This is a genomic window from Leucobacter salsicius M1-8, assembly GCF_000350525.1.
Classification (GTDB): Bacteria; Actinomycetota; Actinomycetes; order Actinomycetales; family Microbacteriaceae; genus Leucobacter; species Leucobacter salsicius.
In genome coordinates, this window is sequence record NZ_AOCN01000028.1 from 1 (window position 1) to 57,671 (window position 57,671).

51 protein-coding genes and 1 pseudogene are annotated in these 57,671 nt (G+C 66.1%); 11 read left to right on the plus strand and 41 right to left on the minus strand.

All coding sequences use genetic code 11. The annotated features are described in order from the left end of the window. The 8 genes and pseudogenes from C795_RS16180 to rpsB form a co-directional block, all read right to left on the minus strand. Positions 1-1,320: pseudogene (locus C795_RS16180) on the minus strand (DUF222 domain-containing protein); the annotation flags it as partial. Positions 1,321-1,725: 405 nt separating this feature from the next. Then, entirely contained in the window at positions 1,726-2,238 is a 513-nt protein-coding gene (locus C795_RS0114110; RefSeq protein WP_017794394.1) for an aggregation-promoting factor C-terminal-like domain-containing protein, read from the minus strand. A gap of 184 nt (positions 2,239-2,422) precedes the next feature. Beyond that, a complete protein-coding gene (locus C795_RS0114115; RefSeq protein WP_017794395.1) occupies positions 2,423-3,025 on the minus strand; it encodes a DivIVA domain-containing protein in 603 nt (200 codons plus the stop codon). Further along, the gene (locus C795_RS0114120) at positions 3,025-3,942 is read right to left on the minus strand and encodes a phosphatidate cytidylyltransferase (protein WP_017794396.1); all 918 of its coding nucleotides are present in this window, start codon (positions 3,940-3,942) and stop codon (positions 3,025-3,027) included. The genes C795_RS0114115 and C795_RS0114120 overlap by 1 nt, the downstream gene beginning before the upstream one ends. Before the next feature lie 5 nt (positions 3,943-3,947). Beyond that, entirely contained in the window at positions 3,948-4,502 is a 555-nt protein-coding gene (gene frr / locus C795_RS0114125; protein ID WP_017794397.1) for a ribosome recycling factor, read from the minus strand. A 73-nt stretch (positions 4,503-4,575) separates the two neighbouring features. Continuing rightward, positions 4,576-5,295, minus strand: a complete 720-nt coding sequence (pyrH, locus tag C795_RS0114130; RefSeq protein WP_026139708.1) for a UMP kinase — start codon at positions 5,293-5,295, stop codon at positions 4,576-4,578. Positions 5,296-5,527: 232 nt separating this feature from the next. After that, positions 5,528-6,358, minus strand: a complete 831-nt coding sequence (gene tsf / locus C795_RS0114135; protein ID WP_017794399.1) for a translation elongation factor Ts — start codon at positions 6,356-6,358, stop codon at positions 5,528-5,530. A 46-nt stretch (positions 6,359-6,404) separates the two neighbouring features. After that, a complete protein-coding gene (gene rpsB, locus C795_RS16185) occupies positions 6,405-7,256 on the minus strand; it encodes a 30S ribosomal protein S2 (RefSeq protein WP_017794400.1) in 852 nt (283 codons plus the stop codon). Positions 7,257-7,534: 278 nt separating this feature from the next. Between rpsB and C795_RS16190 the strand changes: the two genes are divergently transcribed. Beyond that, a complete protein-coding gene (locus C795_RS16190) occupies positions 7,535-8,080 on the plus strand; it encodes a M23 family metallopeptidase (protein ID WP_083879337.1) in 546 nt (181 codons plus the stop codon). 41 nt (positions 8,081-8,121) lie between these two features. On the opposite strand, the gene C795_RS0114150 is transcribed toward C795_RS16190, so the two are convergent. Further along, positions 8,122-9,084 (minus strand): tyrosine-type recombinase/integrase, encoded by a 963-nt coding sequence (locus C795_RS0114150; RefSeq protein ID WP_017794402.1) that lies wholly within the window; start codon positions 9,082-9,084, stop codon positions 8,122-8,124. A 168-nt stretch (positions 9,085-9,252) separates the two neighbouring features. Between C795_RS0114150 and C795_RS0114155 the strand changes: the two genes are divergently transcribed. After that, positions 9,253-12,411, plus strand: a complete 3,159-nt coding sequence (locus C795_RS0114155; protein WP_017794403.1) for a LamG domain-containing protein — start codon at positions 9,253-9,255, stop codon at positions 12,409-12,411. 77 nt (positions 12,412-12,488) lie between these two features. Here the strand turns inward: C795_RS0114155 and dprA are convergent, their stop codons facing one another. From dprA to C795_RS0114195, 8 genes are all read right to left on the minus strand, one after another. Further along, the gene (dprA, locus tag C795_RS0114160) at positions 12,489-13,733 is read right to left on the minus strand and encodes a DNA-processing protein DprA (protein ID WP_017794404.1); all 1,245 of its coding nucleotides are present in this window, start codon (positions 13,731-13,733) and stop codon (positions 12,489-12,491) included. Next, positions 13,730-15,295 carry a YifB family Mg chelatase-like AAA ATPase gene (locus C795_RS0114165; protein ID WP_017794405.1) on the minus strand — a complete coding sequence of 522 codons (1,566 nt, stop codon included), beginning with the start codon at positions 15,293-15,295 and terminating at the stop codon, positions 13,730-13,732. Before C795_RS0114165 ends, dprA begins: the two co-directional genes overlap by 4 nt. After that, positions 15,292-15,711 carry a YraN family protein gene (locus tag C795_RS0114170; protein ID WP_017794406.1) on the minus strand — a complete coding sequence of 140 codons (420 nt, stop codon included), beginning with the start codon at positions 15,709-15,711 and terminating at the stop codon, positions 15,292-15,294. The genes C795_RS0114165 and C795_RS0114170 overlap by 4 nt, the downstream gene beginning before the upstream one ends. Positions 15,712-15,865: 154 nt before the next feature. Beyond that, complete coding sequence (locus C795_RS0114175; protein ID WP_026139709.1) at positions 15,866-16,627, minus strand: iron ABC transporter ATP-binding protein; 762 nt, start codon at positions 16,625-16,627, stop codon at positions 15,866-15,868. Beyond that, on the minus strand, positions 16,624-17,667 hold the full coding sequence (locus C795_RS0114180; RefSeq protein ID WP_017794408.1) for an iron chelate uptake ABC transporter family permease subunit: 1,044 nt from the start codon (positions 17,665-17,667) through the stop codon (positions 16,624-16,626). Before C795_RS0114180 ends, C795_RS0114175 begins: the two co-directional genes overlap by 4 nt. Then, positions 17,664-18,701, minus strand: a complete 1,038-nt coding sequence (locus C795_RS0114185) for an ABC transporter permease (protein ID WP_017794409.1) — start codon at positions 18,699-18,701, stop codon at positions 17,664-17,666. The genes C795_RS0114180 and C795_RS0114185 overlap by 4 nt, the downstream gene beginning before the upstream one ends. Then, entirely contained in the window at positions 18,698-19,681 is a 984-nt protein-coding gene (locus C795_RS0114190; RefSeq protein WP_017794410.1) for a siderophore ABC transporter substrate-binding protein, read from the minus strand. The genes C795_RS0114185 and C795_RS0114190 overlap by 4 nt, the downstream gene beginning before the upstream one ends. A 238-nt stretch (positions 19,682-19,919) precedes the next feature. After that, entirely contained in the window at positions 19,920-20,243 is a 324-nt protein-coding gene (locus C795_RS0114195; RefSeq protein WP_017794411.1) for a DUF2469 domain-containing protein, read from the minus strand. A 109-nt stretch (positions 20,244-20,352) separates the two neighbouring features. Here C795_RS0114195 and C795_RS0114200 point away from each other — a divergent pair, with 109 nt between their 5' ends. The 4 genes from C795_RS0114200 to C795_RS0114215 all read left to right on the plus strand — a co-directional run bounded on the left by C795_RS0114200 (position 20,353) and on the right by C795_RS0114215 (position 27,658). Beyond that, entirely contained in the window at positions 20,353-20,976 is a 624-nt protein-coding gene (locus tag C795_RS0114200; protein ID WP_017794412.1) for a hypothetical protein, read from the plus strand. After that, a complete protein-coding gene (locus C795_RS0114205) occupies positions 20,973-22,643 on the plus strand; it encodes a DNA polymerase Y family protein (protein WP_017794413.1) in 1,671 nt (556 codons plus the stop codon). The genes C795_RS0114200 and C795_RS0114205 overlap by 4 nt, the downstream gene beginning before the upstream one ends. 115 nt (positions 22,644-22,758) lie before the next feature. Beyond that, entirely contained in the window at positions 22,759-26,280 is a 3,522-nt protein-coding gene (locus C795_RS0114210) for an error-prone DNA polymerase (protein ID WP_017794414.1), read from the plus strand. A 43-nt stretch (positions 26,281-26,323) separates the two neighbouring features. Continuing rightward, on the plus strand, positions 26,324-27,658 hold the full coding sequence (locus tag C795_RS0114215) for a nicotinate phosphoribosyltransferase (RefSeq protein ID WP_026139711.1): 1,335 nt from the start codon (positions 26,324-26,326) through the stop codon (positions 27,656-27,658). A gap of 80 nt (positions 27,659-27,738) precedes the next feature. Here the strand turns inward: C795_RS0114215 and C795_RS0114220 are convergent, their stop codons facing one another. The 3 genes from C795_RS0114220 to C795_RS0114230 form a co-directional block, all read right to left on the minus strand. Continuing rightward, positions 27,739-28,011, minus strand: a complete 273-nt coding sequence (locus C795_RS0114220) for a DUF3039 domain-containing protein (protein ID WP_017794416.1) — start codon at positions 28,009-28,011, stop codon at positions 27,739-27,741. 52 nt (positions 28,012-28,063) lie between these two features. Then, a complete protein-coding gene (locus C795_RS0114225) occupies positions 28,064-29,539 on the minus strand; it encodes a hypothetical protein (RefSeq protein WP_232225505.1) in 1,476 nt (491 codons plus the stop codon). 65 nt (positions 29,540-29,604) lie between these two features. Next, positions 29,605-30,543, minus strand: coding sequence for an ABC transporter ATP-binding protein (locus C795_RS0114230; RefSeq protein ID WP_017794418.1), 939 nt, complete (start codon positions 30,541-30,543; stop codon positions 29,605-29,607). Between the two features lie 131 nt (positions 30,544-30,674). Between C795_RS0114230 and C795_RS0114235 the strand changes: the two genes are divergently transcribed. After that, a complete protein-coding gene (locus C795_RS0114235; RefSeq protein WP_017794419.1) occupies positions 30,675-31,463 on the plus strand; it encodes an ABC transporter permease in 789 nt (262 codons plus the stop codon). A 1-nt stretch (position 31,464) separates the two neighbouring features. Continuing rightward, positions 31,465-32,238 carry an ABC transporter ATP-binding protein gene (locus C795_RS0114240; RefSeq protein WP_017794420.1) on the plus strand — a complete coding sequence of 258 codons (774 nt, stop codon included), beginning with the start codon at positions 31,465-31,467 and terminating at the stop codon, positions 32,236-32,238. Positions 32,239-32,387: 149 nt separating this feature from the next. Here C795_RS0114240 and pyk read toward each other — a convergent pair whose 3' ends face one another. The 13 genes from pyk to rpe all read right to left on the minus strand — a co-directional run bounded on the left by pyk (position 32,388) and on the right by rpe (position 43,467). Next, positions 32,388-33,863 carry a pyruvate kinase gene (pyk, locus tag C795_RS0114245; RefSeq protein WP_017794421.1) on the minus strand — a complete coding sequence of 492 codons (1,476 nt, stop codon included), beginning with the start codon at positions 33,861-33,863 and terminating at the stop codon, positions 32,388-32,390. A gap of 11 nt (positions 33,864-33,874) precedes the next feature. Further along, positions 33,875-34,840 carry a prolipoprotein diacylglyceryl transferase gene (gene lgt / locus C795_RS0114250; RefSeq protein WP_017794422.1) on the minus strand — a complete coding sequence of 322 codons (966 nt, stop codon included), beginning with the start codon at positions 34,838-34,840 and terminating at the stop codon, positions 33,875-33,877. A 97-nt stretch (positions 34,841-34,937) separates the two neighbouring features. Next, positions 34,938-35,762: a tryptophan synthase subunit alpha gene (trpA, locus tag C795_RS0114255; protein WP_017794423.1), complete on the minus strand. Its 825-nt coding sequence runs from the start codon at positions 35,760-35,762 to the stop codon at positions 34,938-34,940. Next, a complete protein-coding gene (trpB, locus tag C795_RS0114260; RefSeq protein ID WP_017794424.1) occupies positions 35,759-36,997 on the minus strand; it encodes a tryptophan synthase subunit beta in 1,239 nt (412 codons plus the stop codon). The genes trpA and trpB (C795_RS0114260) overlap by 4 nt, the downstream gene beginning before the upstream one ends. 15 nt (positions 36,998-37,012) lie before the next feature. Continuing rightward, on the minus strand, positions 37,013-37,786 hold the full coding sequence (gene trpC, locus C795_RS0114265; RefSeq protein ID WP_017794425.1) for an indole-3-glycerol phosphate synthase TrpC: 774 nt from the start codon (positions 37,784-37,786) through the stop codon (positions 37,013-37,015). Position 37,787: 1 nt separating this feature from the next. Then, positions 37,788-38,021: a DUF6704 family protein gene (locus C795_RS0114270; protein ID WP_017794426.1), complete on the minus strand. Its 234-nt coding sequence runs from the start codon at positions 38,019-38,021 to the stop codon at positions 37,788-37,790. 82 nt (positions 38,022-38,103) lie between these two features. Continuing rightward, positions 38,104-38,742, minus strand: coding sequence for a Trp biosynthesis-associated membrane protein (locus C795_RS0114275; RefSeq protein ID WP_232225506.1), 639 nt, complete (start codon positions 38,740-38,742; stop codon positions 38,104-38,106). Then, positions 38,714-40,315 (minus strand): anthranilate synthase component I, encoded by a 1,602-nt coding sequence (locus C795_RS0114280; protein ID WP_017794428.1) that lies wholly within the window; start codon positions 40,313-40,315, stop codon positions 38,714-38,716. Before C795_RS0114280 ends, C795_RS0114275 begins: the two co-directional genes overlap by 29 nt. Before the next feature lie 23 nt (positions 40,316-40,338). Further along, positions 40,339-40,722 (minus strand): phosphoribosyl-AMP cyclohydrolase, encoded by a 384-nt coding sequence (gene hisI / locus C795_RS0114285; protein WP_017794429.1) that lies wholly within the window; start codon positions 40,720-40,722, stop codon positions 40,339-40,341. After that, positions 40,719-41,552, minus strand: a complete 834-nt coding sequence (hisF, locus tag C795_RS0114290) for an imidazole glycerol phosphate synthase subunit HisF (RefSeq protein ID WP_017794430.1) — start codon at positions 41,550-41,552, stop codon at positions 40,719-40,721. The genes hisI and hisF overlap by 4 nt, the downstream gene beginning before the upstream one ends. Positions 41,553-41,564: 12 nt before the next feature. Then, on the minus strand, positions 41,565-42,407 hold the full coding sequence (hisG, locus tag C795_RS0114295) for an ATP phosphoribosyltransferase (protein ID WP_017794431.1): 843 nt from the start codon (positions 42,405-42,407) through the stop codon (positions 41,565-41,567). 104 nt (positions 42,408-42,511) lie between these two features. Then, complete coding sequence (locus tag C795_RS0114300; RefSeq protein WP_017794432.1) at positions 42,512-42,775, minus strand: phosphoribosyl-ATP diphosphatase; 264 nt, start codon at positions 42,773-42,775, stop codon at positions 42,512-42,514. A 23-nt stretch (positions 42,776-42,798) separates the two neighbouring features. After that, complete coding sequence (gene rpe / locus C795_RS0114305; protein ID WP_017794433.1) at positions 42,799-43,467, minus strand: ribulose-phosphate 3-epimerase; 669 nt, start codon at positions 43,465-43,467, stop codon at positions 42,799-42,801. Positions 43,468-43,544: 77 nt separating this feature from the next. Between rpe and C795_RS0114310 the strand changes: the two genes are divergently transcribed. Beyond that, positions 43,545-45,131, plus strand: coding sequence for a hypothetical protein (locus tag C795_RS0114310; RefSeq protein ID WP_157487163.1), 1,587 nt, complete (start codon positions 43,545-43,547; stop codon positions 45,129-45,131). 107 nt (positions 45,132-45,238) lie between these two features. On the opposite strand, the gene C795_RS0114315 is transcribed toward C795_RS0114310, so the two are convergent. After that, positions 45,239-46,777 carry an RsmB/NOP family class I SAM-dependent RNA methyltransferase gene (locus tag C795_RS0114315; RefSeq protein ID WP_017794435.1) on the minus strand — a complete coding sequence of 513 codons (1,539 nt, stop codon included), beginning with the start codon at positions 46,775-46,777 and terminating at the stop codon, positions 45,239-45,241. Next, positions 46,774-47,721: a methionyl-tRNA formyltransferase gene (locus C795_RS0114320; RefSeq protein WP_017794436.1), complete on the minus strand. Its 948-nt coding sequence runs from the start codon at positions 47,719-47,721 to the stop codon at positions 46,774-46,776. The genes C795_RS0114315 and C795_RS0114320 overlap by 4 nt, the downstream gene beginning before the upstream one ends. A 194-nt stretch (positions 47,722-47,915) precedes the next feature. Here C795_RS0114320 and trpB (C795_RS16195) point away from each other — a divergent pair, with 194 nt between their 5' ends. After that, a complete protein-coding gene (gene trpB, locus C795_RS16195) occupies positions 47,916-49,136 on the plus strand; it encodes a tryptophan synthase subunit beta (RefSeq protein ID WP_017794437.1) in 1,221 nt (406 codons plus the stop codon). 561 nt (positions 49,137-49,697) lie between these two features. Here trpB (C795_RS16195) and C795_RS0114330 read toward each other — a convergent pair. From C795_RS0114330 to C795_RS0114345, 4 genes are all read right to left on the minus strand, one after another. Continuing rightward, complete coding sequence (locus C795_RS0114330; RefSeq protein ID WP_017794438.1) at positions 49,698-51,812, minus strand: primosomal protein N' family DNA-binding protein; 2,115 nt, start codon at positions 51,810-51,812, stop codon at positions 49,698-49,700. A 45-nt stretch (positions 51,813-51,857) separates the two neighbouring features. Beyond that, entirely contained in the window at positions 51,858-53,051 is a 1,194-nt protein-coding gene (metK, locus tag C795_RS0114335; protein ID WP_017794439.1) for a methionine adenosyltransferase, read from the minus strand. A gap of 157 nt (positions 53,052-53,208) precedes the next feature. Continuing rightward, on the minus strand, positions 53,209-53,505 hold the full coding sequence (gene rpoZ, locus C795_RS0114340; protein ID WP_017794440.1) for a DNA-directed RNA polymerase subunit omega: 297 nt from the start codon (positions 53,503-53,505) through the stop codon (positions 53,209-53,211). 140 nt (positions 53,506-53,645) lie between these two features. After that, positions 53,646-54,290, minus strand: coding sequence for a hypothetical protein (locus tag C795_RS0114345; protein ID WP_017794441.1), 645 nt, complete (start codon positions 54,288-54,290; stop codon positions 53,646-53,648). A 124-nt stretch (positions 54,291-54,414) separates the two neighbouring features. Between C795_RS0114345 and C795_RS0114350 the strand changes: the two genes are divergently transcribed. Then, positions 54,415-55,281, plus strand: coding sequence for an acyl-CoA thioesterase (locus C795_RS0114350; RefSeq protein WP_017794442.1), 867 nt, complete (start codon positions 54,415-54,417; stop codon positions 55,279-55,281). 58 nt (positions 55,282-55,339) lie between these two features. On the opposite strand, the gene C795_RS0114355 is transcribed toward C795_RS0114350, so the two are convergent. Further along, on the minus strand, positions 55,340-55,819 hold the full coding sequence (locus tag C795_RS0114355; RefSeq protein ID WP_017794443.1) for an acyl-CoA thioesterase: 480 nt from the start codon (positions 55,817-55,819) through the stop codon (positions 55,340-55,342). Positions 55,820-55,898: 79 nt separating this feature from the next. Then, a complete protein-coding gene (gene ettA, locus C795_RS0114360) occupies positions 55,899-57,581 on the minus strand; it encodes an energy-dependent translational throttle protein EttA (RefSeq protein ID WP_017794444.1) in 1,683 nt (560 codons plus the stop codon). Positions 57,582-57,671 lie beyond the last annotated feature (90 nt).

Sequence of the window (57,671 nt, forward strand, 5' to 3'; positions counted from 1 at the left end):
AGGGTCGGTGCTTGTGCTTGTGCTTGTGCAAGCTCCAGGCTCAGCGCCAGCGCCAGCTAATGATTTGGGTTCGGCGACGTCGCGGGCCAGGCCCGCCGCGAGGTCGGCCTGGGTCGTCTGGATCAACACCGTTACCGGTGCGCCACCGAGCATCGGCATATCAGCGGCGCGTCCGGCGATCTGCGCGATCACCATCAGCGCATCATGCATCTTCTGCCCCGACGACCTGGCGTCCCCTGCCACCTGCTCGAGTACCGGTTCGGGGTCATCCCCCTCCACAAACCGCACGCCTGAAGCGGACGGGCCAGCATGAGCACCCGCGCTGTCAGCGCCATCTCCACTGTCAGGTCCGCTAGAGCTATCAGGTCCGCCAGAGCTATCAGGTCCGTCAGCCTGTACTGCATTGTCGCCTGCGCCAGGACCAGTCGGGTTCGTTGACGTCTTCGGGGAGTTCACGCCCGTCACGAGGTTGCCCAGTAGCGCCGCGACCTCGGGCAGTAGCGCCCCACGTACGGGCACTAACCCGTTGCGTACGCGCCCGAACCTCAAGAATCTGCGCGCCAGCTGCCCCTCGTCATCAGGCTCCGGCCCGTCTTGGTCGAGTGACGTGCACCAGAATGCGCACACCTGCCGCAGCGTATCCGTGTCAAGCGGCACGCTCGCCTCGCCTGCCACCGGAGCAGCATCACCAACGCCACTGCCATCGTCGACACCGCCAGCGCTGCTCACGCCCGGATCCAGTACCACCGCACCATCAGTGTCGAGGCCGTACCCCTCGGGATACCCCGCTGCCTGATTCACCAGGCACCGCTCCGCGACCGCGACCCGCCCCGGATCCACCCAGCCCGGCACCGACCCCAACGACTTCGTCAGCAGCAGCGCCGACTCCCACGGCAGATCCCCCGCATAAAACGCTTGCGCGACCGCCGGATACCGCGGCTGAATCTCTCCCGCCGAAAAGCCCGGCATCGGCCGCGTCAGATCAGCAAACGACACCCGCTGCCGCACCACCGACCCCGGCAGCAACGACACCCGCTGCAGCAACTCGGCCCCGTCACGGCAGCCCCGACGGACCGAAAGCGACTCCGACGGCACCCCGAGACACCGATCCGACACCGCGCCCGCCGCTAACACCAGCAGGGCCTGCACGCGCCGAGACGCCCGCTCCAGCTGCTGCGTCACCGCCAGCAACGCATCATCAGACAGACCCGAAAAATCGTGCATGCCCAGCCTCACCGCGAGCCCACCCAGGTCTGCGGCGAGGTGCGCTGCGGCACCCGTCACATCGAGATCATCAACCCCGGCATCTTTGCTGGACATGATCCCATTTTACCACCAATTCGAAACTATATTCGAATTGCTTTTGAGAAACTCTGACGCCGCGATCCCACTAATACAAGGACCCAAGGACCCGCGACCCTACCCGATCCGCCAGCAGTGGGCGTGGTAATGACGCCGGTCTCGCACGGCAGCGCCTTCACCCATAAAGTACTCCGCGTTCCAGGCCACGACGTGCGCCTGCCCCGGAGGGATTTCGGTGCCGCATGCCGGACACAGATAGTGCTTCTCGGCACGGTGCGCGGGAATATCGCGTACAAACCATTCCGCCCCGCGGTGGGTTTGCTTGCGAGCCCCGCCATAGGACAGGCGAGTTACATCGGCGGGAGGGTTCTGCGCGGCCCGCTCATACTTGTTGACCCGGCGATTGCGCGCCACTGAGTCAGATCACCACCAGTGATTGGAGGTCCAGAAGTCGTAGGCCTTCGCCCACCCGCCATAGCGATCAGAAGCGTATCCACTTGCCCACCGCAGGTTGTCAATCGGGTCGTAGCCATTGCCAGGGACCTTGCTGCAGGGGTACGCCTGAATCAGCCCGCACGCGCCGGTGCTGGCGTTCGTGGCATTCGGGTTCAGGCTGCTTTCCTTTTCAGCGATGTAGTAGACGTAGCTCCAGTCCGACTCCGCAATACCGGCGGCGGCCATCCACTCAGCCATGGACCCCCCACCCGTGTACTTGGGCGGACCAGCGACCCGCGCTGCTTCGGCGGCCTCGGCAGCCGCCTTAGCTGCGGCTTCCGCAGCCTTAGCGGCCTCTTCGCGCTCACGCTCGGCGTCCGAAAGGTCGACGGGAACCTCGGTGAAGACCAGGTCAAGCTCGGCACTCGCGTTGGGCGTGAACTCTTGATGGATGCGCGCCTGAAAGACGAGCGCTTCTGCCGAGGCGTCGGCACTGGGCATCGTAAGCGGCGCAACGACGGCGGTACCCAGGAAGCCAGCAGCTACTACTGCGGCGACGGGGGCGCGAAGGCGCGACCAACGGGAGACTGGTTTAACAACTGGCACAATGTAACGATTCTATCTCAGCACGTCAGTGCAATCAATGGCGGAACCGCGGACGGGCCCCGAAGTCAATGAAAACGACTTATCGTGTCGCGAGCATCAGATCAACGACGGCATCGAGCAGCGCGTCAACCTGGTCCTCGTCGTACCCGCGTCGCTCCGAGTGGAACACAACATCGCGCACGTCGGCCGGCTTCAGATCGAGCTCCCGGCGCTCGAACATGTCACCGACGCGTTCAAGAAAGGCGTCTACCTGCGACCGGCGGTATCCGGTGGCAAACAGGCTGCGCCTGCGAAACTTGCGGCCGCGAGGGCGACCGATACGGCCGCGCACCTCAGACAGCAGCGCACGCGTTTCCTCCCACCAAGCGTCCTCTTCCCCGCTCCGCAGCGCCGCGCGCCGCTCACGTTCAAAGAAGACCTCTTCAAGCCGGTCGAGCGCGGCATCGACGTATCGAGCCGCGTATCCCCCACGCTTGACCGCGAAGGAGGCACCCCGCACGTCACGCGAGGTGAGAATGCTGTCGGGATCCGGAGCGCCCTCGTACGCGCTGCGAGCGCGATCAAGAAACTCATCGACCTGATCGGGGCGGTAGCCGGGCTCGGATCCGGTGGCGAAGGGAAAGGCGGTATGCACCTTTTCATTCTCGCGCGCGCGAGTCTGCGCTTTCTGAGAGTCGGCCATTATGCCGCTCCCAGCGCGAGCGCGATGCCGTAGACGCCCACGGCAGACGGTAGCACCGAGTCGAGGCGGTCAAGGAAACCACCGTGGCCGGGGATCCAGCTGCTCATGTCCTTCACTCCCAGGTTTCGCTTAATGAGGGACTCAGTCAGGTCGCCACCCGTCGCGGTCAGCAACACCACGGCACCAAGCACGGCCCCAACCCACCAGGGCTGGTCGAGCGCCGTAATCGACACGATGATTCCCGCGGCCATGGCAACCACGGCGGCCCCCGCGAAACCCTCCCAGGTCTTGTTGGGGCTAATGCGCGGCGTCATCTTGTGCTTGCCGAGCGTCACGCCCGCGGCGTAGGCCCCTACATCGACCGAGACCACCACGAGAACCAGCGCGAACACCCACCACTGGCCGTCCTCAGCTTCGACCAGCAGAACTGCGAATGACGCAAGAAAGGCGACGTAGACGAGCGTGAACAGCCCTGAGAACACGTCACGCACGAGGGTGCGAGGCGGCGTCTCGTACCGCGGCATGAGGCCTTCGATCAGCCGCCAAATGGTGAGCAACGCCGATCCGGCAAAAAGCCCGACGAGCATGCCGGCAGAGCCCCAGAAGTAGGCCCCGCCCACGATCGTGAGCCCGCCGAGCACGACTCCGACACGGGGAACCCGCCGGCCCGCCACGCGGAACGCTCCGGCGAGTTCGACCAGCGCGACCGAGACGAGCACGGCAACAAGCGCGACAAACACCTGCTTCAAGACAAACAGGCTCACCAAGAAAACAGCACCAAAGAGCAACCCCGAACCGACCGCAAAGAAGAGATTGCGGCCGGCCCGCGCCTCAATCTTTGCGTTCGTCGCTTCAAGCTGCGCGCGCCTCGACTCGAGGTGGGCACGCAGGTCGTCACGCTTCTCGGGGTGCGTCATCTGGGTTAAACCTCCAGCAGTTCTGCTTCTTTACGCTTGAACGCCTCATCAACCTGGTCGATGAACTGCTTGGTGATGACCTCGAGCTCCTTCTCGGCGCGCGCGACGTCGTCTTCGCCCACCTCGCTCTTCAGGCTGTCGAGATCGTCCTTGCCGGCACGACGCACGTTGCGAATTGCAACGCGCGCGTCCTCTGCGCGGTTCTTGACGAGCTTGACGAACTCCTTGCGCCGCTCCTCGGTGAGGTCGGGCAGTGACATGCGAATGACGGTGCCGTCGTTCGACGGGTTTGCGCCGAGGTTGGGCATGTCGCGAATCGCCTGCTCAATGTCCTTCATCGCACCCTTGTCGTAGGGGGTGATGATGAGGCTGCGGGCATCCTGGTTCTGAACCGAGGCGAGCTGCGGCAGCGGCGTGGGCGTGCCGTAGTAGTCGACCTGCAGGTTCTGCAGCAGAGCGGGGGTGGCACGGCCGGTACGAACCGTTGCGAAACCGTCCTTGGCAGACTCGACCGCGCGAGTCATACGGTCCTTTACATCGACGAAGACCTCTTCGATCACGGTGTTCTCCTTCTGGCTTATGCGAACATTTCAAGCTTACCGGTGCATGACGCGCGCGCCGGTGCATGCGGGTTTAGCTGTGAACGAGCGTTCCGAGCTTTTCGCCCCGGATCGCGGCAGTAACGTTGCCCGCGGGCTCCATGCCGAATACGCGCATCGGCATGCCGTTGTCCATGCAGAGGCTAAACGAGGTCGAGTCCACGACCTTGAGGCCGCGCACGAGGGCATCGTTGTAGCTGATCTCCTCGATCAGTGTGGCGGTGGGATCCTTGTGCGGATCGGCGGTGTAGACGCCGTCAACACCGTTCTTTGCGACCAGCACCTCTTCGGCGTGAATCTCGAGCGCGCGCTGGGCAGCAACCGTGTCGGTTGAGAAGTACGGGAGACCTGCGCCCGCACCGAAGATCACGACGCGACCCTTCTCCATGTGCCGGATCGCGCGGCCGGGAATGTAGGTCTCTGCGACCTGCGTCATCGTGATTGCGGACTGCACGCGGCTGTCGACACCCGCCTGCTGCAGAAAGTCCTGCAGCGCGAGGGCGTTCATTACGGTGCCAAGCATGCCCATGTAGTCGGCGCGCGCGCGGTCCATGCCTCGCTGCGACAGTTCAGCACCGCGGAAGAAGTTACCACCACCGACAACGACCGCGACCTCAGCATGCTCCATTGCAGCTGCGATCTCACGGGCGATATCACTGATCACATCGGGGTTGACACCGAGAGTGCCACCACCAAATGCTTCTCCAGAGAGTTTCAGCAGTACACGTCGTTTGCGGGCGGCGGTCTCGGTCATGTGGTTCCCCTTCGCGGTTCGTGGAAACATAAGTGTTCGGTTACTGGCCCCGTGGTCGGGGCCTCCTCGGACGGCCGGGTGCGGCCGCGCGAAAGCCTCTATCGTGGCCATGCTATCGGTGCGGCGGGTAGCCTGCCGATCAATCTTGCGTTGTTGGCTGCGTCATCCCATTATGAGTCTTGACACAGCGAAGGACCCGGGCCACAAGGGCCCGGGTCCTCGGAGAGTCAGCTTACGCGCCGACCTTGCTGCGGGCGAAGCCCGTAACCTTGATGCCAGCTGCCTCAGCAACCTTCTGCACCTCGCGCTTGTCAGCGTCGAGAGCGTGCACCTGCTCGTTGAGAGCAACCTGCTTGAAGAACGCCGTCAGACGACCCTCGATGATCTTGGGCAGAGCCGCCTCGGGCTTGCCTTCGTTCTTCGAGATCTCGGTGACGATGTCGCGCTCCTTGGCAACGTCTTCTGCGGGGACATCCTCGCGTGAAACGTAGAGCGGGTCAGCGAAAGAGATGTGGCGAGCGATCGACAGAGCTGCGTCTGCGTCGTCACCCTCGTAGCCAACGACCACGCCGATCTGCGGGGGCAGATCCTTCGAGGTCTGGTGCAGGTACACCGAGGTGCTCGGAGCCTCAACGCGGGTCACCTTGCGGAGCACGATGCGCTCGCCGAGGATAGCCGACTCGTCGGTGATAACGCCACCAACGGTCTTGCCCTCGGCGGGGGCTGCCAGAGCAGCCTCAGCGTCAGCGGCGCCTGCTGCGGCGACCGCGTCGAGGATACGGTCAGCCAGAGCAATGAACTTCTCGTTCTTTGCAACGAAGTCGGTCTCGCAAACGAGCTCGATCATCGTGGCAGCGCCCTCGGTCTGCTTGACGGCAACGAGGCCTTCGCTAGCCTCGCGGTCGCCGCGCTTAGCAACACCCTTGAGGCCCTTGAGACGCAAGATCTCAATCGCCTTCTCGATGTCGCCCTCAGCCTCGACGAGTGCGTTCTTGCTGTCGAGCATGCCAGCGCCGAGGCGCTCGCGCAGTTCCTTCACAGCGGCCATGCTTACTGCAGCCATGTGTGACTCCTTACAGTCTTATAGGTCGGTAGTTCGAGAGCCGAAATTACTCGGCGGCCGGGGTCTCAGCAGCGGGGGTCTCAACGACCTCTACTGCAACCTCGACAACCTCAGCCTCAGCAGCGGGTGCCTCGGTCTTGTCTGCGTTCAGCAGCTCGAGTTCCCAAGCAGCGAGGGGCTCAGCAGCAGCTTCGCCGGACTCGGGCTTCTGGTGGCGCTCCATGAGGCCCTCAGCAACTGCGTCAGCGATCACGCGGGTGAGCAGTGCCACCGAGCGGATTGCGTCGTCGTTACCCGGGATCGGGTAAGCAACCTCGTCGGGATCACAGTTCGTGTCGAGGATCGCGATAACGGGGATGCCAAGCTTTGCAGCCTCGTCAATTGCGAGGTGCTCCTTCTTGGTGTCCACAACCCAGATAGCCGAAGGCGTCTTGGTCATGTGGCGGATGCCGCCGAGCGACTTCTGCAGCTTCTCGAGCTCGCGCTTCTTGAGCAGCAGCTCCTTCTTGGTGAAGCCGCTGGTGGTGCCCTCGTAGTCGAGCTGCTCGAGCTCCTTCATGCGCTCCAGGCGGCCGGTGACCGTCTGGAAGTTGGTGAGGAGGCCGCCAAGCCAGCGCTGGTTCACGTAGGGCTGGTTCACGCGGGTCGACTGCTCAGCAATCGCTTCCTGTGCCTGCTTCTTGGTGCCAACGAAAAGAATGTTGCCGCCGCGTGCGACGGTGTTCTTCACGAACTCGTAAGCCGAGTCGATGTAACCGAGCGACTGCTGCAGGTCAATGATGTAGATGCCTGAGCGCTCGGTGAAGATGAAACGCTTCATCTTCGGGTTCCAGCGACGCGTCTGGTGTCCGAAGTGAACGCCGCTGTCGAGCAGCTGGCGCATAGTTACAACAGCCATGGCTGTTCTCCTAATTCCGCGCGTAAAAAACGCGCATTGGTTACTATCGATCGCGGTTGCGATCAGATCCTGGTGCCCGCGATCATCACCGCTCTGCCGAGGCAAAGACCGTGGCGAAACTCGTTGAATCGGGCACGCGTAGTCACCTTGTTAAAGGTGCAGCGAAAAGTCTACCACCTACGTCGTCCACAACCTGCACCCGCGGCCAAAAAGTCGAAGTTATCCACGCATCCACATTCGCCGCCCCATTCCCGCGCCCCGCATGCGAACCTCGATACATGAAGGCACTGCATGTGAAGGCACGGCACTGGTCGCGCATTGCCGTGTTGGCGCTGTTGCCCGCGGGACTCTGGGCCGCGGGGGATGCCGCTTTGGGTGCCGGATCCGGATCAGCCGTCGCAGCCCAGCAGTCACGCGAGCCGCGATGGCTCCCGCCCGTGGGCTACACGTTGGAGGTCGCCACGCCGTTTCGTGCCCCGGCCCACCGGTACGCGGCGGGACATCGCGGGTTTGATCTGGCGGCGCTCCCTGGCGAGGCAGCGTTCTCCCCCGCCTCCGGCACCGTGACGTTTGTGGGCAAGGTTGTTGACCGGGAGGTGATTTCGGTGCGCATCAACGAGGCAACCGTCCTGTCGCTAGAGCCCGTGGCGAGCGGGCTTTCGGCGGGCGACACGGTGGTGCGCGGCGACGTGCTCGGGGAGATCTCGAGTGGGGGCCACTGCGCCGCTCAATGCGTGCATTTGGGCGTGCGCGTCGACGACTGGTACGTGAACCCGATGCGGTTCTTCCGCGACAAGCCGCGATTGCTGCCCTGGGGCGAGTGACTCGTCGCCGCTGAGCCGAAATTGCACTGAATCGGAAATAGCTAGGCGCGCGGGTGGGCCAGGCGGTAGTTCGCAGCGAGCCGTTCGGTCGACACGTGCGTGTAGACCTGCGTGCTTGCCAGGCTCGCGTGGCCCAGCATTTCCTGCACGACTCTGAGATCTGCGCCGCCGTTCAGCATGTGGGTGGCGGCGGTGTGTCGAAATGTGTGCGGGCCGCTGGGCCCGCCGCCCGGTACGGCCTCGAGCTCGTGCGCCACGAGCTTGTACACCACTGATGCACCGAGGGCTCCCCCACGGCTCCCCAGAAAGAGTTCATCCCGTGCCGTGCGGCCCGGCGTTTGTGGGGTGTCGGCCGCAGCATGTTGCCCCCGGGCCAACAGCACGGGGCGCGCTTCTCGCAGATAGCGTTCGATGGCGCGCGTGGCCGGCAGCCCCACGGGCACGACCCGCTCCTTGCTCCCCTTGCCAATCACACGCACCGTGTGCTCTCGGCGGTCGAAGCCGTGCAGCTCGAGGCCGCACAGCTCAGAGACGCGCAGTGCTGAGGCATACAGCAGTTCGAGAACTGCGTGATCTCGCAGGTGCACGGGATCCCCTTCGGCTGCTCGGCGGGCCGCCCGTTCAAGCAGGCTGCCGACGTGGCTCTCGGACAGGACACGGGGCAGTGACTGCGGCGGTTTGGGTGCGCGCAGTCTTGCCGCCGGATTCGCGGGCACGTATTCGCACCGTTCTAGCCAGGTTCCGAACGATTTCAGGGTGGCGACGCCCCTCGCGAGGGTCGCTTTGGACAGGCCGCGCTGCTGTCGTGCCCACAACCATTCGCGCATGACCTCGATGCCACAGCTTTCAAGCGTGGCGGCCCCCTGGGCCTGCGCAAGTTGGCCCTGCGCAAACCTGGCGAAGTCTGCGAGGTCGGTTCGATAAGCCTTCACGGTGGCCTCGGAGTACCCGTATTCCAGGCGCACGGCCGCCAGAAACTCGTCGATCGCGAAGCTCAGCAGCATGTTCCCTATTGTCACCCATATGCCCGGCGAAATGCATCAGTGTCGACAGGGGTACAGCACGAGATCACAATCCGGCTCACCGTTTGCGTGTCCTTCATGATTGCGCCACCTCCCGGCCATCCAATCTCCCTACTTTGAAGTCGTCCAACAACAACACAGGGAGAACTCATGCTGCGAAAGCGCTACCCCATGCTGACCTCACAGGCGGTCATTTCGGCACCCACACGTCGCTTTTGGGGAGGGGTCGCAGTGACAGCCACCGTGTGCGCGCTGCTCGCGCCATCGCTGCCCGCGCAGGCCGTCGGTGGCCCGGCAGACGCTACGGTTTCCTCGACCGAACAGGCACCGCAGGCGATGACGCAGGAGCGCATTGACGCGGCGAACGACGCATACAACGGGGTTGACGCGAAGCTCGAGTTCCTCACGATGTCTGACACCGAGCTCGGTGGAACCGCCACCGCCGACAAGACCGCCGAGCAGGTCGCCTACGAGGGCATTCTCCCCCACTTCAATCGCCTCAGCGAGTGGGCGAAGGCGAAGGACTTCTCGGTTGAGGCCGTCATCAATAACGGCGACGTGGTCGGCGCGAACGACCCGGAGTACAACGACCATCTCAAGGGCAACAGTGAGAAGACTGCGGGCTGGTACCGCGCGGTCGAGCGGGTCATGAGCGAGAGCTTCCCTGAGGCCCAGGTGCTCCTCACCCAGGGCAACCACGACATCGCCGATCTTATGGGCAAGACGTTCGAGGAGGCTCGCGCTGGCAAGAGCCCCGAGTGGTTCTACCCGAACGCTGACACCGAGTACGTCAGCAACTTCCACGCCACAATCGGCGGCATCGACTTCATCGGCCTCGATTACAACGGCAAGCACACCTACGGCTACGGCGGCCAGCACACCGGGTACCAGCAGTTCCTCAAGGACACGCTGCAGAGCATCTCGTCGGCGCCCGACTACGACCCGGCGAAGCCGATCTTCGTTTCCATTCATAGCGGCTACGGTGGCACCTCGCTCGGCGGCCCGTTCCACGGCGTCTACGACATGGCGGGGCCGGATCTGCAGAAGATTCTCTCCGACTACCCGCAGGCCATGCTGGGTTCGGCGCACACCCACTTCTCGTCAAACCCGGAGACGAGCATCTTCCAGAAGGACTTCACCGTCTACGAGAACGCCTCGATGAACTACATCTACCAGGATGTGCCGGGCGACTTTATCGGTGGCGGCTACTTTGACGGCAATCAGGGTGACCCCGAGGGCGGGATCGGCCAGACTAAGAGCGCCAACTTCGTGACGGTGCTCGACACCGGTGAAACGGTGATTCGCCGCTACGACGTCACCCAGAACCGCTGGATGGGCATGCCGTGGGTGGTCGACACGTCAAACGGCAAGGACGGCTTCACCTACACCAATGACCAGCGCAGCAAGGTGGCACCCTGGTGGCAGGCCTCTTCAATCGTGCCGAGCAAGGTGACCGAAACCGCGGTCACCCTCGGCTTCGATCACGCCAGCGACGACGAACTGGTGAACTACTACGAGGTCGAAATCACTGATTCAAACGGCAGCCCGGTCCCGTTTACGGCAAACCAGATGCCCGACTTCGGCAATACCAAGCCCAAGTCGTTCACCGGGTCGTTCAAGGCCTACTCGCGGTTCTACATGAAGCCCAACACGATGTCGTTCAACATCGACGGACTCAAGGCGGCGAAGACCTACCAGGTCAAGGTGTACGCCTTTGACGATTTCCAGAACAAGTCGAAGGCCCTCGAGGGTTCCTTCCGCACCGCGGGCACGAGCGTGCTCCCCGAGTTCCCCGAGACCGAGACACCGGCTCCCACCGGAGAGTTCTTGAACCTCGCGTTCGAGGGCGATCTGAGCGACACCGGCGCGGCCGCGAGCTCGGCGCCCGCCCCCGCTCCCGTTGGGGCGGTGGAGTACGTCGACACGGACCGCACCGGGGCTTCGGGGCAGGCCGTGCGCATTGGTGGTGGCAGCGCCAACTATGTCGATCTCGGTTCACGCCCCGAGTTCGACTTGGGCACCGACAAGGATCTGACCATCAGCTTCTGGACCAAGGTCACCGCGGTCAACGGCTACGGCTCGTTCATCAGCAACAAGAACTGGGCAAACTGGTACCGCTCCGGCATCAACTTGGCGCCCGAAGGTTCCAACACCGGCAAGCTCGAGTTCACCGTGGGCGACGGCACCAACGGCGTCTATGCCAGCGGCGATGTCACGAACTACCGTGGTTCGTGGCACCAGATGGCAGTCACTGTTGATCGCGCGCGCAACATGGCCAGCACGTTCATGGACGGCACGCTGGTGAAGGAAACCAGCCTCAACGGTGTGGGCAGCCTCACCAGCGGCCTCAACATGCTCGTGGGAGTAGACGGGGGAAAGTCATACGGCGCTGGGTTCGATATGGACGATCTGCGCATGTGGGACTCCGCGCTCAGCGAGGCCGAACTGGCGAGCTTGTTCGCTGCAGACGACAGCTCCGCCGCGATCGCGGCGGTGTCGGGCGCCGTCGAGTACGCGAATGAGGTCATCGCTGCGAACGAGGTTGCCGCGGCCAACGGGCGCGTGTTTGACCAGGCCCTCACCGATGCGCTCACGGCGGCTGTCGCGGGTGCGGAGGGTGCACTCGCCCAGGCGCCGGTGAGCAAGTCTGCGCTGCGCGATGCGCACGTCGCGCTCAAGGCCGCTGCCGCAGAGGTCGAGGCGCAGCCCGTGCGTTACGCCTACGCGGCAACCGCAGTCAACGGCACCGTTACCCCGGCAGACGGCGTTGCAGACGCCCAGGGCGAGCTGCGCTTGAAGCTTGCCCCCGACGCGGGCTTCCAGATCGACGACGCTGCGATCCTCGTCTCAGGAGCTGAGAGCCACGCCGTGGTCGGGGACGAGCTCGTCATCCAGAACGCGCAGCAGCGACTGGCTGTATCGGTCGAGTTTGCAGCGCTCGTCGACGAAGGTGGCGCGGGTGGCACCGCAAATGGCACCGCAAACGGTGGTTCGAACACCGGTGCCGACGGTACTGCAGGTAGTGCCGCAGACGGAGGCGCGAACGGAACCCCGGGAACGAGCAACTCTGGCACGGGCGGCAGCAGCACGGCTAGCGGCTCGGCGCAGGGTGCAGCCAGCGGCGCGACCGGAGCAGCTCAGGGCGCAACCGGAGCGGGCACCGCAGATCCTCAGGCTCCCGGACTCGCCAATACCGGAGGCCAGTCGGCCGTCGGCTGGCTGGTAGCCGGAGCCGTCTCACTCGTGCTCGGTGCGGGGGCGCTCCTCACCGGGCGTCGTATGCGGGCCCGGCGCGCAAGCGCCGAGTAAACGGGCACACGCGGCAACTCAATTCATCGGCCGGGGCGGTGGGAACAGACAAGCGCTGTTCCCACCGCCCCGGCTCGTTAGCACTGCCGCGACAGCTTCCACCCCGGCTCCGCTCCGACTTGCACGCCGGGCTCAGCGCTCGTTACGTGGCCCAACAGCTGTAGCTCGGCCAGCGCCCCGCGGGCCTCCTCGCGGGTGACCCCCGCCTCGCGCACGATCTCGTTCAGGCCGCGTGCTCCGCGCAGCGGCAGGGCGTCGAGCACTCGGCGGTGCAGCGGGGGCGGCCGATCGGTCTCCGGTTCCAGATCGAACAGCGCGACGTCCACGCCGATGCCCATGAGCTCCTGTGCCTCGACCGCGTTCGTGACCAGGGTCGCGTCGTAGTCCCGAATCAGGCGGTGGCACCCGCTCGAGGCGGGGCTCGTCACCGGCCCGGGCACCGCGCCGAGCGGCCGCGAGAGTTCGGCCGCGTGCCCCGCCGTATTCAAAGACCCCGACCGCCCCCCCGCCTCGGTGACGAGGGTGGCGCGTGCGAGCGCGGCGATCGACCTGTTGCGTTGTAAAAACCGCCACCGGGTCGGAGCCGACCCCGGCACCATCTCCGAGCAAATCAACCCCTCCCGACCGATGCTCGCGAGGAGCTCCGCGTGTCCGCTCGGGTACGGGCGATCGACCCCGCCCGCCAACACCGCAATGGTCTTGCCCCCTGCGGCGAGCGCCGTGCGGTGGGCAACCGCGTCGATTCCATAGGCTGCGCCCGAGACAATCACGACGTCGGCTGCGCAGACCCCGTCGGTTATCTCTGCGGTGACATGGGCGCCATACCCCGTGCAGGCACGAGCACCCACAACGGCGAGGGAGGTACGTTGGAGTAGCGCGGGATCTCCGCGCAACCACAGCATCAGTGGGGCGTGCGGGCCGAGATCCGCGAACGACCCGGGCCAGCACCGGTCCCCCTGCATGATGAGGCGGGTTCCGGTCTCGAGTGCCCGCCGCAGGTCCTGGAGCGTCGCCTGTTTGTCGAGTCTCGGCTGCCATCTGGCTATCCCCTTCGCGAATGCCGCAGGGTCGAGCAGGCCGGCCTCTCCCGCGACCGGAAGGCTCCCCTGAATCACGGCGTCGAGCGCGGCCACAGCCCCCAGGGCCTCGATCAGGCGCCCGGCCGTCGCGTCCCCGGGTTCGGCAAGGCGGGCCCAAGCCGCTCGCGCAAATCGCTCGCCCACTCGGCGGGCTACGTGATCCGGATCAGCCCGTTCGCCCTCGGGGCTGGCCTCGAGCGCACGCAGTAGTCGCGCGGTGTCATCGTCTAGCTCAAGCGTCATGATCGGTCTCCTCCTCGGAGCGTGAGCGCCTGCGCGAGCTCCGCTCTGCCGGGCCGGGGTTTGCTCGCGAGATCCGCGATGCTCCAGGCGAGGCGCAGCGCCCGGTCATAGCCGCGCATCGTGATCGCTCCGCGCGCGTATGCCTGATCGAGCACGGCGGTGTCGGCACGGTCGAGCTTGAACGCGCCCCGCAGCATGGTGCCGGGCACCTCGGCGTTGACCCGCCACGGGGTGCTGCGTAGCCGGTGGGCCGCCCGCTCACGTGCTGCGAGCACGCGGTCACGCAGTTCAGTACTCGTGGCCCGTCGCCCGTCGTCGGCATTCACGAGGGCCCGCGAGACCCGGTGCAGGGTGAGCCGCACGTCGATGCGATCAGAGAGCGGGCCCGAGATGCGCTGCTGGTACCGCATCCGCGCGGACGGCGTGCAGGTGCACTGAATCGCAGTCTCCACCGACCCCGCGTTGCCGCACTGGCAGGGGTTCGAGGCGAGCACGAGCTGCAGCTTCGCGGGCAGCACGGCCCGCACCCGCGCCCGATGAATCTCAACGGACCCCGATTCGAGCGGTTGGCGCAGCGCCTCGAGCACATCGCGGGCGAATTCTGGTGCCTCGTCCATGAACAGCACACCATGGCAGGCGCGCGTGATCGCGCCCGGCCGCACCTCGCTGCCGTGGCCCCCACCGATGATGGCTACCGTCGAGGCGGTGTGGTGTGGACTCTCGAACGGCGGCGTGCGCACGAGCGAGGTCAGCGCGGTGCCCCCGAGCGAGGCGATGCAGCTGGCTTGCAGCGCCTCATCGTCGGAGAGCGGCGGCAGGATCGTCGCGAGCCGCGTCGCCAGCAGCGTCTTGCCCGCCCCCGGAGGGCCCAGGAGCGAGACATGGTGCCGCCCCGCCGCGGCCACGACGAACGCCTCGATGGCTTCGGGCTGGCCGATGACGTCAGACATGTCGCCGGTGTACGCGCCACCCGCGCTCGCCGCAGGCCCCTCCGGTGGCGCACCAGCCGCTGTCTCTACAACTACCGCCGCTGCAGCCGACCGGCTTCCGCGATACCACTCCACCGCGGCCTCGAGGTCTGCCACTGGTACCACTTCGATGCCGGGCACGAGCCTAGCCTCCGCCGCGCAGCCGACAGGCACCATGACCCGCGCAAACCCCTGCGCACGCGCGGCGACCACCGCCGAGAGCAAGCCCGCGGGGCGACGCAACTCACCGCTGAGCCCCAACTCCCCCAGGTGCACGGTCTCGTGCATATCTCGCTCGGGTACCTTGCGCGATGCGGCGAGCGCGGCCAACGCGATTGCGAGGTCGAATCCGGATCCGTGCTTGGGTAGCGCTGCTGGCGAAAGATTGATCGTCAAAAATCGATCGGATAGGGGCAGCCCAATCTGGCTGGTTGCGGTACGCACCCGGAGTTTGGCCTCGGCCAACGCCGCATCGGGCAGCCCAATGATGGCCATGCCGGGCAACTGCTGCGACACGGCAGCCTCGACCATCACGGCGGTACCGTCAAGGCCGGTGAGCGACACTGCCGCGGCACGGCTGACGCGGGCGCTCACGAAATACCCCGCAGATGGTCGATGCTGGGCGAGGCCCCGGGGCGCAACACGATACCGATCGCATCGACGCGCAGACGTTCCCACCACGGCCGGGCGGGCTGCCCAGTGTCGTCGGCAAAGCCCGTCGCATTGGCCTCGCTCGAGCGGCACCAGTCGAGCAGCAGCCTGCGCAGCCGGTCGGCTTTGCGCTGCGTGATGGCTTGGAGTGGATGGCCGTAGCCGAGCCCCGTGCGGGTCTTCACCTCGACTGCGACGAGCGTCCCCTCGTCCACGACGACGAGGTCAAGCTCGCCGTACCGGCTGTGCCAGTTGCGGTCGAGGACGTGGAACCCGAGCCCCTCGAGATACGCGGCCGCGATGGCCTCGCCTCGGGCCCCGACCGTGCGATTGTGTGACGCGGGTTTGCTCTGGTTCACGGTGCACCTCCTGGTGCACCATCATCGGCCGCGCCGCATGCTCCCCGAAAGGGGGCGACACCCAATGTGGATATCTCGCGGGTTTTCAAGCAAACGGGTCGGCTGTGGACGACGTGTTGCGATCCGGAGCGAGAGCAGAGAACGAGCGAGCAGGCTACTCGCGGTAGTAGACCGCGACGCGTCGGCCCGCGTGCTCGAGCACCTCGACGGGCGTCTCGAACACCCGCTCGAGCACCTCGGGTGTGATGATCTCCTTAGGGGTACCCGAGGCGACGACGCGGCCGTTCGCGATCGCGACGATGCGGTCTGCGTATGCGGCCGCGAAGTTCACATCGTGAATCACGAGCACGACGGTCTTGCCGAGCGCGTCGGCGGCCGCCCGCACCTGCCCCATCATGGCGACCGCGTGCCGCATGTCGAGCCCGGTGAGTGGCTCGTCGAGCAGCACGTAGTCGGTGTCTTGCGCGAGCACCATCGCGACGAACGCGCGCTGGCGTTGCCCGCCCGAAAGCTCGTCGATGAACCGGTCCTCCATGCCCGCGAGGTTCAGAAACGCGATGGCCGCGTGGATCGCCCGCTCATCGGCGGGCGTGAGACGGCCGGCGGAGTGGGGAAACCGACCGAACGTCACGAGCTGGCGCACCGTGAGCCGTGCCATGAAGTGGTTTTCTTGCTTGAGAATCGAGATCGTCTGGGCGAGCTCCTTGGGGGGCGCGGTGCGCACGTCGAGCCCGCCCACTTCGACCTGCCCCACATCGGCTTGCAGCAGCCGCCCGATGATCGTAAGCATCGTCGACTTCCCCGCACCGTTCGGCCCGATCAGCGCGGTCACCCCGCCGCGCTCGATCGTGAGGTCGATGGGTCCGAGCACTTGGCGGCCCCGGTACGTCTTGGTGACACCTTCTAAACGAATCAACGCAGTCCCTTTCGCAACAGCATGATCAAGAACAGCAGCCCGCCAGCAAACTCGATGATGACCGTCACGAGTCCCGCGGCGGCAAACACGTTCTTGAGAATAAATGTCGCTCCGAGGAGCGTCACCAGTCCGATGCCAATGGCGAGCGGCAAGGTTTCGGCGTGGGAATCACCCCGCGCGAGCTGGTAGGCGAGGGTCGCGACGAGAAACCCGTAGAACGTCATGGGCCCCACCATTGTCACCGACACCGAAATGAGCACGGCCACGGCTACGAGAATGCCAATCACCTCGCGCCGATACTGCACGCCCAGGCTCGTCGCGACATCGCGCCCGAGCGCCACCACGTCGAAGCGCCGTCGCCGCAGCCACGCCCACACGAGTACGGCCCCCACCACTACCGCGGCCACTGGCAGATACTCGGCATTGCCCTTGCCGATCGAGCCAAACAGTCTCGCGCTCAGCACGTCGAACTCACTCGGGGTCAGGAGCCGCTGCATGAACGTCGACACCGATCCGAAGCCCATCCCCAGCACCAGCCCCACGAGCAGCAGCAGGTGCAGATTCGTACGTTTGCCCGAAAACAGCCAGCCGTACAGCACGGTCGCAAACACGATCATCAGGAGGCTCTGAGCCAGGATTTTGGGGATCCCCTCAAAGCTCTGCGCCGTCACCCCAAACACGAACACGAGCGCCGTCTGGGACAGCACATATAGCGCATCAAATCCGAGAATCGACGGGGTCAGAATGCGGTTCGAGGTGGCCGAGTGAAACAGCACCGTCGCCACTGCCTGACACACCGCGACGAGCGCGATGGTGCCGAGCGACGCGAGCCTGGAGCGCACGATCGTCAGGAAGGCAGCCGATCCGGGTTCTGCCGGGTTGCCGTAGGTGAGAATTGCGATTGCGAGCAGCCCCGCGATCGCGAACACCGTGAGCACCGGGGCATAGTGCCGGATCCGGGACATCCGAGGCACCGGAGCTGCGGGGGCGTCGCCCAAGCTGTTCAGCTGAACGGTGCCCTGTCTGGCGGTACTGGTCATGCGGCCCTCCGAAGCAGCAGGGTGACGAACACGATGGCGCCCACGAGCCCGAGCACCATCGACACGGGAATCTCAAACGGCATGATGATGAGCCTGCCGATGAGGTCACACGTGACGACGAGCGCGACCCCACCGAGGCACACCCAGGGCAGGTTTGACCGCACATTGTCGCCGCGGATCATCGACACGATGTTGGGCACCACAAGCCCCAGAAACGGCAGAAATCCGACGGCGACGGTGGTCACCCCAGCGGCGATGGCGACGAGGCCGGTGCCCAAAAACAGCACCGCCTCATAGTTCAGTCCCACACTCGTGGCGACGTCTTTTCCGAGGCCCGCGACCGTAATACGGTCGGCGAGCACGAACACGAGCACGGTGACGATTCCCACAATCCAGAGCACCTCGTAGCGGCCGCGCACCACCGCAGTGAAGCTGCCCATAAACCAGGTGGCGAGCATCTGCAGCAGGTTGTACTGTGCGGCGAGGAACGTCGTGACGGCACTCACCACGGCGCCAAGCATGATGCCCACGAGCGGCACGATGAGCGTGGTGCGAATCACGATGCGGCGCAGGATCAGCATGAAGAGCATGACCCCCACGAACGCCGAGATACTCGAAACGATCATGCGGGTGACCATGCTTGCGTCGGGTACGAGCAGCACGGTGACGAGCAGACCCAGCGCGGCCCACTCGGTGGTGCCCGAGGTGGTCGCGTCCACAAAACGGTTCTGCGTGAGCATCTGCATCACGAGCCCGCTCGTAGCCATCGCGGCGCCCGCCAGCACGAGGGCGATGGTGCGCGGCACCCGGGTAATCCAAAACATCTCGGAGCCGAACTCCTGACCAGTGATGTCATACACGCCCACGGCGAGAGAGGCCGCGAGCAGGCCCAGCACCGCGACGGCAGCGATGATGAGCGCCCAGGGCTTCCGGGTCGTCCACAGGCTCAGGGGTCGCGAAGCGGGGCGCTCCTCCGGTTCGGAGGGCGCCCCGCTTGTTCGGCCCGTGCGATTCAGGCCTGGGTTGATGCTCATGCCGCGGCGAATGCCTCCGAGATTTGGTTGAACAGGGCGGTGTAGGCCTGAATGCCCTCGGTGAGGTAGAAGTTGGAGTCAAGCACGACAACACGATCGTTCGTGACCGCGGGCACCTGCTTCAGCGCTTCTGCGTTGCGAATGAGCTCGTTCGCGGGGGCCGACCCGGCCTCGCGGTCCTCGGGCGCAAACGCCGCATCGCGGTCAAGCGCGAAGATCCACTCGGGGTTCGAGTCGGCGATGGCCTCGACCGAGATGTCGTCACCCTGGTGGTCACTGGTCGCACCTTCCACTTCGAGTGCCGGTGTCAGGTCCAGGGCCCCGAAGACCGGACCAAGCGCGCGCCCGACGCCGGGGGCGATGTAACCGATCTGCCCCGCGGAGGTGTTGACCGCCATCACGGTCTCCCCCGCCGGGTAGTTTGCCTGGGCGTCAGCAATAGCCGTGTCGAGTTCGCTATTGAGCTCGGCCGCTTCGTCCTCGTGATCGAAGACCTGTCCCAGGATCTCGGTCTGGCGCTTGAGCTCTGAGAACTGCTCCTCACCGTCGCGTGGGGCGATCTCAATCACCACGGCGTCGGGGTTCTGCTTCTTGATCTCGGCGTAGTGGTCGCCAAAGCGGTAGCCCCCGATGATCAGATCGGGCTCGGCCGCGACGATCATTTCGAGGTTGGGTTCGCGATGGTTGCCCACATCAAGCACGGACTCGTCCTCGGTGTAACCGGGCCACGCCGACCCCATCACCCCCTTGGGGGCCGCCACCAGTTCGATACCCCACTCGCTGAGCGTGTCAAAGGCGGTGTTATCGAGGGCGACCACCCGCTCGGGTGCAACGGGCACCTCGACCTCACCGTGGTTGTCGGTGATCGTAACCGTGCTGGCCGCGGTGTTGTTCGCGGGCTGCTCGGCTGCTGAAGCGTCACCTGCGCCGCCGGGAGAGCACGCAGCGAGGCTCGCGGTGAGGAGCAGGGCAGTGCTCATTGCCAACGCGAGACGGGGCGTACGAGGCGCACTGGCAATACGGTGTGAACGGAATGTCACGATAGGGGCTCCTTTGGGTCGATCAGTGAACTAGAAGTTAGCCTAGCCTTACTAACATCAGATGTTCAAACTGGGCGACAAAATTCCCGATCAGGGCACAGGTCACTCCAGCCCCCGAAAACACAGCATGGGCGAACGCGGGAACCTTCCCACTCCGCCCACGCGTCAACACATGCGACTACTCGTCGAGCGCGAGCTCCTGCGGCAGTGCGAACTCGCGCGCCGAAAGCTCCTCGACGTTCACATCCTTGAAAGTCAGCACGCGCACCGACTTCACAAAGCGATCCGAGCGATACACATCCCAGACCCACACGTCGCTCATTGTGAGCTCAAAGTAGAAATCGCTCCCGGCGTCCTGGCGCTGCAGGTCAACCTCGTTGGCCAGGTAAAAGCGGCGCTCAGTCTCCACCACGTAACGAAACTGGCTGGCAATATCGCGGTATTCGCGAAAGAGCGACAGCTCAGCGTCACGTTCGTAATCGTCTAGCTCATCCTCGTTCATCCTCACCATCCTACGCTCTCTTGCGCGCACTGGCGGGGCCGCGCGCAACCAGCCACGCGAGCCGCCTCGCGAGATTGACTTATTCGAATATATGTTCGAATATTGCTGCATGGTCTCCCCCACCGTTCACTCGCTGCAGCAGCGCATCTCGCAGATGCAGCCCATGCGGCTGCCCGAACGGAAGCTCCCTACCCACCCGGAGCTACGACGACTCTTACCCGGGGCCGCTATCCACGCCGGAACGGCCTATTCGGTCCACGGCTCGTGGCAACTCGCGCTCGCGTTTCTCGCGGAGGCGTCAAGCGCTGGCGAGTGGTGCGGCGTGATCGGATGCCCCGCGTTCGGCGCGGAATCCGCTGCCGCCCTGGGCATCGCCCTCGATCGCTGCGTACTGATTCCCAACCCCGGGGCTGATGCCGCGGCCCTCGCCGGAACACTCAGCGAGGCGCTCACCGTCACACTGCTCCACACTCCAGCGCAGACCCCCGCCGGCGTCGCCGAGCGCATCGCCGCGCGGCTCCGAGAGCACGGCTCAGCCCTCGTGGTGACCAGCGCCTGGCCGGGCACGGCCGCCTCCCTCAGCGTGACCGAATCCCGCTGGGAGGGGCTCGAACGAGGCTTCGGCAGTCTTGAAGCCCGTGAGCTCACCGTCGCTACCCGTAGCAGCCGCGGCACCACCCGGCACGCTCTGCGCTTCTCAGGCGGCACCCTCACCACGGCGAAGCGACCATGACTGTCGCCCTGCAGGCGGTGAGCTCGGCCCCCCACGGCTCCGACGCCAATTCCCGTGCCGAACGCGTGATGGTGCTCTGGGTTCCCGATTGGCCCGTGCACGCCCTCCGCGGCACGCTCCGTGACGCAGAGGCGCACACCGCCCCGCTCGCGCTCGTGGCAAACCATCGCATCGTGGCCTGCTGTTCACGGGCGCGCGAGGCCGGAGTGCGCGCGGGCATGCGCGAGCGCGACGCCCAGGCGGTCTGTCCCGCGCTCGAGCTGCATCCGCACGATCCGGATCGCGACGCGCGCAGCTTCGCCCCCGTCATCGGCGCGCTTGAGGAGGTCGTGGCGGGTGTGGAGGCCCGGCGCCCGGGCCTCGCTGCGCTGCGAGCGCGGGGCCCCGCACGCTATTACGGCGGCGAGGAGCCCGCCGCCCAGGCGATACTCGGCACCCTCCGGGCGCTCGGGTTTTCCGACGCCCGTATTGGCATTTCCGACGGGCTCTTTGCGGCGGAGCAGGCCGCCCGCGCCACCGGCACCACCGGGACAGCCGGGGCGACCAGCGTCACCTCCGTTCCGGTAGGGACGGCCAGGGCCTTTCTCGCGCCGCTGCCGATTACGCGCGCCGCCAGCGGGCCACTCGCGGCCACCCTGCAGGGGCTCGGCATCCACACTCTCGGAGCGTTCGCGACGCTCCCCGAGGATGCGGTGCGGCAACGGTTCGGCGGCGAAGGTCTCACCGTACACCGCCGCGCAACGGCGGCAGGCCCCCAGCACGGCTCCGAGGTGCGCCCCCGCACACCGCAGCGCGACTTCGCGGTCGAGGCGGAGTTTGAGCCGCCGATCGACGCGAGCGCCACGCTTGCCGAGGCGGCAGAGAGCACCGTTTCCCGGTTCTTCGCCGCGCTCGCCGAGACCACCCTCATTTGTACGGGACTACGCCTCGAACTCACCGACGATCTCGGCATTCGCCACGAACGCACCTGGTCGCATCCCACCCGATTCACCCGGGAGGACGTGCTCGATCGCGTGCAGTGGCAGGCCGAGTCGGGGACGCTGGGCGGCACGGGCCCCAGCGAGGAACGCGGGGGTGCGGGCATTGCGAAGCTCCGGATCACGCCGACGCATACCGACCGTGCGCACGAGGCAGGCTTGTGGGGCGCAGAGCCCGACGAGCGCGTGCGCCACCATTTGCGCGGCATTCAGGTGTCGCGCGGCCGCGACAGCATCGGTACCGCTGCGCTGCGCGGGGGGCGGCTCTCAGCCGACCGGCAGCAGTTTGCCCCGTGGGGGTCAGCCGCGCCAGCCGCCACGCGACCCGCCGGGTTACCCTGGCCCGGCGCCGCCCCCGCCCCGAGTCTCGTGTTCTCGCCGCCCCTGCCCGCCGCGCTCGTCGACGCGGCGGGCAGCCCGGTGCGTGTTGACTCGGAGGACCTCTTCGAGGAGGCCCCGGCCCGGCTGAGCGTGCGTCCGCCGGATGCCGCAGCCGAAACTCCACTCTCCCCCTCGGCTCTGCCGCGCGCGGCGGCCGTCGCCTCGTGGTCTGCCCCGTGGCCGTTGCGGGAGCGGTGGTGGGCGGGGGCCCCGCCTCGGGTCCGACTCCAGGTGGTGCTCGAAACGGGTGACGCCTGGCTGCTCATCCACGACACCGGACGCTGGTTTGCCGAGGGCAAATACGACTAGCGGCTCTGCCTCTAACCGCTGCCACCAATTTCTGCCACCAACTTGTGCCACCGGATCCAGCCACCGGATCCAGCCACCGCACTACCCCAGTTCCAGCTGTCGAAGGGAGGGGACCATGGGATGGAACAACCCGCCGCTGTCGTGGCAGGAGTTCGAGCGCACGCTCTCGAGCCGCCCGGGGCCTCCGAACTCAGGTACACCGGGCGACGGCCACACGAACATCGGCAGCACGAGCACCGACGCCCCGCACCCGGCCACGCCAGCCACCCCGTCGCGCCCCGAAGCGCCGGCGGTCCCCTACGCCGAACTGCACGCGCACTCGAGTTTCAGTTTTCTCGACGGCGCCACTGGCCCCCGCGGCCTCGTGGAGGAGGCCACCCGGCTCGGGCTGACGGGTCTCGCGATCACCGACCACAACGGGCTCTACGGTGCCGCGAACTTCGCGGAGGAGGCCCAGCTCGCCGCGCGCACCGCGAACGTCTCAGGCGCAGCAACCGTCAACAACACTCCCCTGCTTACTGTCTACGGCGCAGAGCTCTCGATCGGGCTCAGCTCCCCGCAACTGGGGGTCGCGGACCCGGAGGGCACCCACCTGCTCGTGCTCGCCCGCGGCACGGCCGGGTACCACCGCCTCGCCGCCGCCATCACCGAGGGGCAGCTTGCGGGCGGCGAAAAGGGTCGCCCGCTCTACGACATCGAGCAGCTCGCCGACGCCGCGGAGGGCGACTGGGTGGTCCTGACCGGCTGCCGTAAGGGTGCCGTGCGACGGGCGCTCGACGGCACTGCTGCTGGAACGGTTGCCGGCACCGGCCGGTCCGACCGTGAGGCCCATGCCACCCGCGAGCTCCAGTCGCTGAGCGATCTGTTTGGTCCAGACAACGTCTATGTTGAGCTCACGCACCACGGGCACCCCGGTGACGACGCCAGCAATCTGGCGCTCGCCTCCCTGGCGGCCCAGCAGGGCCTCCCCACGATCGCAACGGGCGGTGTGCACTACGCGACCGGCGCCGAGGCCCCCCTCGCCGAGGCCCTCGCCGCGGTGCGCGCCCGGCGCAGCCTCACCGAGATGGACCCGTACCTCGCCGCGACGGGGGCGGCGAGGCTCCGATCCGGCGCAGCGATGGCGCGCAGATTCGCACGGTTCCCGGGCGCCGTTTCCCGCACCGTGCCGCTCGCCCGCGAGCTCGCATTCTCGCTGCGCGCGGCGACCCCGAAGTTGCCGAAGCTCGAGGTGCCCGAGGGGCACACGCAGATGAGCTGGCTCAGGAGGCTCACGTGGGAGGGCGCCGAGCGGCGCTACGGCGAGCTCTCGCGCAGCACGCGGGAGCGCCTCGAACGCGAACTCGAGGTCATCGAGGCGAAGGATTTTCCCGGCTATTTTCTGATCGTGCACGACATCGTGCAGTTCGCGAAGGGCCGCGGCATCCTGTGCCAGGGCCGGGGATCGGCTGCGAATTCGGCCGTCTGCTACGTGCTGGGCATCACCGCCGTCGACTCGATCCTCTACGATCTGCCGTTCGAACGGTTCCTCTCGAGTATGCGCGACGAAGAGCCCGATATCGACGTCGACTTCGATGCGGGCCGCCGCGAAGAGGCGATCCAGTACGTCTACCGGCGCTACGGTCGCAGAAACGCCGCCCAGGTCGCGAACGTCATCAGCTACCGCCCCAAGGCCGCGATCAGGGACGCGGCAAAGGCCCTCGGCTACAGCGCGGGGCAGCAGCTCGCTTGGGCGCGCCAGGTCGAACGACGGGGCGCAATCGAGAACGGCCAGATTCCACCGCAGGTGCGCGACCTCGCGACGCAGATGCTCAAGCTGCCGCGCCACCTGGGCATCCACTCGGGCGGCATGGTGCTCACCGAGCGCCCGGTCGGAGAAGTATGCCCCATCGAGCATGCGCGCATGGAGGGCCGCACCGTGCTGCAGTGGGACAAGGAGTCGTGCGCATGGATGGGGCTCGTGAAGTTCGACCTTCTGGGCCTCGGCATGCTCAGCGCCCTGCAGCAGGCCATGGATCTCGTCGCCGAGCACACGGGTGTGCGGTGGGAAATGAGCACGATCCCCAAGGAGGAGCCGGGCGTCTACGACATGCTGTGCCACGCCGACGCGATCGGCGTGTTTCAGGTGGAGAGCCGCGCGCAACTCAACACGCTGCCCAGGCTCAGGCCCCGCAGCTTCTACGACCTCGTGATCGAGATCGCGCTGATTCGCCCGGGGCCCATTCAGGGCGGTGCCATTCACCCCTATCTCAGACGCCGCGGCGGCGAGGAGCCCGTCACGTACCCGCACCCCGCGCTCGAACCCGTACTGAAGCGCACCCTGGGCGTGCCACTGTTTCAGGAGCAACTGATGCAGATGGCGATGGCCGTGGGCGGCTGCAGCGCCGAGGACGCCGACCTGCTGCGCCGCTCGATGGGCTCGAAACGCGGAGAGGAGCACGTCGTCACCCTGCGCGAAAAGCTGTTCACCGGCATGCGCGCGAACGGCCTCACGCAGGAGGACGCGCAGCGCATCTACGACCAGATCGAGGCGTTCGCGAGCTTCGGCTTCGCCGAGAGCCACTCGATCAGCTTCGCGCTGCTCGTCTATGTGAGCGCATGGTTCAAGCTGCACTACCCCGGCGCGTTTCTCGCGTCGCTGCTCAACGCGCAACCGATGGGCTTCTACGCGCCCCGCACGCTCGTCGAGGACGCCCGTCGGCACGGCGTGGCGGTGCTGCCCGCCGACGTGCAGACTTCGGGGGTCGACACGGGGCTCGAACCGCTGGAGGGCACGGGCTCGGGTGCATCTGCCCCCGACTGCACCGCGGCCAGCGGGGCAACCTCGGGTGGCAGGCCCACCACAGGCCCTGACTCCGCCCCCGACCCCGCTCCCGTACCGCCGTTCGACCCTGCCGCCCCCGACACGAGCGGAGCGCACCGCCTCGACCGGGGCTTCGCGGTGCGGCTCGGGCTCACGGGCGTGCGCGGCATCGAACGCGCGGCCGCGGAGCGCGTCGTGGCAGCGCGCGAGCGCGGCCCGTTTGCCGGGCTGCCCGACCTGGCCAGGCGAGCAAACCTCGACCGCACCCAGCTCGAGGCGCTGGCCGCGGCGGGTGCGCTCGCGGGGCTCGGACTCGACCGGCGGGCCGCACTGTGGGCGGCTGCCCCGGCTGCCGAGCACCGCGAGGAGTTTCTGGCGGGCAGCGCGCTCGAGATGCAGCCGCCGCTGCTGCCCGTGTTGAGCCCGGCCGAGCAGAGCGCGCTCGATCTATGGGCGACGGGCATCACGACGGGTGTGCACCCCATGGCGCATCTGCGCGGCGAGCTCGACCAGCGCCGCATCGTGCGCTCGGATGGGCTGCCGCGGGCGCGCCCGGGAGCACGCATCACGGTGGCCGGCATCGTGACGCACCGGCAGCGCCCGGCCACCGCCAGCGGGGTCACGTTTATCTCGCTCGAGGACGAGACAGGCACGGTCAACATCGTCGTGTGGGCGCGGGTGTGGGAGCGCAACCGGCTCGTGGCTCGGTCGTCCCCCGCGCTCGTGGTGCACGGCGTCTACGAGCGCTCCCCCGAGGGCGTCGGCAATGTGATCGCCGAAACCTTCGAACCGCTCGCATCGCCGGGCGGGGTGAGCTCACGCGACTTTCGGTGAGCCTGTGGCACCCCGGCCGGGCGCACGCAGATACACTGGCCAGGTGCACACGTCTACAGCCCTGTTCACCGATCACTACGAACTCACGATGGTCGATGCCGCCCTGCAAGCAGGCACAGCGAACCGTCAAAGCGTCTTTGAACTCTTCGCGCGCCGACTCTCGGGGGCCCGCCGTTACGGCGTCGTCGCCGGAACCGGGCGGCTGCTCGAAGCCATCGAACGCTTTCGTTTCACCGACGCCGAGCTCACGTTTCTGAGCGACACGCAGGTTGTGCGCCCTGAGACTATCGACTGGCTCGCCAACTATAAGTTCTCGGGCGACATCTGGGGATACCCCGAGGGCGAGGTGTTCTTCCCCGGATCCCCCGTGCTCACAGTCGAGTCGACCTTTGCCGAGGGCGTGCTCCTCGAAACGCTGGCCCTCAGCATCCTGAACTCGGACTCGGCGATCGCTACTGCCGCCTCGCGCATGGTCAACGCCGCCGCGGGCAAGCCGCTCGCCGAGATGGGATCGCGCCGCACGGGCGAGCACGCAGCGGTCACCGCCGCGCGTGCCGCGTACATTGCCGGCTTCAACGCGACTTCAAACCTTGAGGCGGGGCGCAGCTACGGTGTGCCCACCATGGGCACCGCTGCACACGCGTTCACGCTGCTGCACGACTCCGAGCGCGACGCCTTTGCGGCGCAGGTCGCAGCCCTCGGCGTCGACACGACCCTGCTCGTCGACACCTACAACATCGAGCGCGGCGTGCGCAACGCCATCGATATCGCGGGCACCGACCTCGGCGCCGTGCGCATCGACTCGGGCGATCTGCCCGTCGTCGTGGCGCAGGTGCGTCGCCTGCTCGACGATCTGGGCGCCACAAACACTCGCATTACCGTCACCAACGATCTCGATGAGCACACGGTCGCCGCGCTCGCGGCCTCCCCCGTCGACAGCTTTGGCGTCGGCACCTCCGTGGTTACCGGATCCGGCACCCCCACGATGAGCATGGTCTACAAGCTCGTCGCCCGCCAGAACGATGCGGGCGACTGGGTCTCGGTCGCGAAGAACTCGGAGGGCAAGGCCTCCGTCGGCGGTCGCAAGTCAGTGCGCCGCGCACTCGATGACTACGGTGTCGCTACCGCTGAGCTGATCGCGGTCGGAGACGGCCCCGAGGGTGCCGACGAGTTCGCCAGCACCGCCCAGTTCGCGGGCCACCAGGGCCGCAGCGTGCTCGTCCCGCTCATGCGCGCGGGTGCCGTAGTGCCCGGCAACACCGGCACGGACGGCATCGCGGCCGCGCGCGAGCGCCACCGCATCTGCGTCGCCGAGCTTCCGCCCGTCGCGATGAGTCTCACCCGCGGCGACCCCGCAATCCCCACGCAGTACCTCTGAATGACGACCGGATCGCGCGGCTGAAACGAGATCCGGATCAAAAAGGCCCGGGTGCTGAGCACCCGGGCCTTTTCGTTTCGCTACTTCTTCATGTTCTCGTAGACCTTTTTGCAGTCGGGGCATACGGGGAACTTCTCGGGGTCGCGCGAGGGCGTCCATTTCTTGCCGCACAGTGCGCGCACGGCCTTGCCGGTCATGGCCGACTGCAGGATCTTGTCCTTCGGCACGTAGTGCGAGAAGCGCTCGTGGTCGCCGTCTTCGATCTGCGCGTCCTCGAGCAGCTTCTCGAGTTCGCGGTCGAGCAGGTCAGTGCCGCCCCCGGTAGATTTGTCGTCACGCGTGAAGATACCCATAACGCAATTCTACCGCGCCTCGCTTAGTAACGCTCGCGAAGATGTTGCGGGGTTAGTCGAAGATCTGAGTGACCGCGATCAGCTCGGGGCCGTTGCGCTCGAACAGCTTGCCGCCCACGAAGATGCCGAGCAGCAGCACGAGAAGCCCGTAGCCGACACCAAAGGCGAGCGCCCACATGTTCTGCAGGAACGACACGTCGATCACCGCGACGATCGCGAACCACACGGGCGGCACCGCTACGACGAGCGACACAATCATTGAGAGCGTCTGGGCCAGCCCCGAGCCGGAGCCCGACCACTGCGGCTGCACGAACGGGCTGTCGCCGGGCCGCGTTGCCGGGTAGGGCATCGCGACGGAGAACACACTCGTAACACCGGCGGCAACGAACAGCACGGCGAGGTTGAGCCCCAAGACGGCGGGCAGGATGCGCCATTCGCCCGCGAGCGTCACCGTGATGCTGGAGCCGATCACCGCGAGGGGCACGCCAATCATGAGCACCGGGGCCAGGCGGCCCGCGCGGTCGGCGCTGCCGCGAATGCCGCTGGCAACGTGTTCCCAGATCGCCGTCGAGTCCATGGCGACGTCGTTGTGCTGCGACCAGGCGAGCAACAGCAGCACCACCGGCAGCGGCACGAGGGCCAGGCTGCGCATGTCGGCACCCGCGACGGCGAATGCCGCCAGCATCACGATGGGGGCGATGGGGATCGCGAACAGCGCGACACGATACCGGGGGTCTCGCGACCAGTAGGTGAGACTGCGGGCGGCAATCACCTGGGCGGGCCGCGCCGAGAAGCGCTCGAACCAGCCCAGTCCGCGGCGCGCAATACCCGGGTCGGCGGGACGGTCGATGCGGTGCAGGGACACGCGCACGATCGGGATCCAGAGCAGCAGCAACACGATAATCGTGGCCGCGGCCACCCCCAACCGCAACAGCGCGGCATCAACATCGCCCGAAGCGGCCAGGCCGATGGCGGCGAACGGCGCCCCGAAGGGGGTCCATCCCGCGATGCGTGCGGCCTCGGCCGCGCCGGCTTCACCGGCAGAGGTGAGCGTCACCGACGCCGCGAGCACCACAAACGGGACGCACGCCACGAGCAGCACCACGCCCACGGTGCGCAGAGCGCCCGCGTAACGCACACCGGTCATGCGCTGCGACAGCGCAGCCATCACGCGCACGCAGGCAATACCCAGCAGCGCGGCAAGCGCGAGCCCGGCGATCAGCATCCAGCCCGCTCCGCTCCACTCGGCGCGAAACACGCCAAGCGCGATGAGCCAGGCGGCGAAGATCAAGAACGGCCAGCTCACCACAGTCGTAATGAACAGCCCGAAGCCGACAGATCCGGGAGTCACCGGAAACTGTGCAAGCTGAGCGGGCGACAGGTTGCGCTGGTTCGAGAAGAAGGGCACCACAAACGTTGCCGCGAGCACCACGGCACCGACCAGCACGTCGATCATCGCGCGCTGCGTGTCAGAGACCGCCAGGTACGACGGTGCCGCGGCCGCAACGATCACCGCTGCGAAAGCCACCAAGAGACCGAGGCTCGCTCGAAATGCACGACCCACCGAACCCCGGAAGATGGCGCCAAGCAGCGCTACTCTGAGTCGGAAGAGCCGTGCAGCCATTCGAGTCCCTTTCGTGTCTCGCCGCCGCCGGTGAGCTGCACAAAGCGCTCCTCCAGGCTCTGGCCGTCGCGCACATCATCGACGGTGCCCTGCGCAATAATGCTGCCGTCTACGATGATCGAAACGTGGTCACACACGCGCTGAATCAGATCGAGGCTGTGGCTGGACATGACGACACTGCCGCCGCCCGCAACGTACTTCTCAAGAATGTCAGTCACGTTCGAGGCAGACACCGGGTCGATAGCCTCAAACGGCTCATCGAGCACGAGCACCTCGGGGGCGTGAATCATGGAGCAGGCGAGCGCAATCTTCTTCTGCATGCCCGCTGAGTAGTCGGAGACGAGTCGGCCAAGCGCCGACTCGAGGCCGAATGCTGCAGCCAATTCGCCCGCACGCTGTGCCACCGATGCCTCGGGGACGCCGTGCAGCACACCCGAGTAGTACAAGAGCTGCGCGCCGGTGAGGCGGTCAAACAGACGCAGTCGGTCGGGCAGCGTGCCGATGAGCCGCTTGGCAGCGGGGCCATCGCGCCATACGTCAACGCTGCCCACGGTCACGCGACCGGACGTCGGACGCAGCAATCCGCTAATCATCGACAGCGTCGTCGTCTTACCCGCACCGTTCGGGCCCACCACGCCGGTGAACGACCCGGCGTGCACGTTCATCGTGACCTCGTTGGCCGCGACGAGCGAACCGTAGGTCTTCGTGAGCACCTCGGTGCTCAACACGACCGGGTTCTGTGCGGCGATCTTGCCACGCTCACGCGCACGCACGATCGAGGGCACGGGGACCTGGATCCGGCCGGTGCGCGGGGCACGGGCACGTTCGGCTGCCGCCTGATCCGCGGCGGGGCTTGTGGCCTGCGAGCCACCTACATCGGAGGAATCGACCGAGGGCTCAACCGACACCTCACCTCCCCCTGTCTGCGGGGCGGGCATGGCGGAAGAACTCAGTGGCGGCACAAGCTCTAACCTACCAAATTCAGACGCACCCGGTGCCCCGCGCGCCGACTCACACAGGGACACGGCAGAATAGAGGGGTGAACACCCCCGCTGCCACCCCCCGTCCGCGCTCTCGCGCCTGGTCGGCGCTGTGGCTCCTGACCAGGCGAGACCTCAAGGTGCGTTACTCCACCTCGATGCTCGGATACCTGTGGTCGATACTCGATCCACTTCTCATGAGCCTGATCTACTGGTTCATTTTCACCCAGGTCTTTTCTCGCGGAGTGGGCGAATCGCCTTACATCGTGTTTCTCCTCACTGCGATGCTGCCCTGGATGTGGCTGAATGGTGCGGTCTCAGACTCCACGCGCGCCTTCCTGCGCGACATGAAGCTGGTGCGCTCGGTAGCACTACCGCACTGGATCTGGGTCGGGCGCATCGTCTGCTCAAAGGGCGTCGAGTTCTTGCTGAGCTTGCCCGTGTTGGCCCTGTTTGCCATATTCTCGGGCGCTCAGGTGGGACCGGGGCTCCTCTGGTTCCCCGTCGCAACACTCATGTTGGGCGTTCTGACCCTGGGTCTGGGCCTGATCATCGCCCCGCTCGTCGTGTTCTTCCGGGATCTCGAACGAGCCGTAAAGCTGGTGCTTCGCGTGCTGTTCTACGCATCACCGATCATTTATGGCGCGGCCGATCTGCCCGAGTTTGCACAGCCGCTCGCCTGGCTGAATCCGCTGTCGGGAATCTTCTCGCTGTTTCGGGCTGGATTCTTTCCGAACCAGTTCGACCCCGCGCTCGTGCTGAGTTCGGCGGCCATCACCGTCGTCACGCTCATCGTTGGCATCATCGTCTTCCGTCGCGCTATCGGCGGCGTTCTCAAGGAGCTCTAGCGTGACCACCCCCGAAAACTCCTCGGTCGCCCCGTCGACGACCGATCCGATCATCACCGCGGCCGGCCTCGGCGTGCGTTTTCGGCGCAACCGAGGGGCTCGGCGCAGCTTTAAGGACCTCTTCTCCGGGGGAAAGCGACGCAACCGCCCGGGCGACTTTTGGGCCCTCCGAGACGTCTCCTTTGCCGTGCAACCCGGTGAAGCGATCGGCGTCGTGGGGCGTAACGGCCAGGGCAAGTCGACCCTGCTGAAGCTCGTCGCGGGTGTCCTCTTCCCCGACGAGGGGCACGTGCGGGTCCACGGTGGCGTCGCGCCGCTGATTGAGATCACCGGAGGCTTCGTGGGCGACCTCACCGTGCGGGACAACGTGCAACTGACCGCGGGCCTCCACGGGCTCTCGAAGGCAGAGATCGCGCGCCGCTTCGACGACATCATCGACTTCGCGGGGGCGGCCGATGTGATTGACACGCCCTTCAAACACCTATCGAGTGGCATGAAGGTGCGCGTCGCGTTCTCGCTCATCTCGCAGCTCGACGAGCCCGTGTTGCTCGTCGATGAGGTCCTCGCCGTGGGCGACAAGGCGTTTCGTGCGCGGTGCTACAAGCGCATCGAGGAGCTGCTCGCAGAGGGGAAGACACTCTTCTTGGTCTCCCACAACGAGCGCGACCTGCGGCGGTTTTGCACCAGGGGTCTATACCTTGACTCGGGCAAGCTCCAGCTCGACGCCGCCATCGAAGAGGTGCTCACTCGGTACAACGCCGATCACCCGGCGTAACGAGGCCTGTGCAGGCTCTCAGCACGCACGCAGCGCACATCACACAGGACAAGCCACACAGCACAGCGCCCGGTGTCGGACACGTTTGGACGTGTCCGACACCGGGCGCTGGTGCGTGACTCGGCGTCTAGAAAACTAGACCACGGAGCCTAGGAATCGAGCGTGCGACGCCCAATCGTGTGCTTGCGCGGGCCCGCCTCGGGCAGCTGGCCCGTGGCCTCGCCGATGCGGTGAATACGCAGCGTGTTGGTCGTGCCAACCACCCCGGGAGGGGATCCTGCGATGACGAGCACCTTGTCGCCGAGCTCGACACGACCGTGCTTGAGCAGCACCTCGTCGACCTGGATAAACATCTCGTCGGTGCTGTCAACGCGCGGCACCTCGTAGCTGCGCGCGCCCCACGTCAGCTCCATGCGGCGCCGCGTCTCAGCGTCGGGCGTGAAGCCCAAAATGGGAATCGGCTTGCGCAGACGCGACATCCGGCGGACAGTGTCGCCCGACTCGGTAAACACGCAGATGTAGCGTGCGCCGATGAACTCTGCGACTTCTGCGGCAGCGAGCGTCAGAACGCCACCCTGTGTGCGCGGCTCAACGCCGAGCGGATCGATGCGGTCCAGCGCATGTTCCTCGGTCGCCTCAATGATGCGGGCCATCGTCGCAACAGCTTCGACCGGGTACTCGCCGACGCTGGTCTCGCCTGAGAGCATGACCGCGTCTGCCCCGTCGAGCACGGCGTTGGCGCAGTCGGAGGCTTCAGCGCGGGTCGGGCGCGGGTTCTCGATCATGGACTCGAGCACCTGCGTTGCCACGATGACGGGCTTCGCGTTGCGGCGCGCGAGCGCCACGGCCTCGGTCTGTACGAGCGGAACGCGCTCGAGCGGCAGCTCGACGCCCAGGTCACCACGCGCAACCATGATGCCGTCAAAGGCCGCAACAATCTCTTCGAGATGTTCAACAGCCTGGGGCTTCTCGATCTTGGCGATAACGGGCAGGCGTACGCCTTCCTCGTCCATGATCTCGTGCACGCGCACGATGTCAGCAGCGTCGCGCACAAACGAGAGAGCGATGTAGTCGGCGCCAAGGGCGATCGCCCAGCGCAGATCCTGCTCGTCCTTCTCCGACAGTGCGGGCACGTTGACCGCGACGCCCGGCAGATTGATGCCCTTGTTGTTCGACACCTTGCCGGGGATCTCGACGACCGTATAGACGGTGTCCTCGGTCACGCGGACCGCGCGCAGACCGACCTTGCCGTCGTCGACCAGGAGCGGGTCGCCCACGTTCACATCGCCGGGCAGCCCCTTATGGGTGGTGCCACAAATGGATGCGTCGCCGACGATGTCGCGCGTCGTGATCGCAAACTCGTCGCCGACCTCGAGGTTGTAGGGGCCACCCTCGAATTTGCCCAAACGAATCTTAGGGCCCTGGAGGTCTGCCAGCACGGCGATCGGGCGACCGACCTCCTCCTCGGCCCGCCGAATGTTGCGGTAGATGCCCTCGTGCACGTTGTAGGTGCCGTGCGACATATTGAGGCGCGCAACGTTCACGCCAGCCTGGATCAGTTCGAGCGTTCGGTCGTAACTGGAAACCGCAGGCCCCCAGGTGGCTACGATCTTGGCGTGGCGCATGTAAGCTCCCTTTACTTGTTGGCGGGTGTTGCCAGGTCGATGTCGCTCGCGGCTTCCGCGCGGTCCCCCGCGTGCGGAAGAATATGGAAGAACTCCTCGGAGTTGGCCGTCGCGGCGAGCGTGCCATCGGCCGGGTTGATGCGGCCGAGCAGGTATACCGAGCGCTCCAGGCCAACGTGGCGCTTGCGCTGCACGATGAACAGTGCAATGCCTACGACGATGGCAAGCAGCGCGGCGAGCACGTTGGTGCGGATGCCCAGAAAGAGCAGGCTCGGGTCAACGCGCAGCGACTCGGTGAACGCACGTCCGATGCCGTACCAGATGAGGTACATCGCGAAGAAGGTGCCCCAGCGCGGCTTGAACTTACGCTCGATCGCGAGCAGCACAACGATGCCGAGGATGTTCCACAGCGCCTCGTACAGGAATGTGGGGTGGAACAGCGTTCCCTCGGGCAGGCCGATGGGGAAGGCCGGGTTGCTCGCAGCAATTTCGAGGCCCCAGGGCAGCGTGGTGGGGCCGCCGAAGAGTTCATGGTTGAACCAGTTCCCGAGGCGGCCGACGGCCTGAGCCAGCAGTAGACCGGGAACGAGCGCATCTGCGAACGACCAGAACCGGATCCCGGTGATGCGCGAGGCGATCAGAACGCCTACGGCGCCGCCCAGCAGCGAACCGAAGATGGCGATGCCACCCTGCCAGAATGCAAACGCATCAAGCGGGTTTTTTCCCGGGCCAAAGTAGTCGCCCCAGTGGGTGACCACGTGGTACAGGCGTGCACCGATGATGCCGAGCACGAGCGACCAGACGAGGAAGTCGAAGACCGCCCCCTGCTCGCCGCCGCGCTTACCGAGCCTGCGCGCCGTCCATACTGCGGCCAAAATGATGCCGAGGATGATGCAGAGCGCGTAGAAGTAGATGCGCAGCGGGCCGATCTGCAGAAACTGCATGTCCGGGCTGGGGATGCTGAGCGGGAGAATCATTCACTCCTCTTTCACTGGCGGCAGGGCCGCCCTCATAGCACGGGCGGTAACGCCGTCCGACTGGTCTTGCCGCAGATGCGGCGGTATGGAAATAATCCTAGCGCGCGGCGCGGTCAGGATCAGTGGATGCTCGATGCGTACCGCTGGCAATGTGCCGCACAACCTCGGCGAGTGCGGGCACTCCCCCGTCGCGCAGCGCACGCACAAATGCGGTTCCGACGATCGCGCCGTCTGCGTAATCGAGCGCCGCCGACACCTGTTCGGGCGTCGAAATGCCGATGCCCACACACGCCAGCGGGGCGCCCACCTCACGCAGCCGAGCCGTCAGGGTACGCGCTGCCTGGTCGAGCTGGGCGCGCTCACCCGTGATACCCATCGTGGAAACCGTGTACACGAATCCGGTCGTCGACTCAGAGACGAGCCGCAACCGGGCGTCGCTCGAGCTCGGCGCAGCAAGGAACACGCGGTCGAGCCCGATGCGCTTGCTCACCTCGATCCACTCGCCAGCGGCTTCGGGGGTGATGTCGGGCGTGATCAGCCCTGCTCCCCCGGCTGCTGCGAGATCGTTAGCAAACCGTTCGACGCCGTACTGCATCACCGGGTTCCAGTAGGTCATCACGAGGACGGGTACGTCGACCGCGGCGCGGACTCGGCGAATCGCTTCGAACAGCTGACCCAGCTTGAAGCCACCCGCAAGCGCGGTCTGCGTGGCTTCCTGGATCACGGCGCCATCCATCACGGGATCAGAGTACGGAACGCCAAACTCAATGACGTCGGCACCGTTCTCGGCGAGGGCGATGGCCGCCTCGACGCTCGTATCGAGGTCGGGAAACGCGACCGGCAGGTAGCCGATGAGAGCGCCCTTGCGATCGATCATCGACCGCTTGATTGCCAGGGAGACTGACGACTCTTGCGTGGTCACTCGGTCACCTCCGACTCAGCATCAAACAGGTCAAAGTAACGCCCGGCAGTCGCCATGTCCTTATCGCCCCGGCCAGACAGGTTCACCGCAATCACGGCTCCCTCGCCCAGCTCGCGGCCGATCCGGAGCGCGCCGGCAAGCGCGTGCGCAGACTCGATCGCGGGAATAATGCCCTCGGTCTGGCTCAGGAGCCGCAGCGCTTGCATTGCCTCGTCGTCGGTCGCGGGAATGTACTTGGCGCGGCCAATATCTGACAGCCACGCGTGCTCGGGCCCGACGCCCGGATAGTCGAGTCCGGCCGAAATCGAGTGCGACTCGATCGTCTGGCCGTCTTCGTCCTGCAGCACGTAGGTCCGCGAGCCGTGCAGAACGCCGGGGCGCCCGCGCTCGATCGAGGCCGCGTGGCGGTCGGTGTCCACACCGTCGCCGGCCGCCTCGACACCGAAGAGCTTCACATCGGCATCGTCGAGGAACGCGTCGAACATGCCGATCGCGTTTGAGCCGCCACCCACACACGCCACGACGGCGTCGGGCAACCGGCCCACGCGCTCGAGCAGTTGCGCGCGCGCTTCCTCAGAAATGATCTTCTGGAAGTCACGCACCATGGCGGGGAACGGGTGCGGGCCTGCCGCCGTACCGAAGATGTAGTTGGTGCGCTCCACCGAGGCAACCCAGTCGCGATAGGCCTCGTTGATGGCGTCCTTCAGCGTGCGTGAGCCCGCCTTCACAGCAATAACCTCGGCACCGAGCAGCCGCATGCGCGCGACGTTGAGCGCCTGGCGCTCCGTGTCAACCTCGCCCATGTAGATGGTGCACTTGAGCCCGAATAGGGCGGCGGCGGTCGCAGTGGCCACACCGTGCTGCCCCGCGCCGGTCTCGGCGATCACGCGCGACTTACCGAGACGCTTGGTGAGCAGCGCCTGGCCGAGCACGTTGTTGATCTTGTGCGATCCGGTGTGATTGAGATCCTCGCGCTTGAGGAACACGCGCGCCCCACCGGCGTGCGCGGCAAACCGGGGAACCTCGGTGATCGGCGACGGCCGCCCCGCATAGGTCATCAGCAGCTCAGTGAGCTCCGCGCCAAATTCGGGGTCAGCCTTCGCTGCTTCGTACGCCTCAGTGAGCTCATCGATTGCCGCAATCAGCGACTCGGGCATGAAGCGCCCACCGAATTCACCGAAGAAGGGCCCGTGAGCCTCTCGGAGGCTCACCGCCCCCACATCGTTGTGTGTCATGGTCTCCCTGTCGGGTCAGACGCTCAAGTAAGACTTCAGCGTCGAAATCGGATCTCCGCCGGTCACGAGGGCCTCGCCCACGAGCACCGCATCGGCGCCCGCTTCGCGGTAGCGCTCGACATCGGCGACGCTCTGCACGGCAGACTCGGCGACGCGAATAACGCCCGCCGGGATCTGGTCGGCGACGCGGCCGAACAGTTCGCGATCAAGTTCAAAGGTGCTGAGGTTGCGCGCGTTGACGCCGATGAGCTGGGCGCCCAGGTCTACAGCTCGAGCGACCTCTTCGGCGGTGTGCGCTTCGACGAGCGCGGTCATACCGAGCTCTCGGATCAACGCGTAGAGCGCTTCGAGGCGCTCCTGCGGCAGGGCCGCCACAATCAACAGCACAAGGTCGGCGCCCGCGGCACGGGCCTCGAGCACCTGGTACTCGTCGCCGATAAAGTCTTTGCGCAGCACGGGAATACTCACGGCCTTGCGCACAGCCTCGAGATCGGCGAGCGATCCCTTAAATTTGCGCTCCTCGGTGAGCACGCTCACGACGCTGGCTCCGCCTGCTTCGTACTGAGCGGCGAGAGACTGCGGCTCGGCGATCGCGGCGAGGTCGCCGCGCGAAGGGCTCGCGCGCTTCACCTCGGCGATGACCTTCATGTGATCCTCAGGCGCGAGCGCAGCGAGCGCGTCAAGCGCTGGCGTGCGTGCGAGAGCAAGCTGCTCGAGCTCGCTGTACGACTGCCGTGCACGGCGCTGGCGGGCGTCCTCAAGGGAGCCCGCCAGCAACTGTTCGAGCACTTTAGTCGGTGGTCTTCGGGCTGTACTTGGGACCGTTGACCCCGTAGCCGGCCTTAGCAAGGACCCAGCCGAGGATCGCGCCCAGTGCCACAATTCCTGCCGAGACCCACACCATGGTGGGGTTGTGCAGGAAGAAGAAGACGGTGCCTGCGGCGACGCCGATCAGCATCACTACTACCGCTGTCCATGCGGCGGGCGAATCGCCGTGACCAGGTTCTTCGTGCTGGGTACTCATGAATCTCCTCTGAATGGGTGTGAACACATCAAGCCTACCTGAAATTGGGGGCGCCTTCGCACCGCAGCACGGCCCCCGCGATTCACGCGCGGGCCGTGCCCGGCGAGGCGTCATCGCCATCGCTGTCGCCGCGACCGTCGTCGTCCGTCGGATCATCGCCGTCGCTCAGCGAATCCCAATCGGAGATCCGATCATGCGAACGCGCCGGATCTTTGGCGGACGATGATTCGTACTTGCGGCCCGCTGTCCCCCAGCGCCCGCTTGCCACGGCCACGAACAGCCCGGCGAGTGCGGCAATCACACCGGCGGCGAGAGTGACCCACGACCACACGGTGAGACTTTCGGAGGACACCGCGGCGAACCCCGCGTGCCCGGCGAGGCCGGTGAGCTCGGTGACCCGGGCGGTCAGCGCGGCCTCGGGATCCGCGATCACGATCGCGGCGAGGGCGGCGACGCCGCCTCCCAGCCCGGCGACCAATACCCCGAGCACCCGTCGAAAGACGGGGCCGGCAATCGAGAGCGCGAGCGCCGCCGCGACGATCGCGATAGCAATGGGCGACAGGGCCGCGTTCAGGTCGTGCCCGGTCGACTGTTCGCCGGTGTTGCCGTCGAGTGAGAAGGTGATCCAGGCCTGCGACCCGGCGCCGAGTGCGACCGCCCCGGCGATGGCGATCACCCCGAGGGTAAGCGGCTTAACGCGCATCTTCAGCCTCCGCTTCACTGCTGTTGGGTAGAGCAGGTTCGGGCAGAGCCGCGAGCGAGTTGGCGATGGCGATGGCGCGCAGCGGCGCGGCCGCCTTGCTCAGGCACTCGGCGTCCTCGCTTTCGGGCACCGAGTCGGCCACGATACCGGCGCCCGCCTGCACCATTGCGATGCCGTCCTTGATGGTTGCGGTGCGGATAGCGATCGCGAGATCTGCGGCACCACCCAGCCCGAAGTATCCAACGACGCCACCGTAGACGCCGCGCTGAACAGGCTCGAGTTCGTCGATGATCTCAAGTGCGCGAGGCTTCGGCGCCCCCGACAGCGTGCCCGCGGGGAACGTCGCGCGAAACACGTCGACCGGGTTCTCGGCTGCACGCGTGCGTCCCTCCACCGTCGACACAATGTGCATGATGTGGCTGAAGCGCTCGATCCGCATGAACTCCGTCACCTCGACGCTGCCCGGTTCGCAGACGCGCAGCAGGTCGTTGCGGGCGAGGTCCACGAGCATGAGGTGCTCGGCGCGTTCCTTCTCATCGGCCAGGAGCTCGCGCTCGTGCCGCTGATCCTCGGGAGTCGTGGCACCTCGGGGCCGTGAGCCCGCGATCGGGTGGGTCATCACGTGACCGTCGCTCTGCACCGTGACCAGCGCCTCGGGGCTCGAGCCGACGACCGAAAACGGCGTGCCGTCGGCGTCTTCCAGCTGCAGCAGGTAGAGGTACGGACTGGGGTTCAGATGCCGCAGCACTCGGTACACATCGAGCGGATCTGCGGTGCAGACCTGGTCAAATCGTTGCGAGGGCACCACCTGGAAGATGTCACCGTCAACGATGTACTGCTTGGCGCGCAGCGTCGACTCAATGAATTCGGGGGTCGACGTGAGGCGATCCGGAGCGGGAAGCGTCTCACGATCGAGCGTGCCGAGCGGCGAGGGCGCAGCCCGGGCAAAGTCCGCCTGCAGCGCGTCGAGGCGTCGCTGCGCATCAGCCCACTGCTCATCAGCACGCTCGGGCGTGTTAGCGCCCGCCGACGCGTCGTTGAGCACGTTCGCCAGCAGCACGACGCTGCCCTCGCGGTGGTCGATGACTACGAGCTCAGAGACAAAGCTCAGCGACTGCGTGGGAAGCCCGGGGCCCGCGACGGGGCCGTGCTCGAGCTTCTCGAACTGCCGCACGGTTTCCCAACCGAGGTAACCCACAAAGCCACTCGCGAGCGGCGGCAGACCGGGCACCTCGGGGGTGCGCCAGTACTCGTACACGGCGCGCAGCGCTTCGACGGGTGCGAGCTGCGCGATGCCGCCGGGCAGCAGCCGCTCTTCGTTCAGACCTCGCCCCTCGGCGGGGGCCCAGTGGGCACGACCGTCGCGCTCGCCCAGCACGCCGAAGCTGCCCGCCCCGACAAAGCTGAAGCGCGTCCAGACGCCCCCCTGCTCCGCCGATTCAAGCAAGAAGGTTCCGGGGCGCGAGGCAGCGACCTTGCGGTAAATGCTCACCGGGGTATCTGCATCAGCAAATACCTCGCGGCAGACCGGGATCACAGCGTTGGTCGCCCGTGCGGCGTCAAAGGCCGCACGCGTCGTCGTCAAAGTCACCGTTTCAGCCTACCGCTAGTACCCTATGCGTCAGTCGGTTCTGGCGCGTCGAGGCTCGGATCCCCCACGACGGCATCGATGGCGCGGTCGGTGAAGCAGCTGCGCGTGCCCGTGTGGCAGGCCGCCCCCAGCTGTGTCACTCGCACGAGCAGCGTGTCGCCGTCGCAGTCCATCGCGACGCTTTTTACGTACTGGCGGTGTCCTGAGGTGTCGCCCTTGCGCCAGTATTCCTGGCGCGAGCGTGACCAGAAGGTGACCCGTCCGGTCGTAAGGGTGCGCCGCACCGCTTCCTCGTCCATCCATGCGAGCATCAAGACGTCGCCTTGAGCATCATCCTGGATGATCGCGGGCACGAGGCCGTTCTCGCCGTAGACAATGGCCGGGGCCGAGGACTCAAATTCGCTCATGCCTGCGCTCCTGCTGGTGAACCGTCGAGGTTGGTGGCGGAGTTGATGCTGGATTCGGCGGCCTCACCGAGGCGTACCGTGTGTCCAGCCTCCGCGAGCGCGCGCTTCACGTCACCGATGGTGAAGTGTCCATCGTGGAACACCGAGGCGGCCAACACCGCGTCGGCTCCCGCTTCGACCGCGGGAGCGAAATGCTCGACCTTGCCCGCGCCGCCGGAGGCAATGATGGGTACGTTCGAGATCTCGCGCACAAGGCGAGTCAGCTCCAGGTCGAAGCCGGCAAGTGTGCCGTCCGCGTCCATGGAGTTGACGAGGAGTTCGCCGGCACCGCGCTCGACAGCCTCGCGACACCAGACCAACGCGTCCAGGTCGGTCTCGCGCTTGCCGCCGTGCGTCGTCACGACGAATCCGCTCGGGGTGCGATCGCTGCGCTTCACGTCGAGCGACAGCACGATGACCTGCGACCCAAAGCGATCCGCGATCTCGCCGATCACCTCGGGGCGGGCGATCGCCGCGCTATTGATCCCAATCTTGTCGGCACCGACGCCGAGCAGCTTCGCGACGTCCTCGCTTGAGCGCACGCCGCCCCCTACGGTGAGTGGAATGAACACCTGTTCGGCGGTGCGGCTCACGACGTCGTACGTAGTCGAGCGGTCATCGACGGTCGCGGTGACGTCGAGGAACGTGAGTTCGTCTGCGCCCTGGTCGGCGTAGCGGGCTGCGAGTTCGACGGGGTCGCCCGCATCGCGCAGGTTCAAGAAGTTGACGCCCTTGACCACACGACCGGCTGCGACGTCGAGGCAGGGAATAACACGGGTTGCAACACTCATGATCGGTGCTCCCTAGAGGCGCGCAGCGTGGATGGCGGTGACGATGATGGCCTTGGCACCGAGGTCATAGAGCTGATCCATGACATCGTTCGCCTCATCGGCGCAGACCATGACGCGCACGGCGACCCAGTCGGGGTCTTTCAGAGGCGACACCGTGGGCGACTCGCTGCCGCTGGCGATCTGCGTCGCGAGCTCCAGCTTTTCGTGTGGCAGGTCGTACTCGACCATGACGTACTTGCGGGCGACCAGCACGCCACGTAGGCGCCGCATGAGGCGGTCGATTCCGGGGTGATCGGTCGGCCCACCAATGAGCACGGCCGTTGACTCAAGAATCACGGGACCGAAGATATCGAGCCCCGCAGCGCGCAGCGTTGCGCCGGTCGAAACGACATCTGCGACCGCATCGGCGACCCCCAGCTGCACCGCTGACTCGACGGCACCGTCGAGCTTCACGAGCGACGAGATGATGCCGCGCTCCCGCAGGAAGTTATCGACGAGCGTGGGGTAACTCGTCGCTACGCGCTTACCCGCAAGGTGTGCCAGTTCGGAGATATCGCCACCAGAGGGGGCCGCGAAGCGGAACGTCGAGTCGGCAAAGTCGAGGGTCTCAACTTCGCTCGCGGCCGAGCCTGAATCAAGCAGCAGGTCGCGGCCGGTAATGCCGACGTCGAGCGCACCCGAGCCGACGTAGGTTGCGATGTCGCGGGGTCGCAGGTAGAAGAACTCAACATCGTTGCGAACGTCTGCGTGGACCAGCTTGCGGCTGTCGCGGCGACCGGAGTATCCGGCCTCGGCGAGCATCTCTGCGGCGATTTCGGACAGCGAGCCCTTATTCGGGACGGCGATACGGAGCATAAGAGTTGGTTCCTCACGGGTACGGCCGACGCGGCATCACGCCGGCCATTGATGATTTCGATGAATTGGCCGGAGAGCGTCAGCGCACGGGTGAGGCGCTGACGCTAGAGATGCGTGTACACGTCCTCGAGCGAGAGCCCCTTAGCAAGCATGAGCACCTGCAGGTGGTACAGCAGCTGGCTGATTTCTTCAGCGCAGGCTTCGTCGGACTCGTGTTCGGCGGCCATCCATACCTCGGCGGCCTCTTCCACGATCTTCTTGCCAATTGCGTGCACTCCAGCGTCGAGCCTGGCGACAGTGTCGCTCCCCTCGGGGCGGCTAGCCGCCTTCTCGCTCAGCTCAGCAAACAGCGTTTCGAACGTCTTCACACTTCTACCCTATCGTGCGCAGCTCAGGCGCCGTGCACGTGCGCGGCAGCGGCCTTGCGAAGATCGGCAATGCGATCCTCGGGAATACCCCCGTACACCGCCGATCCCGCAACGAACGTGTCTGCGCCGGCCTCAGCGGCAATTCCGATGGTGTCGACAGTAATACCGCCATCCACCTGCAACCAAACGTCAAGACCCAGCTTGGCTCGCGCCTCGGCGAAGCGTCGCAGCTTCGGCATCATGTCGGGCATGAAGGACTGGCCGCCAAAGCCAGGCTCGACGGTCATAACGAGAATCTGGTCGAACTCGGGCAGCAGTTCCAGGTAGGGCTCGGGATCGGTGCCGGGCTTCAGCGCCAGGCCCGCGCGGGCTCCCATATCGCGCAATCGTCGGGCGAGCCGCACCGGGTCAGCCGCGGCCTCAGCGTGGAAGGTGACCGAATAGGCGCCTTGCTCCGCGTAGCCGGGCGCCCAGCGATCAGCGTCCGAGATCATGAGGTGCATATCGAGCGGCACCGGCGAAACCGCCTGGATGCGTTCCACGATCGGCGGGCCCATCGTCAGGTTTGGCACAAAATGGTTATCCATAACGTCGACATGCACGAGATCGGCGGTGGCAATCGCCTGCAACTCTGCTTCGAGGTTCACGAAGTCTGCGGAAAGAATGCTCGGGTTAATTCGCTGCGCGCTCACCCTTGTAGCCTACGGCGTCCACCCCGAAATTTCGCATCGGGCACGCGAGGGGTAAAGCACCGCCTAGATTAGTAGGTATGAGTGATTTGCCCGTGCACCCCAACTCCCCTCAAACCGATCCACAGGAGCCGCAGGAACCACAGGTGCCGCAGGAGCGGCAGTCCCCAGCCGGAGCAGAACCGACGCTCACCGCTTCCGAGCCTGCACCCACCTCTGCCGCACCCGAGGGCTTGGCCCCTTCCCCCGGCATTGCACCCCCTGCCGGGATGCCCGCCCCCGAGCTGTCGCAGCCTGATTTTGCTCAGCCCGTCTTCACTCAACCCGAGTTCACTCAACCCGAGTTCACACAGCCTCAGTTCGAACAGCCCGAGTTCACCCAGCCCGACACTGTTGCTCCCCAGTACACGGTGCCCGATGCGGCCACTCCTCAGTTCCCCGAGCAGACGTATGGCCAGAATCCGGCCCAGCAGCAGTTTGATCAGCAGCAGCAATACGGCCAGCAGTACAGCCAGGATCCGGCAGCGGCACAGTACGCGCAAGCGCCCGGAGTACCCGGCGGTCCTGCAGGCCCGAGTGGTCCCGGCGCCCCGGGTGGCCCCGGCGCCCCGGGAGCCCCCAAGAAGGGGCTGTCGACCGGAGCCATCGTGGGAATCGTCGGCGGCTCAGTCGCGCTCGTCATCATCCTCATTGTCGGCAGTATTTTTGCGCTGGGCGTGTTTTCGGCACCGTCGGGCAGCTCGACAGGAGCAACGTCGAGCAACTCCGGCGGCAAGGGCTTCAATGCACCCAAGACGGCGGAGGGAACCGTTGAACTGTTCTTAAACTCCGTGGCCACCGGTGATGCCACGACCGCCCGCAAGATCGCGGGCGGCGCGACTTCAGATGAGCTTCTCACCGATGAGGCCCTCGCGAATTCGCTCAAGATCGCGCCGATCACGAACATCGTGATCGATAAGGACGCCTCGCAGGTTGCGGACTATGAGGCGACCGTATCGGCCACGTTCGACATCGGCGACACGACCGTGAGCCGCGATTTCAAGCTGTGGAATGCCTCCGATTCCTGGGAGCTATTCGACGGCCTCGTGTCAGTCTCGCTCACGTCGTTCGAGGGACTCGATCCCACCGTGAACGGTATCGAGCTCAGCAAGACGTCCTCCATCTCGGTGTTCCCGGGCGCCTACCAGCTCACATTGGGCCTCGAGCCTTTCGAACTCGACAGCAAGACCGACACGTTTGTCTTGGCAACCCGCGACGACGCCGAGGTGTTCTACGAGGTCAGGCCTCAGCTCACCGAGGCCGCTACCGAGGAGTACCGCACGCTCGTAGCCGCTTCGCTCAATGAGTGCCTCGCCTTGAAGACCTTCGTAACGCCCTGCGGGCTCGAGGTAGACGCGGTGCTCCGCGGCGGCGAGAAGGTCATCGACGGCACCATCACTCGCACGATCAGCGCCGAGGGCGAGGCTACGCTGAAGCGCCTGAAGCCCGAGATCAGCTATGGCACGCCGGCGATCGTAAACACCTACGACTACGTCAGCGTCTCGACGTCCGCGGAGGTCGACAATGCTGGCACGCGCGAATCTGGCCAGCTCATCGGCGGCAGCGGTCTGCTGCGAACCCCCACGGTCGACTTCTCCGAGGCGAAGCCGACGGTGACCTGGGAGTAACTCCGCACACGCTACGACGATGGGCCCGGCAGAAATGCCGGGCCCATCGTCGTAGCTACTCACGCGCTTACTGCCGCTGCTCCCGCGGCCTCTGGAGACTGATCCGGCTAGGCGCGTTCGAACAATGCGATGAACATCGCGTCGGTGCCGTGGCGGTGTGGCCACAGCTGCACACTGAGGGCGTCGCCCGCGAGGTCGATCGGCCCGCGCGCCACTTGACTGATGATGTCCCGGGTGTCGAGCTCGCGCAGACCCTCGTGCCGGGCGAGCAAACGGTCTACCCCGGCGCGAGTCTCCGCCAGGTGCGGCGAGCAAGTCACGTACGCGAGCACACCGCCAGGAGCGAGGTGGGTCACGGCCGCGTCGAGCAGTTCGGCCTGCAGCTGGGTCAGCTCGGGCAGATCCGCCGGGGACTTACGCCAACGCGCCTCGGGCCGTCGTCGCAACGCTCCGAGCCCTGAGCAGGGCGCATCCACCAGGATCCGGTCGTAGAGTTGACCGTCATAGGCCGCGGCCTCGCGCCCGTCGTGGGAGACCACCCGAACGGTGTCTTGGACGGCCCGCACCGAGTCGCGCACGAGCTCAGCGCGGTGCGGTGCGACCTCGTTCGCACGCACGGTCGCTCCCGCAATGCGTGCCTCGGCTCCCAACAGCGCGCTCTTGCCGCCGGGTCCTGCGCACAGGTCGAGCCAACGCTCGCCCTCACGCGCGGGCCGCACCACCCGGGTGAGGGCGAGGGCCGCAAGCTGCGATCCTTGATCCTGGACGCGCAGCGCACCCGAGGGGAGCCCGGCGGCTTCGATCGCACGCGCCGGATCGCCCCCACTGAGCGTGTATCCGATGGAAGAGGGACCCTCTGCCGCGATCCAAGCGGAGTCGGCCGGCTCCTCTAGGTCGGCCGGGGTGGATACCGCGAACTCTTGATCCGGCGCGAAGCCCGGCAGAAGCGCGAGGTTGACGCGCGGGGCCGCGTTGTCGGCGGCAAGCAGCTCCTCGAGCTCCGCCTCGCGCCCCTCGCTCTTCAGTGCCGCACGAAACGCGCGCAGCACCCAGGTGGGGTGTGAAGTTTGGGCAGCGAGCGCATCGTCCTTCGACTTTGCGTTCTCGGCGATCCGGTCGTCCCATTCCTCGGGATCGACGCGACCGATCGCGCGCAGCACGCCGTTGACGAAGCCCGATCCGCCCTGGTTTGCCACCAACCGTTGCAGCTCGACGCTTTCGTTGACGGCGGCGTGCGAGGCGGTGCGCATGCTCAGGAGCTGGTGCACGCCGAGGCGAAGCACGTTGAGGGTGCGTGCATCGAGCTCGGAGGCGGGGCGTCCCGCCGCAATCTCGATGATGCGGTCGTAGCGTCCGCGCCAGCGCAGGGTCCCGGCGACCAGTTCGGTCACGAGGCCCGCGTCACGGTGGTCGATGCCTGCCTCGCGAATGCGGGCCGGGAGTGCGAGGTTTGCGAAGGCCTCGCGTTCGGTCACGTCGCGCAACACGTCGTAGGCCGCGAGGCGGGCGGCTGACACCCGCGGCCTCGCCGGGCTGCGCTGATCGCGCTGCTGGCCCTGGTGCTGGTTGCGCTGTTGGCCACCACGCCGGTTACCGCGCCCGCTGGCGCCAGCGCGGTTTCCATTGTTGTTCGATTCGCTACTCATGACAGCACCGTGTTTCCGCCGCGTCCACGCAGCCAATCGGCGGCAGCCATGGCGGGTTTGCCCGCCGGCTGCACGCGTACGAGTTCGAGTTGGCCATCGCTCAGCTGCAGCAGCACTCGGCCGGCCGCGAGCGTCACTGATCCTGCGTCTGCAGCGGGATCATCTGCAGAGCGCTCGTCGGCGGCAGCCGGATCCAGCTCCACCGCACGCACCTCGTGCAGCTTGAGCGGCGCGTCGTCGTGCAGCGCGTACGCGCCGGGCTCGGGGGTCATACCGGCCCACTGGGCAAGCACGTCGGCGGTGCTGCGAGTCAAATCGAGCTTGCCGTCCTCGCGGGTGAGTTTGTGCGCGTAGCTGGTGTCGCCGACCTGCGGCTCCCCCGCTTCCGGATCTGTTGCGAGGCGGTCGATCGCCGCGAGCAGCGCACCTGTGCCGAAATCTGAAAGGTGGGTGAGCGCCTCGCCCGCGCTCGTACCCGGCGCGAACTCGTGAGAATCGCGGCTCAACACATCTCCTGCATCTAGCGCAGCGACGAGCCTGAACGCAGTGACCGAGAGCGTCTGCTCCCCCGCGGCGAGGGCGCGCTGCACGGGGGCGGCCCCGCGCCAGCGCGGAAGGTCCGAGAAGTGCAGGTTGATCCAGCCGTGAGTGGGCAGGCTCAGCAGTGGCTCGCGTACGAGCCCGCCGTAGGCGACAATCACGCCGAGTTCAGCGTTGAGCCCTTCGGCCCAGGCGACGGCGGAATCGTCGAGGCGATTCGCTTTGTGCACCTCGAGCCCAAGCTCTGTGGCGGCGACCGCGACGGGTGAAGGGGTAAGTACGCGCTTGCGCCCGAGCGGGGCGTCTTCACGCGTGATGACGCCAGCGACCTCATGCCCGTGCGCGACAAGCGCGCGCAGGCTCGGCACGGCGAACTCTGGGGTTCCGGCAAAAATTATCCGCATTCGTCTATTCTCTCAGCACCGCGGCGGCTCACCGTGCTGCTACACTCAGCCTCATGCACGCTGCTCAGTTCAACACCATGAATCGTTGGTGGACCGTCTAGGGACGGTCTCGACTCGCAACTGCATTTTCGACACCGCTCCGCGAGGGGCGGTGTTTTTTCGTCTCGAGTGGCGCAATGAAGCAAAGGATCCCTATGACACACTCTGATTCGCACTCTCCCTACCGGGCCAACGCCGAGGGATTCTTCGGTGATTTTGGTGGCGCGGTGTTGCCGCCGCATCTCGCGGGCCCCATGGCTGACGTAGCCGTGGCCTACGAGGAGGCATCTGCCGACCCGAAGTTCCAGGACGAGCTACAGGCGCTGCTTTCCAAGTACGTGGGTCGCCCGTCGCTGCTCTACTTTGCTGAGAATCTGACCCGTGAGCTCGGCGGCGCACGCGTCTACCTGAAGCGCGAGGATCTCAACCACACGGGCGCGCACAAGATTAACCACTGCCTGGGCGAGGCGTTGCTCGCCAAGCGCATGGGCAAGAAGAAGCTGATCGCCGAGACCGGGGCTGGCCAGCACGGCGTGGCCCTCGCGACTGCCGCGGCACTGGTGGGCCTCGAGTGCGAGATCCACATGGGCGCGATCGATATCGAGAAGCAGCACCCCAACGTCATTCGGATGGAACTGCTTGGTGCGAAGGTCGTCGCGGTCGAGGAGGGCGGTCGTTCGCTGAAGGAAGCCGTCGACTCTGCATTTGGTGTCTACGCAGCCGCTCCCGAAGAGTACTTCTTTGCGATCGGTTCGGTCGTGGGCCCCCATCCGTTCCCCTCGATGGTGCGCGATTTCCAGTCGGTCGTGGGCCGTGAAGCACGCGCCCAGATCCTTGAGGCAGAGGGACGCCTGCCCGACCTGCTCATTGCCGCGGTCGGCGGTGGCTCGAACGCAATGGGACTCTTCGATGCATTCCTGAATGACGAGTCGGTTCGCGTGATGGGCGTGGAGCCCGGTGGTGAGGGGCTCGAAGGCACGCGCCACGCGGCAACGATGACGCTCGGTACCCCCGGAATGCTCCACGGCATGCAGACCAAGGTGCTGCAGGACGCCGAGGGCGAGCCGTCGCCCGTGCACTCGATCGCGTCGGGACTGGACTACCCCGGTGTTGGCCCGCAGCACGCGCATCTCGAGAGCCTCGGCCGCGCCGAGTACGTGTCGGTGTCTGACGCCGAGACGCTCGCCGCGTTCCAGGCGCTGTCGCGCATCGAGGGCATCATTCCTGCCCTCGAGTCATCGCACGCGCTCGCACAGGTCATCAAGGTCGCCCCCACGATGCCCCAGGACGCGATCATCATCGCGAATCTGTCGGGTCGCGGCGATAAGGATGTCGACTATGTCGCGGAGCTGCTGAAGCAGGCTGCCACGGCCTAGCAGTCTTGATCCGGATCGGGGCCGCGCGCCCCGATCCGGATCGAGGCTCGGAACTTTTCTGGCGCCAAGGCATGAGGTGCGTTCCGGAACGCGCGCTCGCGACCACGACCGGGCACTACAGCTGCGCTCAGGTCTGCGCCTAAACACCGATCTGCACCGAGAACGGAGACGGCTTGCTGATGCCCCGCGCGCTGCCTCATCGGCGATGATCTCGCCCGCATCAACAATCGCGTTCGCGTGCGCCCCCGACAGGTTTCCCCGAGTAGGCGCCCGATAGACCGCCGGATACTGCTCCACGAGCTCGGTGGCACGCCCCATTTTCTGTGCGATCACCCGACCCGAATCGAGCACCGCAAGGAGCTCGGCAGCTGGATTCAACGGTGAATGTCTCATACTCGAACGTGTCCCAGGGACCACCGACATTGAGCTTTTGATGGGTGCCCCGCACCCCATCACCAACCGTTTGACGGCGCGAATTAACAGCTCAGAGCGAGTGCCGCGCCAACCAAACAGCGCAAGGGTGTCGGCCGAACAGCAGTAACATGGCCCGCCAAACCCGGCTCAGTACTCGAACACCCCGCGGTCGTCAAAACGCAACCGGAGCGCCTCGGGCCGAGCACGCCCCGGAGCACGCGCCTTGGTGCGCGACGAGGCCCCTGCTGCGTCGGCGACTAGTGCCCCGCGCAACCGCGAAGCAACCTCGCCGCCGCGCGCGTAATCAAAGCGCACGATCGCCCGCACAAGCCCGGCGGGCGTCTTCGCGGGGCCGCCCGCAGGCAACGGCGTTGGGCCCAGATGGTCAACCCCGGGCAGGCCGGCAAGCGTGTCGAGCGCACGGTTGACCTCGGTATGCCCTCCGGTAACACTCGCGACCCGCACGGCGGGCGGATATCGCAGCTCGTGACGGTCGCCGAGCTCACCGCGCAGCCACTCCTCGGTGCGCCCGGTCAAAAACGCACGCACGGCAGGGCCGCCGCCCGAAGCGAGCAGACAGTGTCCGTCGGGAGCCGCAAGCGCGGCCGCATTTTCCCACCACCGTACGCAGTCCTCGGCCGAGCGCAGTGACTCCCGCGCGAGCAAGCGCTCGGCGTCGAGCAGCACGACGGCGCGGTACCCGCCCGCCGCAATCGGTTCGGCTCCGCGCGTAGCCACGACGAGGGCGGGGCGCGCGTCGACTCGTTCACGAGCGTGATCGCCGTCGCTCAGCAGTACCCGGGCACCCGAGAACTGCCGTTCGAACTGTTCGACGGTGCGCTCCGACCCCATGCCTCGCTCAGCGAGGTGGCGGCCGTCACACTCGCTACAGTGCCAGTTCACGGCGTTCGTGCCGCACCAGCGGCACGCCGCGCGCTGCGCCGAACGGAATCCGATCGGGCCCGCGCATGCCGTGCAGCGTGCCAGTTCCCCGCAGTCGCCGCAGACCGAGATCGGCGAGTAGCCGGGGGTCGCCACCTGCACCAGCACGGGTCCACTCTTGAGTGCCTCACGAATGGTGCGCGCGGCAATCTCGGGCACCCGCCCCGCAAACACGTCAGGCGTCATCGAGGCATCGGCGTGCAATACCTTTGTGCGACGAGGCGGATTCTGTTGGGCGTGCACATAGCCAATATCGATGAGCCGCTGCACCTCAGCACTGCGCGCATGCGCCGCAAAGAAAAGACCTGCCTGCGCCTGGCCCGCGCGTACGAGCGCCGAATCGCGCGCGTGCACATATGGTGCAAGCGGTTCGGCGAACACCGAATCGCCGTCGTCCCACATCAGAATCGCGCCGAGGGCATGCGCCGGGGCGTAGACCGCCGAGCGGTTGCCAATGATGATGCGGGGCTCATGATCGAGTGCACGCAGGAACCCGGCATAGCGTTCGCCATTCGACTGCCGCGAATCCACCCGCACCACACCGTCGTGTCCAAACGCGGCAAGCGCATCGCGCAACTGATCGAGATCACGCCAGTCGGGCACCGCACAGATCACACTGTGACCGGTCTCAAAAACAGCAATCGCAATACGAGCGAGCTGGGCGGCCCAACCGCCCACCCACTCCCCCGTGTGCAACCGTTCGGGGCCGTGTGATGCGGTGAGGGCGAGCCGACCACCCGCGATCAGCTCGGCCGCAACCGCGGCCTCGGGAGTCGCGGCTTGCGCGGGATCGATCGGCGCCACACCAAGCTGTTCTGGGGCTGGCTGCTCGGAATCACCCAGCTCCGGATCGACCGTCTCAGCCTCCGTCTGCGTGCCTGCACCAGTGTCACCACCAGCACCGGCACCCGAGGTGCCGGCCTCCGCCGCAAGGTGTTGCTTCTCGACTCGCACCATGCGCGCGGGGATCGCGAGCCGCAAGATGTCGCCTGCGGACCCACCCGCCCGGTCAGCGACGGCGCGGGCGAGCCGCCACACCTCGGGGGTGAGCAACGGCACCTGCGTGACGATGTCGGCGATGGGAGACAGCTCTCCGCCGAACTCACTCCGATCGACGAACTCGATCACATAGCCGAAGCTTTTGCGGTCCTTCGAGCGGAACGGCACGCGCACGCGGTGCCCGACCCGTAGCGAATCTTGCAGCTCGGGGGGCACCGCGTAGTCGAACAGGTGGTCCAGCTGGGGCAGCGCGGAGTCGAGGAGTACCCGTGCAACCGTTCGTGCTCCCGGCCCCTCGGCTTCCTCAATACCCGCGCTCAATGGTCCCCTGCGTTTGTTCCTACAGCGTGTGCTTGCTGCGGCAGGTTAGATCCCTGCCGCTGCGCGCAGCTCGGCTACGCGGGGAGTTGCCTCCCACGTGAACTCAGGCAGTTCGCGGCCGAAGTGACCGTACGCGCTCGTCGCGGCATAGATCGGGCGAAGCAGTGCGAGGTCGCGAATGATCGCGAGCGGGCGCAGGTCAAAGACCTCACGCACGGCAGCCTCAATCCGCTCGCGCGGCACGGTCTCGGTGCCAAACGTTTCGACATAGAGCCCGACGGGGTGCGCGCGGCCGATGGCATACGCCACCTGCAGCTCGGCACGCTTAGCGAGGCCCGCGCGCACGACGTGCTTGGCGACCCAACGCATTGCGTAGGCCGCCGAACGGTCGACCTTTGACGGGTCCTTGCCGCTGAACGCGCCGCCGCCGTGGCGGCTCGATCCACCGTACGTGTCGATGATGATCTTGCGGCCGGTGAGTCCGGCGTCACCCATAGGGCCGCCCACGACGAAGGGGCCTGCCGGGTTGATGAAGATGTCGGCGTGATCGCTCTTGAGGTCGACCCGGCCGAGCACGGGGCGAATCACCTCACGCTCAATCACCTCGCGCAGCGCGGGCTGCGAGATGCTGGCGTGGTGCTGAGTGGACAGGACGACAGCCTCGACGCTCGCGGCACGATCACCGTCGTAGCCAATCGTGACCTGGGTCTTGCCGTCGGGGCGCAGCTCGGGGATGAGGCCCGACTTGCGCACCTCGGTGAGGCGCTCCGCCATGCGGTGTGCAATCCAGCTGGGCAGCGGGTGCAGCTCGGGGGTTTCATCTGTGGCGTAGCCAAACATGATGCCCTGGTCGCCCGCGCCCTGCGCGCTCAGCGGGTCGACTTTCTCTGTCGAGGTGCGCACCTCGAGCGAGGCGTCCACGCCGCCGGCAATGTCGGGAGACTGCTGCCCGATCGAGACCGATACGCCACACGATGCGGCGTCAAAGCCCATCTCAGAGCTCGTGTATCCGATGTCACGCACGGCCTCGCGCACGATCTGCGGAATCTCGACGTAGCCGGTGGTCGACACCTCGCCGGCTACGTGCACGAGGCCCGTCGTGACAAGGGTCTCAACGGCCACGCGAGCACCCGGATCTTGTGCAAGCATGGCATCCAAGATCGAATCAGAGATGCGGTCGCAAATCTTGTCGGGGTGCCCTTCAGTAACGGACTCTGAGGTGAACTGGCGCAGTGACACGGGGGCTCCTAGCAGTGCGAGCGAAACAATATACAGGTGAAAACGACAATGGCGCCGGATCCCTCATAAGGGTATCCGACGCCACCGACATCACAGCTTTCACTGCGAAGTGTTACCGCCGCACAACCGTGCTGCCGTAACAAACGGGCTTTACGCGTTACGCGTCTTCGCCAGCCTCGTCGTCAAGCTCGGGCAGCTCAGTCGCCTCCTTGGGCTTCATCTCGAGCTTGCCTTCGACGATCTCGTGCAGCGCGATCGACAGCGGCTTGTCGTCGACCGACGAATCGACGAGCGGTCCGACGTTGTCGAACAGATTGCCGTCGTGCAGATCCGTGTAGTAGTCGTTGATCTGGCGGGCACGCTGCGAAGCGAAAACCACCAGCGCGTACTTCGAATCCACCTTTTCGAGCAGATCGTCGATAGGCGGGTCGATGATGCCGTTGGGGTTGGCCATGTACACACTCCTCTAGTAGACCTGTCTATCTTACCTGAGGAAACCTGGCCGTGGGGCCCACACCGGTTTTAGGCAGTTCCCCAATGATCCGGAGCAGCTCAATACGCACGCCCGTGCTGGGCCGGTTGACAGCGCAGCGACTAGCCGAGCAGCGCCCGCACGATGACGTGGCCGCGGGCTGTCGTAAGCCTCGTCCAGGTGAGCGAGCGCGCCACGCGCGCGGGCTCCTCCCCCAAGAACCCGAGCGCCTCGGCGGCAAACGCCGCAGCGGCGGGCACCCCTGGCGCAATCTCGGCGCCCCACACAGCAGTGCGCACCTTGTGCACGAGAGCCTCACCCGGATCTTGCGGGAGCGCCTCGGCAACCCGGGCGATTCCGGCCTCGGCAACGGCCCCGAGCGAGGGCGCATCGATCTCACCAACAGCCTCCCAGCCGGTCGTGGGCGGCAGTACTCCGGTCCACGCGGCCATCGCGGGCACGTCGGGCAGCTCGAGACCAAGCCCGATAATGCCAAGCCGGGCGATTCGGTCCAGCAGCGCCCGCCCCTGAACGGTCACGTCGACGGGCGTCTCGGGCTCGGTGGTCAACCCAAACGCGCGCATCACCAGCACCACCGGCACCGCATCGGTGATCCCCTGCGGCGCCTGCGTGCAGCCGTAGACCGCGAGCGTTGTGCCGCGCGATACGAGCCGCACCTCGGGTTTCCCGACGCGCTGCAGCCGTTCGAGGAAGATGCGCAGATCGTCGCGGGTGGCATGGTCAAGAAGGGCGAGAGTGGCGGCCATTCCTCGAGCGTACCCGGGTCCGATGAGTCGACCATTCAGGCAGCGCGCCGCGACTCGTTCGCCCGGGCGTGGCCCCCGCGCGCTAGTGTGGAGTCACATCTGGTGCGACCCTCAGGAGGACCCTATGACCGCGTTTCCAGACCTCATCGCCATGCTGTCGGTGCTCGATTCGGGTGCCCGCACACGCGAAGACATCCTCACAGGGCCCGCGTTTCCGACGCCCCACGGGCGCTCGTTTGGCGGCCAGGTGCTCGGCCAGGCGATTGCCGCCGCCGGCACGACGGTCGACGAGGAGCGCCAGATTCACTCCATGCACGGATACTTCTTGCGACCGGGCAATAGCGAGGAGCGCATGACGTTCGAGGTGGCCAGGCTGCACGACGGCCGCTCATTCTCGACGCGACGCGTGCAGGCGTATCAGGACGGCGAGGTGCTGATGTCGATGATCTCGTCGTTCCAGGCCAACGATCCCGGTGTCGAGCACCAGGATCCGGTCGATCTTTCTGATGTGCCTGATCCCGAATCGTTGCCGAGCGTGTGGGAGAAGTACGGCCACCTGGCGGGCGACGGGCGCGCCTCCTGGGTGATGAACCGGCCGTTCGACTTTCGCTACGTCGAATCGGACATCATACTTTCGGTCGCCGAACGCACAAATAAGCAGCGCGTGTGGATGCGCAGCCGCGACAATTTTGACTCGTCAGCGCTGCTGAACGCGGCGGCGCTCGCGTTTGCAAGCGACTACATGCTGCTCGAGCCGGTCGCCCGACAGCACGGTGTTCCGTGGGCGACGCCCGGCATGCGCGCCGCGAGCCTCGACCACTCGATGTGGTTCCACCGGCCGTTCCGGGTCGACGAGTGGCTGCTCTACGAGCTCGAGTCCCCCACTTCTCAGGGTGGCCGCGGGCTCGCGCACGGCCGCTTCTACGATCGCGACGGGGCGCTCGTGGCGAGCGTCTCGCAGGAGAGCATGTTTAGGGTTCCCGAGGCCTAGGCCGTTGAATGACGCCCGCTGACCACCTTTCGAGGCGCCAGCGGGCTCCATCATCAAACTAGCTGCGGCGCAGCTTTACGGGCTCGTCCATCCACGGCTCGACCGCGGCGCGGCCTTCCTCAGACAGGCGCATCGGACGCATAGTCGTGCCGTCGACGATCACGATGTGCGACACGGCCTTCGCAACCACCACGGGCTCACCCGCGAGTGCCGACGCGGCACCGTCAACGATTTCGTAGTGCACTTCGAGGCTCGAGCCGCCGACCTTCGCGATCCACAGCTCGACCGTGATCGGCTGATCCGAGTACTCCAGCACCCGGGTGTATTCAATCTGTAGTCCCGCAACGAGCATCTTCGGCCCCGTGGGGTCGCTGCCCCGGAAGTGCTGTTCCATACCCGTCTTCTCGCGGCCGGTGCCCAGCCAGAACGTGCGCACGCGCGCCTCTTCAAGGAATCGGGCGAACGTGACGTTGTTGACGTGCCCGTAGGCATCCTGGTCGCTCCAGCGCAGCTCCATGTCAACGTGAGTGCGGGCCATATGTATCTCCTAAAAAACTTGTTCCACCAACGCCAAAGGCGCGGCTCCCCCGCGAGGGAGCCGCGCCTTCAAGACGTGACTAGTCGCGCGTGAGCTTGCGGTACGTTGCCCGCGACGGCTTTGCAGCGTCGGGCCCAAGCCGCTCGACCTTGTTCTCCTCGTATGCCTCGAAGTTGCCCTCGAACCAGTACCAGTTCGCCGGGTTCTCTTCGGTGCCCTCGTAGGAAAGGATGTGCGTCGCGATCCGGTCCAGGAACCAACGATCGTGCGTGATGACCACGGCACAGCCGGGGTACTCAAGCAGCGCGTTCTCGAGGCTCGTCAGCGTCTCGACGTCCAGGTCGTTCGTGGGCTCATCAAGCAGCAGCAGGTTGCCGCCCTGCTTCAGCGTGAGCGCGAGATTCAGTCGGTTGCGCTCACCACCCGAAAGCACGCCAGCCTTCTTTTGCTGATCCGGCCCCTTGAAGCCGAACGTCGAAACATACGCACGCGACGGGATCTCGACGTTGCCGACCTTCATGTAGTCGAGGCCCTCAGAGACGACCTCCCACACGTTCTTCTCGGGGTCGATGCCGCCACGCGTCTGATCGACGTAGCTGAGCTTGACGGTCTCGCCGACCTTCAGCTCACCACCGTCGAGCTCCTCGATGCCAACGATCGTCTTGAACAGGGTCGTCTTACCGACACCGTTCGGGCCGATGATGCCGACGATGCCGTTGCGGGGCAGCGTGAACGACAGGCCGTCGATGAGCACACGATCGCCGAAGCCCTTCTTCAGGTCCTTCGCCTCGAGTACGACGTTGCCGAGGCGGGGGCCTGCGGGGATCTGGATGTCTTCGAAGTCGAGCTTCTTGGTGCGCTCAGCCTCGGTCGCCATTTCCTCGTAGCGCGCCAGACGCGCCTTCGACTTGGCCTGGCGACCCTTCGTGTTCGAGCGCACCCACTCGAGCTCTTCCTTCAACCGCTTCTGCAGCTTCTGGTCCTTCTTGCCCTGCACCTCGAGGCGCGCAGCCTTCTGCTCCAGGTAGGTCGAGTAGTTGCCCTCGTAGGGGTAGAGACGACCGCGGTCGACCTCGCAGATCCAGGTGGCAACGTGGTCGAGGAAATACCGGTCGTGCGTAACGGCCATGACGGCGCCCGGGTACTTGGCGAGGTGCTGCTCGAGCCACAGCACGCTCTCGGCGTCCAGGTGGTTCGTGGGCTCGTCGAGCAGCAGCAGGTCGGGCTTCTCGAGCAGCAACTTGCAAAGCGCCACGCGGCGCTTCTCGCCGCCCGAGAGGTTCGAGACGATGGCGTCAGACGGCGGGCAACGCAGCGCATCCATGGCCTGCTCGAGCTGGCCTTCGAGCTCCCAGCCGTCGACCGCGTCGATGGCTTCCTGGAGTTCGCCCATTTCGGGCAGCAGCTTGTCGTAGTCGGCGTCGGGGTTCGCCATCTCGGCCGAGATCTCGTTGAAGCGATCAAGCTTGCCCTTGATCTCGGCAACGCCCTGCTCGACGTTCTCGAGCACGGTCTTTTCTTCGTCGAGCTCGGGCTCCTGCATCAGGATGCCCACGGTGTAGCCCGGGGTCAGAATCGCGTCGCCGTTCGACGGGGTGTCGAGGCCTGCCATGATCTTGAGGATCGTGGACTTACCGGCACCGTTCGGGCCGACGACGCCGATCTTGGCGCCCGGCAGGAACGCCATCGTAACGTCGTCGAGGATCACCTTGTCGCCGTGCGCCTTGCGCGCGCGAACCATCTGGTAAATGTACTCAGCCATATACTTTTTTCGAGCGCCGAGGCGCCCAGAACTCCCTTTGCAAAGACGGTGTGTTGCAGTTACCTCTACTGTAGTCTGCCCAGGCCTACA

Bases quoted from the DNA above. Each gene is read 5' to 3' on its own strand.
- C795_RS0114205 (WP_017794413.1), top strand. From the start codon at position 20,973: ATGACTGTCGCCCTGCAGGCGGTGAGCTCGGCCCCCCACGGCTCCGAC.
- C795_RS0114185 (WP_017794409.1), bottom strand. From the start codon at position 18,701: ATGAGCATCAACCCAGGCCTGAATCGCACGGGCCGAACAAGCGGGGCG.
- C795_RS0114355 (WP_017794443.1), bottom strand. From the start codon at position 55,819: ATGGCCCGCACTCACGTTGACATGGAGCTGCGCTGGAGCGACCAGGAT.
- C795_RS0114120 (WP_017794396.1), bottom strand. From the start codon at position 3,942: ATGACGCACCCCGAGAAGCGTGACGACCTGCGTGCCCACCTCGAGTCG.
- pyrH (WP_026139708.1), bottom strand. From the start codon at position 5,295: ATGACCGAGACCGCCGCCCGCAAACGACGTGTACTGCTGAAACTCTCT.
- C795_RS0114345 (WP_017794441.1), bottom strand. From the start codon at position 54,290: ATGGCCGCCACTCTCGCCCTTCTTGACCATGCCACCCGCGACGATCTG.
- C795_RS0114350 (WP_017794442.1), top strand. From the start codon at position 54,415: ATGACCGCGTTTCCAGACCTCATCGCCATGCTGTCGGTGCTCGATTCG.
- dprA (WP_017794404.1), bottom strand. From the start codon at position 13,733: ATGACGCTTGAGCTAGACGATGACACCGCGCGACTACTGCGTGCGCTC.
- hisI (WP_017794429.1), bottom strand. From the start codon at position 40,722: ATGAGCGAATTTGAGTCCTCGGCCCCGGCCATTGTCTACGGCGAGAAC.
- C795_RS0114200 (WP_017794412.1), top strand. From the start codon at position 20,353: ATGGTCTCCCCCACCGTTCACTCGCTGCAGCAGCGCATCTCGCAGATG.
- C795_RS0114195 (WP_017794411.1), bottom strand. From the start codon at position 20,243: ATGAACGAGGATGAGCTAGACGATTACGAACGTGACGCTGAGCTGTCG.
- C795_RS0114220 (WP_017794416.1), bottom strand. From the start codon at position 28,011: ATGGGTATCTTCACGCGTGACGACAAATCTACCGGGGGCGGCACTGAC.
- hisF (WP_017794430.1), bottom strand. From the start codon at position 41,552: ATGAGTGTTGCAACCCGTGTTATTCCCTGCCTCGACGTCGCAGCCGGT.
- C795_RS0114110 (WP_017794394.1), bottom strand. From the start codon at position 2,238: ATGCCCAGTGCCGACGCCTCGGCAGAAGCGCTCGTCTTTCAGGCGCGC.
- C795_RS16190 (WP_083879337.1), top strand. From the start codon at position 7,535: ATGAAGGCACTGCATGTGAAGGCACGGCACTGGTCGCGCATTGCCGTG.
- C795_RS0114115 (WP_017794395.1), bottom strand. From the start codon at position 3,025: ATGGCCGACTCTCAGAAAGCGCAGACTCGCGCGCGCGAGAATGAAAAG.
- C795_RS0114310 (WP_157487163.1), top strand. From the start codon at position 43,545: ATGAGTGATTTGCCCGTGCACCCCAACTCCCCTCAAACCGATCCACAG.
- C795_RS0114210 (WP_017794414.1), top strand. From the start codon at position 22,759: ATGGGATGGAACAACCCGCCGCTGTCGTGGCAGGAGTTCGAGCGCACG.
- C795_RS0114270 (WP_017794426.1), bottom strand. From the start codon at position 38,021: ATGAGTACCCAGCACGAAGAACCTGGTCACGGCGATTCGCCCGCCGCA.
- C795_RS0114150 (WP_017794402.1), bottom strand. From the start codon at position 9,084: ATGCTGCTGAGCTTCGCGATCGACGAGTTTCTGGCGGCCGTGCGCCTG.
- C795_RS0114315 (WP_017794435.1), bottom strand. From the start codon at position 46,777: ATGAGTAGCGAATCGAACAACAATGGAAACCGCGCTGGCGCCAGCGGG.
- ettA (WP_017794444.1), bottom strand. From the start codon at position 57,581: ATGGCTGAGTACATTTACCAGATGGTTCGCGCGCGCAAGGCGCACGGC.
- rpoZ (WP_017794440.1), bottom strand. From the start codon at position 53,505: ATGGCCAACCCCAACGGCATCATCGACCCGCCTATCGACGATCTGCTC.
- C795_RS0114190 (WP_017794410.1), bottom strand. From the start codon at position 19,681: ATGAGCACTGCCCTGCTCCTCACCGCGAGCCTCGCTGCGTGCTCTCCC.
- lgt (WP_017794422.1), bottom strand. From the start codon at position 34,840: ATGATTCTCCCGCTCAGCATCCCCAGCCCGGACATGCAGTTTCTGCAG.
- C795_RS0114180 (WP_017794408.1), bottom strand. From the start codon at position 17,667: ATGACCAGTACCGCCAGACAGGGCACCGTTCAGCTGAACAGCTTGGGC.
- pyk (WP_017794421.1), bottom strand. From the start codon at position 33,863: ATGCGCCACGCCAAGATCGTAGCCACCTGGGGGCCTGCGGTTTCCAGT.
- trpB (WP_017794437.1), top strand. From the start codon at position 47,916: ATGACACACTCTGATTCGCACTCTCCCTACCGGGCCAACGCCGAGGGA.
- rpsB (WP_017794400.1), bottom strand. From the start codon at position 7,256: ATGGCTGTTGTAACTATGCGCCAGCTGCTCGACAGCGGCGTTCACTTC.
- tsf (WP_017794399.1), bottom strand. From the start codon at position 6,358: ATGGCTGCAGTAAGCATGGCCGCTGTGAAGGAACTGCGCGAGCGCCTC.
- trpB (WP_017794424.1), bottom strand. From the start codon at position 36,997: ATGACACACAACGATGTGGGGGCGGTGAGCCTCCGAGAGGCTCACGGG.
- C795_RS0114155 (WP_017794403.1), top strand. From the start codon at position 9,253: ATGCTGCGAAAGCGCTACCCCATGCTGACCTCACAGGCGGTCATTTCG.
- hisG (WP_017794431.1), bottom strand. From the start codon at position 42,407: ATGCTCCGTATCGCCGTCCCGAATAAGGGCTCGCTGTCCGAAATCGCC.
- C795_RS0114320 (WP_017794436.1), bottom strand. From the start codon at position 47,721: ATGCGGATAATTTTTGCCGGAACCCCAGAGTTCGCCGTGCCGAGCCTG.